This window comes from Pseudomonas oryzae (assembly GCF_900104805.1).
Taxonomy (GTDB): domain Bacteria; phylum Pseudomonadota; class Gammaproteobacteria; order Pseudomonadales; family Pseudomonadaceae; genus Geopseudomonas; species Geopseudomonas oryzae.
Window position 1 is genome coordinate 3632565 of record NZ_LT629751.1, and the last position, 54894, is coordinate 3687458.

A 54894-nucleotide genomic window follows, 5' to 3' on the forward strand; every position below is an offset into this window, starting at 1 on the left:
GGGGTGCGCCAGCTGGGCCAGCACCTGCACCCGCACATGCTGCGCCACAGCTTCGCCAGCCACCTGCTGGAGTCCTCCCAGGACCTGCGCGCGGTGCAGGAGCTGCTCGGTCACGCCGACATCGGCACCACGCAGATCTACACCCACCTCGACTTCCAGCACCTGGCGCGCATCTACGACCAGGCCCACCCGCGTGCGCACCGGCGCAGCAGTGCAGCACCGGCAAGCGACGAAGACGACAGCCAGGAATGAATTCCGGCGGTATGATGCAGAGACTGACCGAAACAGTCGGCCATCGCGGCCACTGGAGAGACCGCCCGTGACCCTGCGCCTGATCACCTTCGACCTCGACGACACCCTGTGGGACGTCGGCCCGGTACTCGACAGCGCCGAAGCCGAACTGCTGACCTGGCTGGCCGAGCACGCCCCGGTGCTCGGCGCCGAGGCGGACGAACGCCTGCAGCACAGCAAGCGCTGGGTGCTGGAGCAGGACCCGACCCTCAAGGGCCGCATCAGCGAACTGCGCCGCCGCACCCTGCGCCACGGCCTGTGCAGCGCCGGCTACGCCGAGGTCGAGGCCGCGCGCCTGGCCGAGGCCGCCTTCCAGCACTTCCTCGCCGCGCGCCAGCAGGTCAGCCTGTTCCCCGAGGTGCTGCCCACCCTGCAGCAGCTGGGCCGCCAGTTCCGCCTGGGCGTGCTGACCAACGGCAATGCCGACGTGCAGCGCATCGGCATCGCCGACTACTTCCACTTCGCCTTCAGCGCCGAAGAGCTGGGCGTGAGCAAGCCCGATCCGCGCGCCTTCCACGCCGTGCTCGAGCACGCCGACATCCCCGCCGCACAGGCCGTGCATATCGGCGACCATCCGCGCGACGATATCCAGGGCGCCCAGGCCGCCGGCATGCGCGCGGTGTGGGTCAATCCGCAGGGCAAGCCCTGGGAGGGCACAGGCCGCCCGGACGCGCAGATCGCCAGCCTGGCCGAGCTGCCCGCGCTGCTCGACGCCTGGCAGGCCGGGCACTGACGCGGAGCCCCCGGGCTTGTCCGACGCGCCGGCGACCCAGCTGAGCATGCGGGGCGCCACCGCGCCGCTGCTGCTGCCCGTCGCCACGCTGCTCCCCGGCCTGCTCGCCGGTGGCATCCAGCCGCCCGGCCTGCTGGGCGGCGCGCTGTTCGTCGCCTGGCTGCTGTATCCGCCCGGGCGGCTGCCCCGCGGGCTGTGGCTGGCCGGCAGCCTGCTGGCCAGCCTGGCCCTGGCCGCCCACCTGCTGCCCGGCTTCACGCCGCTGGCGCTCGCCGCGCCGCGCGCGCTCAGTCCGGACGCCGCGCCCTACGCACTGCGCCTGCACTGGGACAAGCTGCTGCTCGGCGCCAGCCTGCTGGCCTGGTGGTGGCGCGAGTCCGCCAGCCGCCGGCCAGCGTCGGCACGGCCGCGCGCCGCCTGGAGCTGCGCACTGGCCACCCTGCTCGGCGTGCCGGCGCTGGCCCTGGCGCTCGGCGTGGTGGCCTGGCAGCCGAAGTGGCCTGCCGAGCTGGCGCTGTGGCTGGCGGTGAACCTCGGCGTCACGGTGCTGGCCGAGGAGCTGCTGTTTCGCGGCCTGCTGCAGGGCGCACTGGTCGCCCGCCTCGGCGCGGCGCGCGGCATCGGCCTCACCGCCCTGCTGTTCGGTCTGGCCCACGCGCCCTTCAGCCCGGGCTTCGCCCTCGCCGCCGCCCTGGCCGGCCTCGGTTACGGCTGGGTCATGCAGCTGTCCGGGCGCCTGGCCGCCGCGGTGCTGCTGCACGGTGCGCTCAACCTGCTGCACTTCCTGCTGCTCAGCTATCCGCTGCGCCTGCCCTGAAAACGCCGAGGGCGATCCCGGTATTCCGGGATCGCCCTCGCGACCAGCCCCGATCGGTTCGATCAGATCGGGCGGCTGCCGTACTTGCTGTCCGGCTTCTTCGGCGGGTCGGCAACCACGTTGGATTCGATTTCCTGCACCTTGCCACCGCGAGCGAGGAACTCCTCCATCGCCCTGGCCAGCGCATCGCGCTCCTTCTGCTTGGCCTCGATCGAGGGCAGCTCTTCCGGCTCGGCTTCCTTCTTCGACTTCTTGGCTACCGGGGCAGCCACCTCGTCGTCGCCGTCACCGTCGTCGTCCGGCGCGGCACCCAGCTCTTCCTCGCCTTCCTCGGCGCCTTCCAGCTCGTCTTGTTCCAGATCTTCTTCGCTCATGATGAAACCCCATGGTGCTGCAAAAGCATTTTGTATATAGCCCAACAGCGTCGCTTGCGCGCGCCGCCGGTGCAAATTCGGCCGGACTCCACCGGGTCGCCGCCGTGGGCAACCCCCGCCCCGAGCCGGGCTGCAGAGCCGTTCGCGCGCATTCTAGCGCGCTGCCAGAAAAAACAAAGGGCACCCGCAGGTGCCCTTCGTCTGGCCGCAAAGGGGGCCGGATCAGCTCTTGCGAGTGAACTCCGGGTAGGCCTCCATGCCGCACTCGGCGATGTCGACGCCGGCGTATTCGTCCTCGGCGTCCACGCGCAGGCCCATCACCGCCTTGAGGATGGCCCACAGCAGCAGGCTGGCGCAGAACACCCAGCCGAAGATGCAGGCGATGCCGAGCAGCTGGGCGGCGAAGCTGCCGCTGTCGTTGGTCAGCGGCACGGCCAGCAGGCCCCAGGTGCCGGCCAGGCCGTGCACGGCGATGGCGCCGACCGGGTCGTCGATCTTCAGCTTGTCGAGCAGCAGCACGCCACCCACCGCCAGCACGCCACCGACGGCGCCGATCAGCACCGCCATCAGCACCGAGGGGGTCACCGGCTCGGCGGTGATCGCCACCAGACCGGCCAAGGCACCGTTGAGCGCCATGGTCAGGTCGGCCTTGCCGAACAGCAGACGGGCGGCGATCAGCGCGGCCAGCAGGCCACCGGCGGCGGCCATGTTGGTGTTCAGGAAGGCCGCCGCCACGGCGTTGGCGTTCTCGATGCTGCTGACGGCCAGCTGCGAACCGCCGTTGAAGCCGAACCAGCCGAACCACAGGATCAGCGCGCCCAGCGTGGCCAGCGGCAGGTTGCAACCGGGGATGGCGTTGACCTGGCCGTCGGGGCCGTACTTGCCGCGGCGCGCGCCGAGCAGCAGCACTCCGGCCAGGGCGGCGGCGGCACCGCACAGGTGCACCACGCCGGAACCGGCGAAGTCGAGGAAGCCGGCCTGGTTGAGGAAGCCGGAGCCCCACTTCCAGTAGCCCTGCACCGGATAGATGAAGCCGGTCATCACCACCGCGAAGGCGAGGAAGGCCCACAGCTTCATGCGCTCGGCCACCGCACCGGAGACGATCGACATGGCGGTGGCGACGAACACCACCTGGAAGAAGAAGTCGGCGCGCTTGGAGTAGCCCGGCGCATCCTCGCCGCCGGCGGCGACCACGTCGACCGCGTGCTCGGCACCGATCAGGAAGCCCAGGCTCGGCAGGATGCCGCCCTCCGGGCTGGAGTACATGATGTGGTAGCCGACCAGCATGTACATCACGCAGGCCACCGCGTACAGGGTGACGTTCTTGGTGAGGATCTCGGTGGTGTTCTTGGCCCGTACCAGGCCGGACTCGAGCATGGCGAAACCGGCCGCCATCCACATCACCAAGGCGCCGCAGATCACCAGATAGAAGGTGTCGAGGGCGTATTGCAGGGGAATCAGTTCGTTTTCCATGGCGAAACCTTTTCTCGGGGCGCACAGGCGCCTGTGACGGGCGCCCGAAGGCGCCCGCCGTGTCCATCATCAGGGGTTCAGAGGTTGTAGCCGCGCTCGTTGTGCTCGGCGAGATCCAGGCCGCTGCTCTCGGCTTCCTCGCTGACGCGCAGGCCCATGACCAGGTCCAGCACCTTGAGGATCACGAAGGTGACGATGCCGGTGTAGACCACGGTGAAGGCCACGCCCTTGAACTGGGTGAACAGCTGGGCGCCGATGTCTTCCACGCTGCCGAAGCCGCCCAGGGCCGGCGCGGCGAAGGCACCGGTGAGGATGGCGCCGACGATGCCGCCGACGCCGTGCACGCCGAAGGCGTCCAGCGAGTCGTCGTAGCCCAGCTTGCGCTTGAGGCTGGTGGCGGTGAAGAAGCAGATCACGCCGGAGGCCAGGCCGATCGCCAGGGCGCCCATCGGGCCGGCGGTGCCGGCAGCCGGGGTGATGGCCACCAGGCCGGCGACCACGCCGGAAGCGATGCCCAGAGCGCTCGGTTTGCCGTGGGTGATCCACTCGGCGAACATCCAGCCCAGCGCGGCGGCGGCGGTGGCGATCTGGGTCACCAGCATGGCCATGCCGGCGGTGCCGTTGGCGGCGATCGCCGAGCCGGCGTTGAAGCCGAACCAGCCGACCCACAGCATGGCCGCGCCCATCAGGGTGTAGCCGAGGTTGTGCGGCGCCATGTGGGTGGTCGGATAGCCCTTGCGCTTGCCGATCACCAGGCAGGCCACCAGACCGGCGATACCGGCGTTGATGTGCACCACGGTGCCGCCGGCGAAGTCGAGCACGCCCCAGTCCCACATCAGGCCGCCGTCGCCGGCCCAGACCATGTGGGCGATCGGCGCGTAGACCAGGGTGAACCACACGGCGGTGAAGATCAGCATGGCGGAGAACTTCATGCGCTCGGCGAAGGCGCCGACGATCAGCGCCGGGGTGATGATGGCGAAGGTCATCTGGAAGAAGATGAACACGCTTTCCGGGAAGGCACCGATCAGGCTGTCGGTCCCCAGGCCGGCGAGGAAGGCCTTGGACAGGCCGCCGACGAAGGAATTGAAGTTGACGACGCCCTGCTCCATGCCGGCGGTGTCGAAGGCCAGGCTGTAGCCGTAGATGACCCACAGTACGCTGATCAGGCCGGTGATGGCGAAGCACTGCATCATCACCGACAGGACGTTCTTGGAACGCACCATGCCGGCGTAGAACAGCGCCAGGCCGGGCACGGTCATGAACAGCACCAGCGCGCTGGCGGTCATCATCCAGGCGGTGTCACCGCTGTTCAGGACGACCTCGTCGGCCAGAGCCAGGCTGGGGGTAACGAGGGACAATAGGGCTCCGAGCCCTGCGAGCTTGCGCAGAGTCATGTGTTACTCCTGGGGCGGGGGGTTCGTTGGAGTAAGTTGTTTCGGCTCAGACCGCGTCGGTGCCGGTCTCGCCGGTACGGATGCGGATGGCCTGCTCGAGGTTGACCACGAAGATCTTGCCGTCGCCGATCTTGCCGGTGTTGGCGGCCTTGGTGATGGCGTCGATGACCGCATCCAGCTGGTCGTCGGCGATCGCCACGTCGATCTTCACCTTCGGCAGAAAATCGACCACGTATTCCGCACCGCGATACAGCTCGGTGTGGCCCTTCTGACGGCCGAAGCCCTTGACCTCGGTGACGGTGATGCCCTGCACGCCGATTTCCGACAGCGATTCGCGCACGTCGTCGAGCTTGAACGGCTTGATGATGGCGGTGACTAGCTTCATGAAAGTTTCTCCCGTAATGGTGGACTTGCCCCAGGAACAACGAACCCATGACAAGTCTAAGCGCAGAGTCCGGCGTTTGTAACAGGTGACAGACACTGCGCAGGCTGGATTCAACGTCGGCCGGCAACTGGTAGCGGAGCCGTCCCCCGCTCCGCCTGGCCCGCGGCGGTGACACACGAGCACCGGCTGAGCAGCCCGCTGCAGGTTTCTTGCCAACTCTTCGCATTTGCTTGTTTTTCATGGAGTTACGCCATTTCACCGGTTTTCGCCGCCATTTACGCGCCCTTTATGCACCATTAAAGAGCATTGACGGCGATCTTTCGCGCAATCGGAGTGCAACGACGGGCCGGCGTCGATCGCAAACGCACCAATTCCGGGCACGAATTCCGCCAACGCGCGCCAGGCGCGGATCGGTCGGGTTGTTTGCTAGACTGGCGCCTTCTTTTGCTGGAATACCGCCATGCTGCCGCCCAAAGCCGTACTCGACCTGTTCGCCAGTCAGGCCAGCCGCCTGTTCGGCGCCGACTCGCCGTTGCCGCATGGCGAACTGGAAGCCCAGTTCAAGGCCCTGCTGTCGAGCGCCTTCAGCAAGCTGGATCTGGTCGGCCGCGACGAGTTCGACGCGCAGATGGCGGTGCTGGCGCGTACCCGTGCCCGCCTGGAAGCGCTCGAGGCACGCGTAGCCGAACTGGAAGCCCGTCTGGAGCCGCCGCACCAATAGGGAGCCGCGTCTTCGCGGGACACCTGATCAAGGAGCGATCATGTCCCTCGCCATCGTCCACAGCCGCGCCCAGCTCGGCATCGACGCCCCGGCGGTCAGCGTCGAGGCGCACCTCGCCAACGGCCTGCCCTCGCTGACCCTGGTCGGCCTGCCGGAAACCGCCGTGCGCGAGAGCAAGGACCGCGTGCGCAGCGCGATCCAGAGCTGCGGCTTCGAGTTTCCCAGCAGGCGCATCACCCTCAACCTGGCCCCCGCCGACCTGCCCAAGGACGGCGGGCGCTTCGACCTGGCCATCGCCCTGGGCATCCTCGCCGCCAGCGGCCAGCTGCCCGCCGCCAGCCTGGAAGGCATCGAATGCCTCGGCGAGCTGGCGCTGTCCGGCGCCCTGCGCCCGCTCCGCGGCGTATTGCCCGCCGCCCTGGCCGCGCGCGCCGCGGGCCGCGCGCTGCTGGTGCCGCGCGGCAACGCCGAGGAGGCCGCGCTGGTTTCGGGGCTGACGCTGTACGTTGCCGAGCATCTGCTGGAGGTGGCCGCCCATCTCGCCGGGCATACCCCGCTGGCGCCCTGGACCACGACGGGACAACCGGCCCCAGCGACCAGTCCGGGCGATATCGCCGAGGTGCAGGGCCAGCTGGCCGCCAAGCGCGCCCTGCTGGTCGCCGCCGCCGGCCACCACAACCTGCTGTTCAGCGGCGCGCCGGGCACCGGCAAGACCCTGCTGGCCAGCCGCCTGCCCGGCTTGTTGCCGCCGCTGAGCGAGCAGGAAGCCCTGGAGGTCGCCGCCATCCACTCGGTGGCCGGCCTCGCGCCGCTCAGCGGCTGGCCGCAGCGGCCGTTCCGCCAGCCGCACCACAGCGCCTCCGGCCCGGCGCTGGTCGGCGGCGGCAGCCGTCCCAGGCCGGGCGAGATCAGCCTGGCGCACCACGGCGTGCTGTTCCTCGACGAGCTGCCGGAATTCCCCCGCCACGTGCTCGACGTGCTGCGCCAGCCGCTGGAGAGCGGCGAGATCGTCATCGCCCGCGCCCAGGACAAGCTGCGCTTCCCGGCGCGCTTCCAGCTGGTGGCGGCGATGAATCCCTGTCCGTGCGGCTATCTGGGCGACGCCGAGCAGCGCTGCCGCTGCACCCCGGAGCAGGTGCAGCGCTACCGCGCGCGGCTGTCCGGCCCGTTGCTCGACCGCATCGACCTGCACCTCGCGGTGCGCCGCGAGCCGACCCGCCTGCACGCCGCCACCGCAGGGCCGGACAGCGCTGCGCTGGCGCGCCAGGTGGCCGCCGCCCACGCGCTGCAACTGGCGCGTCAGGGCTGCGCCAACGCCCACCTCGACCTGCCCGGCCTGCTGGCCCACTGCGCCCTGGCCGAGGCCGACCGCCTGTGGCTGGAAGCCGCGGGCGAGCGCCTGCGCCTGTCGCTGCGCGCCCTGCACCGGGTACTCAAGGTGGCACGCACCCTCGCCGACCTGGAGGGAGAGGCGCGGATCGAGCGCGTCCAGCTGGCCGAGGCGCTGCAGTACCGGGTCCCGAGCGAGGGCCCGGCGTAGGCTGGGAAACGGCCGAAGGCATTTCCCACCATCGAAAACCGTTGCCCTGGAAACGCGCCGCGCGAGCCGTCCACCCCGCGCTCGCCCCTCGGTCGCTCGCCCCTGCCCGCGCCGGGGCGGCCTGCTAGAATGCCGCCCTCCCTCTCGTAGCCAGACACCCCTGCCCGCATGTCCCGACTCAACCCCCGCCAGCAGGAAGCCGTCAACTACATCAGCGGCCCGCTGCTGGTGCTGGCCGGCGCCGGCTCCGGCAAGACCAGCGTGATCACCCGCAAGATCGCCTACCTGATCCAGCAGTGCGGCATCGCCGCCCGTCACATAGTCGCGGTGACCTTCACCAACAAGGCGGCGCGCGAGATGAAGGAGCGCGTCGGCCACCTGCTGCGCGGCCGCGAGGGCGCCGGACTGACCGTATCGACCTTCCACAACCTCGGCCTCAACATCATCCGCAAGGAACACGCCCACCTCGGCTACAAGCCGGGCTTCTCGATCTTCGACGAGAGCGACGTCAAGGCGCTGCTCGCCGACATCATGCAGAAGGAATACCAGGGCGACGACGGCGTCGACGAGATCAAGAACCTGATCGGCGCCTGGAAGAACGACCTGATCCTCCCCGAAGAAGCGCTGGAGAAGGCGCGCAACCCGCGCGAGCAGACCGCGGCGATCGTCTACCTGCACTACCAGCGCACCCTCCGCGCCTACAACGCGGTCGACTTCGACGACCTGATCCTGCTGCCGGTCAAGCTGTTCCAGGAGCACCCCGAGGTGCTGCAGAAGTGGCGCAACCGGGTGCGCTACATGCTGGTCGACGAATACCAGGACACCAACGCCAGCCAGTACCTGCTGGTCAAGCTGCTGGTCGCCGAGCGCGCGCAGTTCACCGTGGTCGGCGACGACGACCAGTCGATCTACGCCTGGCGCGGCGCGCGGCCCGAGAACCTGATGCAGCTCAAGGAGGACTTTCCCAGCCTCAAGGTGGTGATGCTCGAGCAGAACTACCGCTCGACCAGCCGCATCCTGAAATGCGCCAACGTGCTGATCGCCAACAACCCGCACGTGTTCGAGAAGCAGCTATGGAGCGAGATGGGCCATGGCGACGAGATCCGCGTGATCCGCTGCAAGAACGAGGAGGCCGAGTGCGAGCGCATCGCCATGGAGATCCTCACCGAGCACCTGCGCACCCAGCGCCCGTACAGCGACTTCGCCATCCTCTACCGCGGCAACTACCAGGCCAAGCTGATGGAGCTGAAGCTGCAGCACCACCAGATCCCCTACCGCCTCTCCGGCGGCACCAGCTTCTTCGCCCGCCAGGAAGTGAAGGACCTGATGAGCTACTTCCGCCTGCTGGTCAATCCGGACGACGACAACGCCTTCCTGCGGGTGATCAACGTGCCGCGCCGCGAGATCGGCTCGGCGACCCTGGAGAAGCTCGGCAACTACGCCACCGCGCGCGGCATCTCGATGTACGCCGCCTGCGACGAGATCGGTCTTGGCGAACACCTCGACAAGCGCTTCACCGAACGCCTGGCCCGCTTCAAGCGCTACCTGGACCGCCTGCGCCAGCGCTGCGCCGAGGAGGAGCCGATCGCCGCGCTGCGCGAGATGATCACCGACATCGACTACGAGAACTGGCTGCGCGAGAACAGCTCCACCGACAAGGCCGCCGAGTACCGGATGAGCAACGTCTGGTTCCTCCTCGAGGCGCTGAAGAACACCTTGGAGAAGGACGAGGACGGCGACATGACCATCGAGCAGGCCATCGCCAAGCTGGTGCTGCGCGACATGCTCGAGCGCCAGCAGGAGGAGGAGGACGGCGCCGAGGGCGTGCAGATGATGACCCTGCACGCCTCCAAGGGCCTGGAATTCCCCTCGGTGTTCATCATGGGCATGGAGGAGGACATCCTCCCGCACCGCTCCAGCATCGAGGCCGACACCGTCGAGGAGGAACGGCGCCTGGCCTACGTCGGCATCACCCGCGCCAAGCAGAACCTCGCCATCACCTTCGCCGCCAAGCGCAAGCAATACGGCGAGGTGATCGACTGCGCGCCGAGCCGCTTCCTCGACGAGCTGCCGGCCGAGGATCTGCAGTGGGAAGGCCAGGAGGACGCCCCGGTGGAAGTCAAGGCGGCGCGCGGCAACAACGCGCTGGCGGATATCCGCGCGCTGCTCAAGCGCTGAGCGGCGCCCCCACGCTGCCTGCCCGGAACGGACAGGCATGCTCCTCGCCGGTTCGCCATCGGCCGCCGCTATGTAACAGGATGTGTTTACGAGCGCCTGCGGTGGCGCTGGCGGCCACCCTCGGCGCCATGCACAAAACCCGCAAACAACCGCATGATCTCGCAATATTGCCGACAATTACCGCAATAAACCGCAACCGGCGGCAACCGCAAAGCGCACCGCCGCCGCCAGACCATGGGGGACTGGTCATCTCCCTCCAGGCTGTGTAGGGTGAAAAACGGGTGTCCGCACTGCAGCGTGCAGGCGGACAGGTTTCTTGTGTTGGTCGGGCCGCCACACAGCCGCAGAGCATGAGCGACCATGACCCCGACTCCTTCCCGCAAGGCGCTGCCGGCTGCGCAGCGCATCGCCGACAAGGCCTTCGACGCCCTCGAGCACTTCCTGCACATCGAAGCCGTCAGCGGCATCGTCCTGCTGCTGGCCGCCGCCGTCGCCCTGATCTGGGCCAACTCACCCGCCGCCGAGAGCTATGAGCACCTCTGGCACCTGCCGCTGGGCTTCAGCCTGGGCGACTTCAGCATCTCCCACTCGCTGCATTTCTGGATCAACGACGCGCTGATGACGGTGTTCTTCCTGGTCGTCGGCATGGAGATCCGCCGCGAGATCCACGACGGCGCCCTGGCCAACCTGCGCCAGGCGGCCCTGCCGCTGGGTGCCGCGCTGGGCGGCGTGGCGGTGCCGGCGCTGGCCTACCTGGCCGTCAGCGGCAGCGCGGAGCTGCGCTCGGGCTGGGCCGTGCCGACCGCCACCGACATCGCCTTCGCCATCGGCGTGCTGGCGCTGCTCGGCAAGTCGATCCCCGGCTGTGTGCGCATCTTCCTGCTCGCCCTGGCGATCATCGACGACATCATCGCCGTGCTGATCATCGCCCTGTTCTACTCCGGCGGTCTCGATGCCACCGGCTTCCTGATCGCCGGCGTCGGCCTGCTGCTGGTCCTCGGCTTCCAGGCCATCGGCATCGGTTCGGCCTGGGCCTACGTGCTGCCCGGCGCCCTGCTGTGGTTCGGCCTGCTCAAGACCGGCGCGCACCCGACCCTGGCCGGCGTGGTACTCGGCCTGCTGACCCCGGTCCTGCCGGCGCGCGGCGTCGCCCCGCTGGACAGCGCCAGCCACGCCCTGCAGGAGTTCGCCGAACGCGCCGGCAACGGCGGCGGGGATGCCCACCAGCTGCTGCAGCCGGTCAAGCGCCTGCGTCGCGCCCAGCGCGAACTGCTGCCGCCGGTGGTACGCGTGCAGATGGCCCTGCACCCCTGGGTGGCCTACGGCGTGATGCCGCTGTTCGCCCTCGCCAACGCCGGGGTGAGCCTGGACGGCGTCGACCTCGCCGCCGGCGGCACCACCAGCGTGATGCTCGGCGTCGCCCTCGGCCTGGTGCTCGGCAAGCCGCTCGGCATCCTGCTGTCCAGCTGGCTGCTGGTGCGCCTCGGCTGGTGCCGTCTGCCCGCCGGGATGAACTGGTCGTGGATGTGGCTGATCGGCTGCCTGGCCGGCATCGGCTTCACCATGTCGATCTTCATCGCCACCCTGGCCTTCGCCGACGCCAGCCTGCTCGGCGCCGCCAAACTGGGCGTGCTGCTCGCCTCGGCGCTGGCCGCCTGCCTGGGCCTGGCCATGGGCGCCGTGCTGGTGCGGCGCGCCCGCGCCGGCCGGGCGGCAGCCGAGGCTCGCGACGACCACTCCGCGCAGGCGCTGACTTCCTGAGTCTGGCGCTCAGCCGTGGCGGTTGCGGCTGGCCTGGACGATGCGCGCCGCCGGCACGCGCAGCTGGGCCAGCAGGTACTCGGCGAACGCCGGGGCATAGTCCTGACGGGCGATGGCCTGGGCCATGCAGTCCAGCCAGGCCTGGGCAAGCGCCTCGTCGACCGGCCACTGGTCATGGAAGGCGGGAATCACGATCGGGCCGTACTTCTCGGCGAACAGCTTCGGCCCGCCCAGCCAGCCGCTGAGGAAGCAGGTGAGCTTGTCGCGCGAGGCCGCCAGGTCCGCCGGATGCAGACGGCGCAGCTCGGCCGCGGCGGGCGACTCGTCCATGATCCGGTAGAAGTCGTCGACCAGCCGGTGCAGTCCGTCGAGACCGCCAGCGGCCTGGTAGGAGGCGTCGTCGACGCCGTAGGTGGGAGTGCTGCTCATGGCGACCTCGCCGCAGGAAGGGATGGCCATTCTAGCCCAGGCCGCGGCGCTCCCGACGGCACCCCGCTGCGGTTAGAATGCGCGCCCGCCCCCGCCAGCGACGATCCGCCATGCACGCCGACGCCATCGCCACCCTGCAGCAGCAGCTCCTCACCGCCCTGAGCGACGTCCCCGCCGAGGCGCGGCGCCTGTTCCACGGCCGCGGCCGGCGCTGGCCGGGCCTCGAGCACGTCACCGTCGACTGGCTGCAGGGCGTGCTGCTGGTCTCGCTGTTCCGCGGGCCGGGCGCGGCGGAGCTGGCACAGCTGCGCGACATGCTGCTGGCGCTGAGCGACAGCGCCGCCTGGCGGCAGAGCGGCGCGCATCACCTACTGCTGCAGCACCGCTACCTGCCCGACAGCCGCATGGACTGGCTGCGCGGTGCGGAGCTGGAGGAATGGCTGATCGACGAGGACGGCCTGCGCTACAAGCTGGACCTCGGCCGCAAGCAGAACAACGGTCTGTTCCTCGACATGCGCTACGGCCGGCGCTGGGTGCGCGAGCAGGCCGCCGGCCAGCGCGTGCTCAACCTGTTCGCCTACACCTGCGGCTTCTCGGTGGCGGCCATCGCCGGCGGCGCCGCGCAGGTGGTCAACCTCGACATGGCCCGCGCCGCGCTCAGCCGCGGCCGCGACAACCATCGGCTCAACGGCCACGACCTGGCGCGGGTCGAGTTCCTCGGCCACGAGCTGTTCAAGTCGTGGGGCAAGGTGCGCAAATCCGGCCCCTACGACCTGATCATCATCGACCCGCCGTCGTTCCAGAAGGGCAGCTTTGCCCTCACCAGCGACTACCGCAAGATCCTCCGCCGCCTGCCCGAGCTGCTCGCCGCAGGCGGCACGGTGCTGGCCTGCGTCAACGACCCCGGCATCGGTCCGGACTTCCTGATCGAGGGCATGGCCGCCGAGGCGCCGCAGCTGCGCTTCGCCCTGCGCCTGGACAACCCACCGGAGTTCGTCGACATCCACGCGGACAGCGCCCTCAAGGCGCTGGTGTTCCGCAGCGCAGACGGCCAGGTCGAAGACTGAGCGCCGCCCGCCTGGGCGAATGGCATTTTCAGCGGTAAACCGCTGCCATCTGCAACGATCTCGCAACAACCATTACCCCTGCGCCGATACAGGTCTTTGATGCCCGGAAGCGTGACGCACTTCACGCCGCGCGAGTGACAAAGGACAACAGTTAACGTACTTTTTAATTGTTTGGCACGGATCGCCAGCGCTGATCCAGTACAGCCGTCATGCCCTGCGCCACAGGCGCGGCCTGATGACCTGGAGCTCAGGCCATCGGATCCGGAAGGCCATCCTCCGCCGCACGCACGGCGCCTGCGCCGCCAGCGCAGCGTCAGACGCCGCGTCGGCAGACCCGCCAACCGCCCCCTCCCCGCCTGGACTCCACCCGGCGCGCGCCCACGCGGTGCTCGCCCCGCCACCAATCGTTGCCAACCGGCGCGACACGTCAGCGGCGTGCCGCCCACCCGGCTGCGCGTGCGTGCCGGTGCAGAATCGGACAGCCAGCTCTGCCACAGGAGCTCCACGCGACGGGCGCCGTCAACGCAACGGCTATCTCCGCGCAAACCCCGGGCGGCCCGCCGCCCCATGAGAAAAACGACTGCCACAGGTGCAAGAGGAACAACCATGGGTTATGTCATCAACTGGTCGGACGAATACGCCACCGGTATCGATATCATCGACGAGCAGCACAAGCGCATCTTCGAATACCTCAGCGAGATCGACCACGCGATCAAGGCGCAGTCGCTCGCCGACGTCGAGCACGTGGTGAAGGCGGTGGTCGACTACGCCATCTCGCACAACACCTTCGAGGAAAGCCTGATGGAGAAGGCCGGCTACCCGATGCTGGACGCCCACCACAAGGTGCACGAATCCTTCAAGGCGCGGGTCAACGGCTACCTGCAGCGCCTGAACGGCGGCGAGGATGCCTTCCGCCTGGCGCGCGAGGTGCGCGGCGACCTCGGCCTGTGGCTGACCAATCACATCAAGCGCGACGACCGGCACTACGTGCCCTACGTGAAAAAGAGCCTGGACGGCGGCTTCGTCTCGCGCATGCTCGGCAAGTTTTTCCGCTAACGCTCCTCGTCACCCCGCCGGGCGTTGCTCATCGCCAGCACGTGCAGCGCCCGCTCGGCTTCCGCCAGCTCCTCCTCGCTGAACACCTGCACCCCGGCGCGGCGCAGCAGCGCGACGGTCACCCCCTCGCCCGCCACCCGGCGGCCGCTGAAGCTGCCGTCGTAGTTCTCGCGGTTGCCGCACGACGGACTGCGCGCCTTGAGCACGGCGATACGGATGCCGTGCGCGCGCACCAGCGCCAGGGCCGCCGCGGCGCCGGCCAGGAACGCAGCGCTGACGTCATCGCCGGCGACGGTGCGCACCGCCACCTCACCGTCCAGCACCGCCGCGCCCTGGCCACCGGCAATCTCCGCCGGCGGCCGTGGCGTCGGCAAGCCGCCGGCCACCTCCGGACACAGCGCCACCACCCGCCCCTCGGTCTGCCAGCGCAGCAGCAGGTCGATCGGCCCGTGGGCCCCACCGTCGTAGCGCACCGCGTGGCCGAGCAGGCAGCGGCTGACCAGGATCTTGTCCATCGAAACCTCGTCGAAGCGGATCTGAGCACAGTCTACCCGCCACACCCGTCGCGCCGGCGGCGTAACACCTTGCAAAACGCCAATACTTGATCAAGAAAGTCTGATATTGCAGGCTGAAAGCGTGACGCCGGGCCCCTCTGACGGCTGACACCGCCATGTCGGAGTCACAGTTGATGACACTTCGACTGCAAGGAGGAGCCCATGACGGACCTGCATTCGTTCCTGCTCGCCGACTTCCTCGGCACCGCCACCTGGCTGTGGCTGGCGTTTTTCGCCCTGGTGATCGCCCTGCTGACCTTCGACCTCGGCGTGCTGCACCGTGACCAGCACGAGATCGGCGTCAAGGAGAGCCTGCTGCTGTCGAGCGGCTACATCAGCATCGGCCTGCTGTTCGCGGTCTGGGTATGGCTGCAGAAGGGCGGCGACGCCGGCCTGGACTACCTGACCGGCTTCCTGATCGAGAAGTCGCTGTCGATGGACAACGTGTTCCTGATGGCGGTGATCTTCGGCTTCCTCGGCATTCCCCGCCGCTACCAGCACAAGGTGCTGTTCTGGGGCATCCTCGGGGTGATCGTGCTGCGCGCCGTGATGATCGGCCTGGGCGCCGCGCTGATCCAACAGTTCAGCTGGATCCTCTACCTGTTCGGCGTGTTCCTGGTGCTCACCGGCGTGCGCATGCTGTTCGCCCGGGTCGACGAGACCCCGGACCTGGAGAACAACCTGCTGGTGCGCTTCCTGCGCAGCCACCTGCGCATCACCGACCGCCTGCACGAGCAGCGCTTCTTCGTCCACCTGCCCGACGCCGGCGGCAGGCCGGTGCTATGGATCACCCCGCTGTTCCTCGCCCTGATCCTCATCGAGTGCGCCGACGTGGTGTTCGCGGTGGACAGCGTGCCGGCGATCTTCGCCATCACCCAGGACCCGTTCATCGTCTACACCTCGAACATCTTCGCCATCCTCGGCCTGCGCGCGCTGTACTTCGCCCTCGCTGCGCTGATCCACCGCTTCGCCTACCTGAAGTACGCCCTGGCCCTGGTGCTGGTGTTCATCGGCGGCAAGATCTTCCTGGTCGGCATCATCGGCAAGATCCCGGCGGCGCTGTCGCTCGGCGTGACCCTGACCCTGCTGATCGGCGGTGTGCTGGTGTCGCTGTGGAAGACCCGCGGCCAGCCCGCCGCCACGCCCGAGCGCAAGGACGGCGCGGCGCCGCACTGAGCCCGGACAGGCGTCAGCGACAGCCCAGCTCGGCGCTGAAGCCCGTCACGTCCAGGCGCCGGCCGTTCTGCACCTGGCCGGCCAGCTTGCTATCGGTGGCGGCCTGGACGAGCAGCGCGCTCTTGATCTGCACCGCGCTGGCGCAGGGATTGAGCGCGGCGTACAAGGCGGCGGCCCCCGTGACGTGCGGCGTGGCCATCGAGGTGCCGCTGTAGGCGGCGTAGCCGGCCAGCCCCTTGCGCGTCGGCACGGTGCTGAGGATGTCGACGCCCGGCGCAGCGATGGCCACGGTGTTGACGCCCCAGTTGGAGAAGCTGGCCTTGGCGCCGCTCTTGTCGATCGCCGCCACCGCCAGCAGGTTGGCCAGCGGGTAGCTGGCCGGGTAGCTGGGCGTCGTGTCGATGTTCTGCCCGGCGTTGCCGGCGGCGGCGATGAACAGGATGTTGGCCGCGCCGGCAACGGCGATGGCGTCGGCGAGCGCCTGCGAATAGCCACCGCCGCCCCAGGAGTTGTTGCTCGCCACCAGGCGCAGGCCATGGCGCTGCTTGAGGTCGGTGAGATACTGTACCGCCTTCACCGCGTTGGCCGTGGTGCCGCCACGCGGGCCGAGGAACTTGGCGCTGATCAGCTTCGCCGTGGGGCACACGCCGAACACGCCGAGGCCATTGTCGATGCTGGCGGCCACGCTGCCGGCCACATGGCTGCCGTGGTCGTCCGCGCTGCCGTCGTAGACGCTGGCGTCCTTGCCGTTGAAGTCCCAGCCATGGATGTCGTCGACGTAGCCGTTGCCGTCGTCGTCGACGCCGACGGTCTTGCCGTACTCGCCGGGATTGACCCAGACGTTGGCCTGCAGGTCGGGGTGACTGACCATCAGCCCCTCGTCGATGATCCCCACCACCACCTGGCTGTCGCAGCGCAGGCCGGCGTTCCACAGCGCCAGTGCGCCGCTGCCGTTGGCGTTGGCCGGCGCGGTGGCGGCGCCCAGCATGCCCCACAGGTTGCTCAGATAAGGATCGTCGGGGTTGGCCTGGCGCTGGTAGATCCAGTTGGGCTCGGCGAACGCCACCGAGGAGTCGGCGGCGATCCGTTCGAGCAGCCCGACGCTGAGCCGGGTCGTCCCGCTCAGGCGCACGCGCAGCAGCTCGCCGCGCCCCTCACCGCGCGTCTGCAGACGTTCCAGGGCCTCGGCGCCGAAGCGCCCCAGCACCAGGCGCTGGCTGCTCGCCGAAGCCTCCGGACGGAACTGCACCAGCAGTTCGTTGGCGACATGCGGGCGGCCGGCCTGCAGCGACTGGCGCACCGCCGGCAGGTTGCCGCCAGCCTGCGCGAACAGGGGCAGGCCGCCCAGGCAAAGCAGCAGGAATCCTTTTGACAGGTGCGACATGGTGTACTCCTCGGGCGGAAGGCGAGCCCGGGAGGGACATCCCGTCGGGTGGGCTCGCCATTCATTTCCAGTTCAATACAGGACGGAGAAACCAGCCAATGCCGACGGGCGGCATGGTGACGAACGGCGCTACCGCCGGTCGCCCGGCACCGCGCGCAACCACCGATCGCACTGGCCGGTGGGCGACGGCTGCCCTCCACGCCCACCCGGTGCTAGGATGCGCGCCCTATGCGAATCCACGACCTGACCTCCCGCCTCGCCGCCTGCGGCGCCCAGCCCTGCCACAGCCGGCGCATCCTGCGTGCCTGGCTGGCCGGCCTGACACTGGACAGCGGCCCGCGCAACCGTCCGGCCGCCGACTATTTCCCGCTGTCGGTGCGCGCGGCGCTGCCGCAGCTCGACGTCGAGATCGCCGGCCTGGCCCGGCTGCGCTCCGAACACCCCGGCGCCGACGGCTCGGCGCGCCTCCTGGTCGAACTCAACGACGGGCAGATGGTGGAGAGCGTGCTGCTGCCAAGGGACGGCCTGTGCGTGTCGACCCAGGTCGGCTGCGCGGTGGGCTGCGTGTTCTGCATGACCGGCAAGAGCGGCCTGCTGCGCCAGGTCGGCAGCGCCGAGATCGTCGCCCAGGTCGCCCTGGCGCGGCGCTTCCGCGCGGTGAAGAAGGTGGTGTTCATGGGCATGGGCGAGCCGGCGCACAACCTCGACAACGTGCTGGAGGCCATCCACCTGCTCGGCACCGAGGGCGGCATCGGCCACAAGAACCTGGTGTTCTCCACGGTCGGCGATCCGCGCGTGTTCGAGCGCCTGCCGCACGAGCGGGTCAAGCCGGCGCTGGCGCTGTCGCTGCACACCACCAACGCCGAACTGCGCCGCGAGCTGCTGCCGCGCGCGCCGCACATCGACCCGGCCGAGCTGGTCGAGCTGGGCGAGGCCTACGCGCGTACGGTCGGCTATCCGATCCAGTACCAGTGGACCCTGCTCAAGGGCATCAACGACAGCGTCGAGGAAATGGACGCCATCCTGCGCCTGCTCAGGGGCAAGTACGCGGTGCTCAACCTGATCCCCTACAACAGCCTGGAAGCCGACGACTTCCAGCGCCCCGACGGCGAGCGCATCGTGCAGATGGTGCGTTACCTGCACAGCCGCGGCGTACTGACCAAGGTGCGCAACAGCGCCGGCCAGGACATCGACGGCGGCTGCGGCCAGCTGCGCGCACGGGCCGAGGTGGTCAGGAGCCGACGGCCACGGGCTGAGTGAGCGCCGGGGCCGGCGCCAGCGCGCCCGGCACGCCCCACACTCCGGCCAGGCTCTGCAACAGCGTACCGGCCACGCCCTGGTTGCCGAGGAACTGCAGCAGGATCGGCGCGAACTGGCCGATCAGGCCCGGCGCCATGCCCAGTGCCGAGAAGCGCTGATTGAGACCATCGAGACTGTCGACCGGCGCTTCCTGCGCCGGCTCCTGGGAAGCGGCGTTACCGAGCAGGCCACCCAGGGCGCCCAGCGGCCCCAGCGCGCCGAGCGCGGCGGCCCCGCCAAGCAGTTGCAGGCCCGGCACCGCGCCGGCCAGCTGCGCGTACTGCTCGCCACCGAGCTGGCTCTGCGCCAGACCGAGCATGGCGCCCACCCCACCCATCGCCTGCTGCGGTGTCACGTCGAGGGCGCGCAGCTGCTCGAGCAGCGCCAGGGTCTGCGCATCGGCCAGGCCGCCGAGGGCAGGCGTACTGCCGGGCAGCGCCGCAGCGGCATCCGCCGGGATGGCGACCGACGGCAGCGCCGGGAGGGTCGGCGCCACGGCGGCGCCGGCCACAGCGGCGGACGGCGTGCTCTGTGGCGCCTCGGCGGCGAGCAGCGGGGTGCTGGCGGCGAGCAGCAGGGCGGACAGGCTGAGGGAGGAAAGCAGATGCATGGGCAGGCCTCGAAAAGGGGATGCGGCTCGCATGTGACCACGGCGCGGAGCAAAAGTACCCGAAACGACCGGGATCCCGACGACAGGCCGACCGCCAGCGTACATGACAGCCATGCCAGCCCCTACACTGAGCAACGACCGCCACCAGCGCCACCGGCGAGGAGCGCCATGCAACTGTTGAAAGACAAGATCCGCGACCAGGGCAGCGTGCTGTCCGACCGGGTGCTCAAGGTCGACGCCTTCCTCAACCACCAGGTCGATCCCGTGCTGATGCAGGCGATCGGCGCGGAGTTCGCCCGCCGCTTCGCCGGGCAGGTCGACAAGGTGCTGACCATCGAGACTTCGGGCATCGCCCCGGCGCTGATGACCGCCCTGGCGCTCGGCGTACCCATGGTCTTCGCCCGCAAGCAGCAGTCGCTGACCCTCACCGGCGAGCTGCTGACCGCGCGGGTGTACTCCTTCACCAAGCAGGTGGAGAGCACCATCGCGGTGTCGGCCCGCCACCTGCAGGCCGGCGAGCGGGTGCTGATCGTCGACGACTTTCTCGCCCACGGCCAGGCGGCTCAGGGGCTGGCGGCGCTCGTCGGGCAGGCCGGCGCGCAGCTGGCCGGCATCGGCATCGTCATCGAGAAGTCGTTCCAGCCCGGCCGCGCCGAGCTGGAACGGCGCGGCTACCGGGTCGAGGCGCTGGCACGCATCGCCTCGCTGGAGGGCGGCACGGTACGCTTCCTCGAGTAGACAGGCACAAAAAAGCCGCCCGCAGGCGGCTCTTTCGCGATCCCGGCGTTATTACATGCCGGACATCTTGTGGATCGCGCCCAGCAGCTCGTCGTCGGAGCAGTCGGCGCAGGTGCCCTTCGGCGGCATGGCGTTGCGGCCAGCGATGGCGCTCTTGAGCAGCGCGTCGATGCCACCGCGCTCGCTGGCGCGGGCCTTCCAGTCGGCGGCGTCGCCGATCTTCGGCGCGCCCAGCACACCGGCGCTGTGGCAGGCGCCACAGTACTTGGCGACCACGTCGTCGGCGCTGCGCGCGCCGCCGCCGGCAGCGGCGGCCACGGTGCCGACGCCCTTGCATTCCTGGCCGGCGATGCACACTTCGCCTACCGGCTTCAGACGTTCGGCGATGGCTTCATCGCTCGCGGCCTGGGCGCCAACCGCCCACAGGGCCAGCACGGCAGCCTGGGCTGCCAAGACTTTCTTGATCAGGTTCACCCTTACACCCTCTATGGCTAGTCACGCCCGGGGCGGTAGGGCCGCGCGGGCGGCGGAAGTATAACGGCAAAGCGAAGCCTGCCGAAACAACCCCGATGGTCGCAGGGGCTTGACACCCGCGAATCAGGTCGAAAGACGCAGACGCGTCAGAAGTTGGCCGGCGTGGTGGCGCTGATCAGCCGCGCCGGGACGTCGAACGGGTTGCGGAAACGGTGCGGCTGGTTGCTCTCGAAGTAGTAGCTGTCACCGCTCTCGAGGATGTACACGGCATCGCCGACGGTCAGCTCGAGACGGCCGTCGACCAGCACGCCGGCCTCCTCGCCCTCGTGGTTGAGCATCTCGATGCCGGTATCGGCGCCCGGCGGATAGGTTTCGTCGAGGAAGGCCATGATCCGGTTGGGGTGGGCGCGACCGACCAGCTTCATGGTCACCGCACCGCCGCCGATGTCGATCAGCTCGTCGGACTTGTAGACCACCTGGGCCTGGTTGGCCTCCTCGAGGTCCATGGAGAAGAACTCCACCAGCGACATGGGGATGCCGCCGAGCACCTTCTTCAGCGAGCTGATCGACGGGCTGACGCTGTTCTTCTCGATCATCGAGATGGTGCTGTTGGTCACTCCCGCGCGCTTGGCCAGCTCGCGCTGGGACAAGCCCTTGAGTTTGCGGATCGCTTGCAGACGGGCGCCGACGTCCAAGGCTGGAGACCTCCTCGGTGATTCAGGATGCTGGGATGGTTGCGAATAATGATGACAAGGCTGTTCAGTATTTACAACACGAAGAACGGCCAAACCCCCGCGCGGCGGGGCCGGGCGGGGGTGTCAGGACCAGCGCAGGGGCAGCGGGTCAGGCGTCGCCGCTGTAGCGGCGCGGCACGCGCTTGAGGTTGCAGAACAGCTGGTAGGGGATGCTGTCGGCCGCCGCCGCCACCTCGCTGGCCAGCACCTGCGCGCCCCACAGCTCGACCCGGCTGCCGAGGCCGGCCTGCGGCAGGTCGGTGAGATCGACGGTGAGCATGTCCATCGACACCCGGCCGATCAGCGTCGTGCGCGCACCGTCCACCGCCACCGGGGTGCCGCTCGGCGCATGGCGCGGGTAGCCGTCGGCGTAACCCATGGCGACCACGCCGACGCGGGTCGGCCGGCTGCTGACGAAGCGCGCGCCGTAGCCGACCGGCTCGCCGGCCGGCAGCTCGCGCACGGCGATCACCTGCGACTCCAGGGTCATCACCGGCTTGAGGCGCGCGGCCTGGGCCTGTTCGCCAGCGAACGGGCTGGCGCCGTAGAGCATGATGCCGGGGCGCACCCAGTCGCTCGGCACCTCGGGCCAGCCGAGCACGGCCGGCGAGTTGCACAGGCTGATCTCGGCGGCCAGCTCGCCACGCGCGGCCTGGAACACCGCCAGCTGCTCGGCGGTGCGCGGGCAGTCCGGCTCGTCGGCGCGGGCGAAGTGGCTCATCAGCACGATCTTCGCCACCTTGCCGCTGGCCAGCAGGCGGGCGTGGGCGGCGCGATAGTCTTCCGGGTGCAGGCCGACCCGGTGCATGCCCGAGTCGAGCTTCAACCACACGGTGAGCGGGCGCGCCAGTGCGGCCTGCTCGATGGCCTCCAGCTGCCACAGCGAGTGCACCACGCACCACAGCTCGTGTTCGGCGATCAGCGCCAGTTCGCTGGCCTCGAAGAAGCCCTCGAGCAACAGGATCGGCGCGCGGATACCGGCGGCGCGCAGCTCCAGCGCCTCCTCGATGCAGGCCACGGCGAAGCCGTCGGCCAGCTCCGTCAGCGCCTGCGCACAGCGTACCGCGCCGTGGCCGTAGGCGTCGGCCTTGACCACGGCCAGGGCGCGGGCACCGCTGAGTTGGCGGGCCAGCAGGTAGTTGTGACGCAGGGCGTCGAGGTCGATCAGGGCACGGGCGGGACGCATGGCGACTATCGCTTTCTCGTTATAGGGCGCCGCACGGGGCGCGGCGGATTCAGGGCAGCGCGGCCACCACCGTCATCTCGACGCGGGCGCGCGGGTCGTACAACTTCGCCTCGACGCAGGTGCGCGCCGGCGCGCAGCCGGCCGGCAGCCAGGCGTCCCACACCGCGTTCATCCCGGCGTAGTCGGCCAGATCCTTGAGGTGGATGGTCACCGCCAGCAGGCGCGACTTGTCGCTGCCGGCCTCGGCGAGCAGGCGCTCGATGTTGTCGAGGGTCTCGGCGGTCTGCCGGGCGATGTCGCCGGCGTAGTCGTCGGCCAACTGGCCCGCCAGGTAGACGGTGCCGTTGTGGATGACGATCTCGCTGTAGCGCGACTCAGTGTGCAGGCGCTGGATGGCCATTGGGGGTGTTCTCCTTGGCGTTGCTGTAACGGGAAATATCCAGGCCCTGCGGGCTGATCTGCGGGCGCTTCTTCGCCATCAGGTCGGCGAGCAGGCGACCGGAGCCGCAGGCCATGGTCCAGCCAAGGGTACCGTGTCCGGTGTTGAGGAACAGGTTGCGATAGCGGGTGGCGCCGACGATCGGGGTGCCGTCCGGGGTCGCCGGGCGCAGGCCGGTCCAGAATTCGGCGCGCGCCAGGTCGCCCCCCTGCGGGTAGAGATCAGCGGTGATCATCTCCAGGGTCTCGCGGCGGCGCGGGTTGAGCGACAGGTCGTGGCCGGCGATCTCGGCCATGCCGCCGACGCGGATGCGGTTGTCGAAGCGGGTGATCGCCACCTTGTAGGTCTCGTCGAGGATGGTCGAGGTCGGCGCCATGGCCGCATCGACGATCGGCACGGTCAGCGAGTAGCCCTTCAGCGGGTAGACCGGCGCCTTGATGCCCAGCGGCTTGAGCAGCTGCGGCGAGTAGCTGCCGAGCGCCAGCACGTAGTGGTCGGCGCGCTCCAGCTGGCCGTCGACCCACACGCCGGTGACGCGCTCGCCGTCGCTCTCCAGGCGCTCGATGTTCTGCCCGAAACGGAACTCGACGCCGAGGCCGCGCGCCAGCTCGGCCAGGCGGCTGGTGAACAGGAAGCAGTCGCCGGTCTGGTCGTTGGGCAGGCGCAGGGCGCCGGCCAGCTTGTCGGCGACCTTGGCCAGCGCCGGCTCGACGCGGGCGATGCCGGCGCGGTCGAGCAGCTCAAAGGGCACGCCGGCCTGCTCGAGCACGGCGATGTCCTTGGCCGCGGCGTCGACCTGGGCCTGGGTGCGGAACAGCTGGGTGGTGCCGAGCTGGCGGCCTTCGTAGGCGATGCCGGTCTCGGCGCGCAGCTCGTCGAGGCAGTCGCGGCTGTACTCGGCCAGACGCACCATGCGCTCCTTGTTCACCGCGTAGCGGGAGGCGGTGCAGTTGCGCAGCATCTGCGCCATCCACAGGTACTGGTCGAGGCTGCCGGTGAGCTTGATGGCCAGCGGCGCGTGGCGCTGCAGCAGCCACTTCATGGCCTTCAGCGGGATGCCCGGGGCAGCCCACGGCGAGGCGTAGCCGGGGGAGACCTGGCCGGCGTTGGCGTAGCTGGTTTCCAGGGCGACGCCATCCTGTCGGTCGATCACCACCACCTCGAACCCGGCCTGGGCCAGGTAGTACGCACTAGCGGTGCCGACCACACCGCTGCCAAGAACCATGACGCGCATCTTTGTCTCCCCTCCCGGCACGCCCGGGCGAAAAACCGTTGTTGTTGGGGCGGAGTGTAGGTCGCTCTGCACAGTGATATTCACTGTTTGTCAGGCTATATTTGGCGAGAATTCTTGGCAGAAGTGCTTTTTCTGGAGGGGCATACCCCATGAGCAGCCCGCAAAAGACCCGCCGCGACCTGGACCGGATCGACCGCAACATCCTGCGCATCCTGCAGCAGGAGGGGCGGATTTCCTTCACCGAGCTGGGCGAGCGGGTCGGCCTGTCGACCACCCCGTGCACCGAGCGGGTACGCCGCCTGGAGCGCGACGGGGTGATCATCGGCTACCACGCCAGGCTCAATCCGCAGCAGCTGCGCGCGGGCCTTCTGGTGTTCGTCGAGCTGAGCCTGGACTACAAGTCCGGCGACACCTTCGAGGAGTTCCGCCGCGCGGTGCTCAAGCTGCCGCAGGTGCTGGAGTGCCACCTGGTGTCCGGCGAGTTCGACTACCTGATCAAGGCGCGCATCTCGGAGATGGCCTCCTACCGCAAGCTGCTCGGCGACATCCTGCTCAAGCTGCCGCACGTGCGCGAGTCGAAGAGCTACATCGTCATGGAGGAGGTCAAGGAGACCCTGGCGCTGCCGATTCCGGACTGAGCCCGCGGAAACGACCATGCCCGCATCCGCAGATGCGGGCATGGCCTCAAACGGCCCCCGCGGGGCTTCAGGAGTTCGCCGCCAGCGGCGCAGCGGCCGGCCTGGCGAAGTACTCGCGGGTCAGCTTGACCACCACCGGGCTGAGCAGCACCAGGGCGATCAGGTTGGGGATCGCCATCAGGCCGTTGAGGGTGTCGGCGACCAGCCAGGCGAAGTCCAGCTGGGCGACGGCGCCGAAGGGGATCGCCAGCACCCAGAGGATGCGGAACGGCAGGATCGCCCGGGTGCCGACCAGGTACTCCCAGCAGCGCTCGCCGTAGTAGCTCCAGCCGAGGATGGTGGTGTAGCTGAACACCATCAGGGCCAGGGCCAGCAGGTACTGGCCGACGCCGGGCAGGGCGGTCTCGAAGGCCGCGCTGGACAGCGCCGCGCCGCTGGCGCCGCTGGTCCACGCGCCGGTGGTGAGGATCACCAGGGCGGTCATGCTGCACACCAGGATGGTGTCGATGAAGGTGCCGAGCATGCCGATCAGGCCCGAACGCACCGAGCTGTGGGTGGTGCCGGCGGCCTGGGCGATGCCGGCGGTACCCAGGCCCGCCTCGTTGGAGAAGATGCCGCGGGCCACGCCGAAGCGGATCGCCGCCATCACCGCGGCGCCGGCGAAGCCACCGGTGGCCGCCGCCGGGTTGAAGGCGTGCTCGAAGATCAGCGCGAAGGCGCCGGGGATGGCCTCGGCGTTGAGCACCAGCACGGTCAGCGCGGCGATGATGTAGCCCACGCACATGGCCGGCACCAGGGCCTCGGCGACCTTGCCGATGCGCTTGATGCCGCCGAGGATCACCACCCCGGTGATCAGCATGGTGACCACGCCGGTGACCCAGTCCGGCACGCCGAAGGAGCCGCCGAGGGCGTCGGCCATGCTGTTGACCTGGACCATGTTGCCGATGCCGAAGCCGGCCAGGCCGCCGAACAGGGCGAAGGCGCCGCCCATCCACGCCCACTTCTTGCCCAGGCCGTTCTTGATCGCGTACATCGGCCCGCCGACGTGCTCGCCGCGCTCGTCCTTCTCGCGGTAGTGCACGGCGAGCACCACTTCGCAGTACTTGGTGGCCATGCCGACCAGCGCGGTGCACCACATCCAGAAGATCGCGCCGGGGCCGCCGAGGAAGATCGCGGTGGCGACGCCGGCGATGTTGCCGGTGCCGACGGTGGCGGCCAGGCAGGTCATCAGCGCCTGGAACGGGCTGATCTCGCCGGAGCCGTCGTCGTCCTTCTTGCGCCCCTGCCAGAGCAGGCCGAAGGCGGTGACGATCCTGGCCAGCGGCATGAACCTGAGCCCCAGCATCAGGAACAGGCCGGTGCCGAGGATGAGGACCAGCATGGGCGGACCCCAGACCAGGCCATTGAGACTATTCACTACAGTGTTCAGAAATTCCATCAGGGGGGGTCTCTTTGCTCTTGTCGATCGGGTGAAGGCAGCGGTGGCCTTGCGCGGGCTCCAAAGCATGGGCTGTGCCAGCAACCGCCGATGTCTGCCGCCGCGCAACAGCCGTAGTGATTATTCACGCCAGGATGGCGATCACACAGAACAGACATCATGCTCGAATCCAAGTACAGGTGTTTTTTATGCAAATCCGCATTTAAACGACAGAAAACACCACGAAATAATCCGCATCTTTCCCCGCAGGCCGCAGCGGGCTTGGCGCCCACCGCCTGTTGGGCGCCGCCCTCTGCCGGCCTATGCTGAGGGTTCACCCACTGCCTGCTACGCCGATGCCCACCCATAGCCCCGAGCATGCCCCATCATGGTACGTCGCCAGCGCCAACCGGCAGCTGGAGCTCCCCTCGCTGAACGGCGAGATCGCCGCCGACGTGTGCATCGTCGGCGGCGGCTACACCGGCCTCAACTGTGCCATCGAGCTGGCCCGTCGCGGCTACGCGGTGGCGCTGCTGGAGGCGCGGCAGATCGGCTGGGGCGCCAGCGGGCGCAACGGCGGCCAGCTGATCCGCGGCGTCGGCCATGCGGTCGAACGCTTCCGCCCGCTGCTCGGCGACGACGGCGTGCGCCGCCTCAAGCTGTACGGCCTGCAGGCGGTGGAGCTGGTGCGCCGGCGCATCGAGGAGTTCGCCATCGACTGCGACCTGCGCTGGGGCTACTGCGACCTGGCCAATCGCCCCGAGCACCTCGACGGCTTCGCCGCCGCCCGCGACGAACTGCTGGCGCTGGGCTACCGCCACGAGCTGCGCCTGCTGCAGGCGCACGAGATGCACCAGGTGGTCGGCTCCGACCGCTACTGCGGCGGGCTGATCGACATGGGCTCCGGGCACCTGCACCCGCTCAACCTGGCGCTCGGCGAGGCGGCGGCCGCCAGCGGCCTGGGCGCGCGGCTGTTCGAACGCTCGCCGGCGACGCGCATCGACTACGGCGCGCAGCTGCGCGTGCACAGCGCGTGCGGCGTGGTGCGCGCCGAGCGGCTGATCCTCGCCTGCAACGCCTACCTGGCCGGCCTGCAGCCGTGGCTCTCCGGCAAGGTGCTGCCGGCCGGCAGCTACATCGTCGCCACCGAGCCGCTCGGCGAGGCGCGCGCGCGGCAGCTGATCCCGCTGGACATGGCGCTGTGCGACCAGCGCGTGGCGCTCGACTACTACCGGCTGTCGGCCGACCGCCGCCTGCTGTTCGGCGGCGCCTGCCACTACTCCGGACGCGATCCGGCGGACATCGCCGCCTACATGCGGCCGAAGCTGCTCAGGGTCTTTCCCCAGCTGGCGGAGGTGCGCATCGACTACGCCTGGGGCGGCATGATCGGCATCGGCGCCAACCGCCTGCCGCAGCTCGGCCGCCTGGCGGAGCAGCCGAACGTCTGGTACGCCCAGGCCTACTCCGGCCACGGCCTCAACGCCAGCCACCTGGCCGCCCAGCTGCTCGCCCAGGCCATCCACGGCGAGGACAGCACGGGCTTCGACCTGTTCGCCCGCGTGCCGCACCCGACCTTCCCCGGCGGTGCGCTGCTGCGCGCGCCGCTGCTGGCCCTCGGCATGCTCTGGGAGCGCCTCAAGGAGCGCCTGTAGGTAGTTCCGCTGGCTCTCGAGGGCTGGTGCGCGTGGCGCACCCCTACTGTTGTGGGAGGGGACCGAGCCGCAGGGTGCGCCATGCGCACCGCACAGATGCCTGCCGGGCGCCCCTAAGCCCCTTCCCCGCGCAGCTCGAAGGCGCCGCGCCGGGCGGCGAGGACGAGGAACAGCGCCGCCCCGCCGGCCAGCAGCAGCGGCAGGCCGTGGCCGCTCAGCCACTGGCTGGCGGCGCCGCTGGACAGCGGACCGAGCAGGCAGCCGAGCCCCCAGAGCAGGGCGATATGGGCATTGGCGCGCACCAGCGCCTCGTCGCGATAGCGGGCGCCGACCAGCACCAGCGCCAGGGTGTACAGACCGCCGGCACTGGCGCCGAAGAGCGGCAGCAGCAGCCAGACCAGCGGCGAATGCAGCAGCGGCGGCAGCAGCATACAGGTCACCAGCAGCAGCAGGCCGCAGCCGCGGAACAGCGCGGCGCGCGGCAGGCGGTCGGCGAGCAGGCCGAGCGGCAGCTGCAGCAGGGCGTTGCCCACCGCCACCGCACCGACCATGCGCAGCGCGCTGGCCTGGGCGATGCCCTCGCGCAGCAGGTAGACCGGCAGCAGGGTCAGCACCAGCACGTCGAAGGCGGCGAACAGCACCACCGCCCAGGCGATCGCCGGCTGAGCACGGCAGAACGCCAGCAGCCCGCCTCCGCCGAGGACATCGCGACCGACCTGCGGCGCGCCGTCGCGACCGAGCAGCAGCAGGGCGCCGCACACCAGCAGGGCGGCGGCCAGCCAGAAGGCCCGGTCGTCGGCGCTGCCGAGCACGCTGAGCAGCAGCGGCCCGCACAGCTGGCTGAGGGCGAAGGCGGTGCCGTACAGGGCGACCAGACGACCGCGCCAGGCGTCGCTGGCCAGCTGGTTGATCCAGCTCTCGCCGAGCACGAACACCACGGTCAGCGAGATGCCGAGCAGCAGGCGCAGCGCCAGCCACAGGCCGTAGTCCGGCCACAGCGCCAGGGCGGCGACCGACACGGCGCTGAGCAGCAGGCTCGCCTGCAGGCTGCGCTGCGTGCCGCAACGCGCCGCCAGCGCAGCGGTGCACCGCGCACCGAGCAGCACGCCGATCGCCGGCATGGCCGCCATCACGCCGATGGCGAACTGGCCGTACCCCCACTGGTCGAGGCGCAGCGACACCAACGGCAGGCTGAGGCCCAGCGCCAGGCCGACCAGCACCACCGCCGAGGTCACCGCCGCATAGGTTGCCCAGCGCACCATCGTCCTCCTGGCGCCCCTTCGTGGAGGCGCAAAACAACTGCGGCCGAGCCCCGCTGACGGTGGCCCGGCCGCAACCGGGGTCGCTCCGGATCAGCGCGGAGTCACAGCTTGATCCAGGTGGCCTTCAGCTCGGTGTACTTGTCGAAGGCGTGCAGCGACTTGTCGCGGCCGTTGCCCGACTGCTTGAAGCCGCCGAACGGCGCGGTCATGTCGCCGCCGTCGTACTGGTTGACCCACACGCTGCCGGCGCGCAGGGCCTTGGCGGCCAGGTGGGCCTTGGACAGGTTGGCGGTCCAGATCGCCGCGGCCAGCCCGTAGGGGCTGTCGTTGGCGATGCGGATCGCCTCGTCGAGATCAGCGAAGGCGATCACCGACAGCACCGGGCCGAAGATCTCCTCGCGGGCGATCTTCATCGCGTTGCTCACCCCGTCGAACACCGTCGGCGCGACGAACACCCCGCCGCTCTCCTCCAGCACCCGGCCGCCGCCGCAGCGCAGCTGGGCGCCCTCGGCCTGGCCGGCGGCGATGTAGCCGAGCACGGTGTTGAGCTGCTGCTCGTCGACCAGCGCGCCGACGTTGGTGGCCGGGTCGAGCGGATGGCCGGGCTGCCAGGTCTTGATCTCCTCGAGCAGCAGGGCCATGAACGCGTCCTTGATCGACGCCTCGACCAGCAGGCGCGAGCCGGCGGTGCACACCTCGCCCTGGTTGAAGCAGATCGCGCCGGCGGCGGCGCGCGCCGCGGCGCGCAGGTCGGGGGCGTCGGCGCAGACGATGTTCGGACTCTTGCCGCCGGCCTCCAGCCAGACGCGCTTCATGTTCGACTCGCCGGCGTAGATCATCAGCTGCTTGGCGACGCGGGTCGAACCGGTGAACACCAGGCAATCGACGTCCATGTGCAGGGCCAGCGCCTTGCCGACGGTATGCCCGTAGCCGGGCAGCACGTTGAGCACGCCGGCCGGGATGCCCGCCTCGACCGCCAGCCTGGCGATACGGATGGCGGTCAGCGGCGACTTCTCGGAGGGCTTGAGCACCACCGAGTTGCCGGCGGCCAGCGCCGGACCGAGCTTCCAGCAGCTCATCAGCAGCGGGAAGTTCCACGGCACGATGGCGGCGACCACGCCGATCGGCTCGCGGGTGACCAGGCCGAGCTCGTTGTGCGGGGTCGGCGCCACCTCGTCGTAGAGCTTGTCGACCGCCTCGGCGCTCCAGCGGATGGCGCGTACCGCGGCCGGCACGTCGACCCGCAGCGCGTCGTTGATCGGCTTGCCCATGTCGAGGGTCTCGAGCAGCGCCAGCTCCTCGTCGTGGGCCTCGAGCAGGCCGGCGAAGCGCAGCAGCACCGCCTTGCGCTTGGCCGGCGCCAGGCGCGACCAGACGCCGGACTCGAAGGTGGCGCGGGCGTCGGCGACCGCGCGCTCGGCATCGGCGGCGTCGCAGCTGGCCACCTGCGCCAGCACGCGGCCGTCGATCGGGCTGATGCAGTCGAAGGTGGCCCCGGACGCCGCCGGGCCGTAGTCACCATGGACGAAGGCACGGCCCTCGATGTGCAGGATGCTGGCGCGATGTTCCCATTCGATGCGGCTCGGGGTACTCATGATCGGCTCCGGAAGCTGGGGTTCACAGCATGATGGCTGCCCGGCAAACGCTAGCGCAACTCGTCCGGCGCGCCAGAGCGTGCAGAAAGATCATCGTAGTGAACAAAATTTTTGACAACCTCTGGCCGGACAGGCTATATCGTTCACCATATCGAACACATCGCTGAACGTCGGTCGTGCAGCAACTGTGTCACCCATGCTTGGCCCGTTTCCAGACGGGCTTTTTTTTGCCCGCAAGAAATCGCAGGCAAGAAAAAACCCGCCACGAGGGGCGGGTTTCTTCTTCAAGGGCCGGATCAATTACTTGATCTTGGCTTCCTTGTAGATCACGTGCTTGCGAACGACCGGATCGTACTTCTTGATCTCGATCTTTTCGGGGGTGGTGCGCTTGTTCTTGTCGGTGGTGTAGAAGTGGCCGGTACCGGCGCTGGACACCAGACGGATCAGGTCACGCATGATGATGCTCCTTAGACTTTTTCGCCGCGGGTGCGGATTTCAGCCAGCACGGCGTCGATGCCGCGCTTGTCGATGACGCGCATGCCCTTGGCCGATACGCGCAGACGCACGAAGCGCTTCTCGGACTCGACCCAGAAACGATGGTACTGCAGGTTCGGCAGGAAACGACGACGGGTTTTGTTGTTAGCGTGGGAAATGTTGTTCCCGGTAACCGGACCCTTACCGGTCACTTGACAGACTCTCGACATACCTCAGCCCTCTTGACCACATGCCCAACCCGGCATGGGTTGGCCGCTTGAATCGCTATGAATCTCAGTTTCTTCGGGGGTCTTACCGACCGCGCCAACGGCCTGAAAGGTCGGGCCCCAGAAAAGAGCGCAGTTTTATAGCAGAAAGCCGTCGCCCCCGCAAGGCACACGCCACGAGACCGACCGCCGGCAAGCCCCGGCTGCAGGCCGCGCATTCTCTCAGATCCAGCCGTATTCGGCGAGCGACACCGGCTCGCCGTCGCCGATCACGAAATGATCGAGCACGCGGACCTCGACCAGCGCCAGCGCCTCCTTGAGCCTGGCGGTCAACTGGCGGTCGGCCTGGCTCGGCTCGGCCACCCCGGAGGGATGGTTGTGGGTGAGGATCAGCGCCGCGGCGTTGTGCGCCAGGGCGCGCTTGACCACCTGGCGCGGGTAGACGCTGGCGCCGTCGATCGAGCCGTGGAACAGCACCTCGAAGGCCAGCACCCGGTGGCGGGTGTCGAGGAACAGGCAGGCGAACACCTCGTGCGGCTCGTGGCGCAGGCGCGCCTTGAGATAATCGCGCACCGCCTGCGGGCTCTCCAGCGCCGAGTCGCGCTGCAGGCGCGCGGCCAGGTGGCGGCGGCCCATTTCCAGCACCGCCTGCAGCTGCGCGTACTTGGCCGGCCCCAGCCCCAGGTGGGCGGCGAACTCCTCCAGGCCGGCCTCCAGCAGCGGGCGCAGGCCGCCGAACTCGGCCAGCAGGTGGCGCGCCAGATCCACCGCGCTGCGCCCGGCCACCCCGGTGCGCAGGAAGATCGCCAGCAGCTCGGCGTCGCTGAGCGCCGCGGCGCCCTGGGCCAGCAGTTTCTCCCGCGGCCGCTCGGCGGCCGGCCAGTCCCGAATGCTCATTCCCCACCTCCCTGTGGTCGGCACGCCCCCATGGCCGCCGGCGCCCGCCCGGCTGCGCTGCCGGCGCGACTGGCGCTGTGCTATCTTAGCCCGCCCGATTTTCAACCCGGCGCCGCCCGTTGTGACCCCGTTCGCGACGCCGTGCAATCCACCCCATCGCAGAACAAAAAAGGCAGGCTCATGCAGCGGTTGCAGCGTAAACGCATCGTCCTGGGAGTCGGCGGCGGCATCGCCGCCTACAAGAGCGCCGAACTGATCCGCCGCCTGCGCGACCAGGGCGCCGAGGTGCGCGTGGTGATGACCCGCGCCGCCCGCGAATTCATCACCCCGCTGACCCTGCAGGCGCTGTCCGGCCACCCGGTGTTCAACGACCTGCTCGACCCGGCCGCCGAGGCGGCCATGGGCCACATCGAGCTGGCGCGCTGGGCCGACCTGGTGCTGGTCGCTCCGGCCACCGCCGACCTGATGGCGCGCCTGGCCCAGGGTATCGCCGACGACCTGCTGACCACCCTGGTGCTGGCCACCGACGCGCCAGTGGCGCTGGCGCCGGCGATGAACCAGGCGATGTGGCGCGATCCGGCCACCCAGGCCAACGCCGAGCTGCTGGTGCAGCGCGGCCTGCGCCTGTTCGGCCCCGCCGCCGGCAGCCAGGCCTGTGGCGACGTCGGCCCCGGACGCATGCTCGAGGCCGACGAGCTGGCGCAGCACGCCGCCGACTGCTTCGAGCGCGGCCTGCTCACCGGCTGCCGGGTGCTGATCACCGCCGGCCCCACCCAGGAGGCCATCGACCCGGTGCGCTACATCACCAACCACAGTTCGGGGAAGATGGGCTTCGCCCTCGCCGAGGCCGCCGCCGAGGCCGGCGCCGCGGTGACCCTGGTCAGCGGCCCGGTGCACCTGGTCACCCCGCAGCGGGTCGAGCGGGTCAACGTCACCAGCGCCCGCGACATGCTGGCCGCCTGCGAGGCGGCGATGCCCTGCGACATCCTGATCGCCGCCGCCGCGGTGGCCGACTACCGCCCCGAGGTGATCGCCGCGCAGAAGATGAAGAAGGACCCGGGCAGCGACGACGGCCTGACCCTGCGCATGGTGCGCAACCCGGACATCCTCGCCACCCTCGCCACGCGTGCCGACCGGCCGTTCAGCGTCGGCTTCGCCGCCGAGACCGAGAACCTGCTCGACTACGCCGCGCGCAAGCTGCGGGACAAGAACCTCGACCTGATCGTCGCCAACGACGTGGCCAATCCGGCCATCGGCTTCAACAGCGAGGAGAATGCGATCACCGTCATCGACCGCAATCTCCAGCAGAATGGCTTCCCGCAGACCAGCAAGGGCAAGATCGCCCGCCAGCTGATCGCCTTCATCGCCGACCGCTACCACCGGAACTGACTCCCGATGCACGCACTGCAAGCCCGCATTCTCGATCCGCGCCTGGGCCGCGATTTCCCCCTGCCCGAGTACGCCACCCCCGGCTCGGCCGGCCTCGACCTGCGCGCCATGCTGCAGCAGGACCTGACCCTGGAGCCCGGGCAGACCGTGCTGATCCCCACCGGGCTGGCCATCCACATCGCCGACCCGGGCCTGGCCGCGCTGATCCTGCCGCGCTCCGGCCTCGGCCACAAACACGGCATCGTCCTCGGCAACCTGGTCGGCCTGATCGACTCCGACTACCAGGGCGAGCTGATGGTGTCCTGCTGGAACCGCGGCCAGAGCGCCTTCACCATCGCCGTCGGCGAGCGTCTCGCCCAGCTGGTGCTGGTGCCGGTGGTGCAGGCGCGCTTCGAGCTGGTCGACAGCTTCGACGACAGCCAGCGCGGCGCCGGCGGCTTCGGCCACAGCGGCCAGCACTGATCGCCCGAGGATCGCATCGCGCCCGCATGAAACCGACCGCCCCCCTGCGCTCCCGCCTGCTACCGGTCGCCCTCGGCAGCCTGCTCGGCCTGCTGGCCGGCGGCGGCCTGCTCTGGCAGGCCCAGACCGAGGCCACCGCCGGCCAGCGCGCGCAACTGCTCGACGCCTGGAGCAGCGGCCCGCGCGCCGCCCTGCAGCATGGCCTGCAACACCTGGCGGAGGATGACCGGCAACTGGCCGCCCTGCCCGCACTGCTCGCCGCACTCGAGGGCGACGAGGCGGCGCGCACCGCCACCATCGCCCAGCTGCTGGCGACGCGGAGCGACCTGGTCGACGCCCAGCTCAACCCGCTCGGCGCCGCCGATCTCGACGAGCAGCGCGCCGCGCCGCTGAACTTCGCCGCCCTCGACCTGCTGCGCCGCGCCGAACACGGCGACGCCCCGCCCCCCGAGGCCTACCGGATCGGCACGCGCTGGCTGCTGTACAGCGCCAGCACGGTGCAGGACAGCGCCGGCCGCCCGCTCGGCAGCCTGTTGCTGGTGCGCGACCTCGCCCAGTTGCTCGAACTGCTGCCGGAGCTGCCCGCCGCCGCCGGCGAGCTGCAGCTGCAGCAGCAGTTCCCCGCCAGCCCGGCACAGGTGCTGCTGCAACGTGGCACTGGCAGTGGCGCGACCTACAGCTGGGCCAGCGCCCACCCGTACTGGCAATTCAGCCTGCGCCCGACGGACGCCCTGCAGCCGGTCGCGCCGGCGGCCTGGCAGGCGCTGCTGGCCGCCCTGCTGGCCTTCGCCGGCGCGCTCGGCGGCGCGGCACTGAGCCGCCCGTCCGCCGCACCCGGCCAGGCTCGCCAGACGGACGCCAGCCCGGCGCCCCTGCTGCCGGTCGCCGCTCCCCTGCCGCCGGCCACGCCCGGCGAACCCCGCGGCGCCGCGCCGGTCTCACTAGTCGAGGCCCCGGTCATGGCGGCAACCGCCGCCCCCGAGCCGGCGCTGACCGACGTCTTCGATCTGCTCGACAGCGACAGCGCCCTGTCGCGCAACCGCACGGAGTCCCCCGCCCCGATGAACACCCCCAGCGCCCCGCAGCTGCCGGCCGGCATCTTCCGCGCCTACGACATCCGCGGCGTGGTCGGCACCAGCCTGACCAGCGACACCGCCTACTGGATCGGCCGCGCCATCGGTGCGGAGAGCCTGGCCTGCGGCGAGCGCGGCGTGGTGGTCGGCCGCGACGGCCGGCTGTCCGGCCCCGAGCTGGCCGGCGCGCTGATCCGCGGCCTGCAGGACAGCGGCTGCGACGTCAGCGACGTCGGCATGCTGCCGACCCCGACGCTGTACTTCGCCACCCACGTGCTCGGCGCGCGCAGCGGGGTGATGGTCACCGGCAGCCACAACCCGCCGGACTACAACGGCTTCAAGATCGTCATCGCCGGCGAGACCCTGGCCAACGAGCGCATCCAGGCCCTGCACCAGCGCCTGCAAAGCAACCAGCTGAGCAGCGGCAACGGCGCCCTGCGCGAGGTCGACGTGCTCGACCAGTACCGCCAGCGCATCGAGGACGACGTGGCGCTGGCCCGCCCGCTCAAGGTGGTGGTCGATTGCGGCAACGGCGTGGCCGCGGTCAACGCCCCGCAACTGATCGAGGCGCTCGGCTGCGAGGTGATCCCGCTGTACTGCGAGGTCGACGGCCGCTTCCCCAACCACCACCCGGACCCGGGCAAGCCGGAGAACCTCAGCGACCTGATCGCCGCGGTCGCCGAGACCGGCGCCGACCTCGGCCTGGCCTTCGACGGCGACGGCGACCGCGTCGGCGTGGTGACCAACGAAGGCGAGATCATCTACCCCGACCGCCTGCTGATGCTGTTCGCCCGCGACGTGCTGAGCCGAAACCCGGGCGCCGACGTGATCTTCGACGTCAAGTGCACCCGCGGCCTGGCCGGGCTGATCCGCGGCTACGGCGGCCGCCCGCTGATGTGGAAGACCGGCCACTCGCTGATCAAGGCCAAGATGAAGGAGACCGGCGCCCTGCTGGCCGGCGAGATGAGCGGGCACATCTTCTTCAAGGAGCGCTGGTACGGCTTCGACGACGGCATCTACAGCGCCGTGCGCCTGCTGGAGATCCTCAGCCTCGAGAAGCGCAGCGCGGCCGAGGTGTTCGCCGACTTCCCGGTGGCGCTGTCCACCCCGGAGATCAACGTCACGGTCGGCGACGAGCGCAAGTTCGCCCTGATCGAGGCCCTGCAGCACCACGCGCAGTGGGGCGAGGCCAACCTGTTCACCCTCGACGGGGTGCGCGTCGACTACCCTCACGGCTGGGGTCTGGTGCGCGCCTCCAATACCACCCCGGTGCTGGTCCTGCGCTTCGAAGCGGACAGCGCCGATGAACTCTCGCGGATCCAGCGGGTGTTCCACGCCCAGCTCAAGGCCGTGGCCCCCGACCTGGATCTGCCCTTCTGATGCCACTGGAGTCCAGCATGCCTCTCAATCGTGAAGCTGCCCAACAGGTAGCCCAAGTCCTCGCCGAAGCCCTGCCCTACATCCGCCGCTTCAGCGGCAAGACCCTGGTGGTCAAGTACGGCGGCAACGCCATGGAAAGCGAGGAGCTGAAGACCAGCTTCGCCCGCGACATCGTGCTGATGAAGGCGGTCGGCATCAACCCGGTGGTGGTGCACGGCGGCGGCCCGCAGATCGGCGACCTGCTCAAGCGCCTGTCCATCGAGAGCCATTTCGTCGACGGCATGCGCGTCACCGACAGCGCGACCATGGACGTGGTGGAGATGGTGCTCGGCGGCCAGGTCAACAAGGACATCGTCAACCTGATCAACCAACACGGCGGCAGCGCCATCGGCCTGACCGGCAAGGACGCCGGCCTGATCAAGGCGAAGAAGCTCAAGGTCAGCCGTCAGACCCCGGAAATGACCCAGCCTGAGATCATCGACATCGGCCACGTCGGCGAGGTGGTCGGCGTCAACGTCGAGCTGATCAACATGCTGGTGGCCGGCGACTTCATCCCGGTGATCGCGCCGATCGGCGTCGGCGAGGACGGCGAGTCGTACAACATCAACGCCGACCTGGTGGCCGGCAAGGTGGCCGAGGCGCTCAAGTGCGAGAAGCTGATGCTGCTGACCAACACCGCCGGCCTGCTCGACAAGCAGGGCAACGTGCTGACCGGCCTGTCCACCGAGCAGGTGGATGCGCTGATCGCCGACGGCACCATCTACGGCGGCATGCTGCCGAAGATCCGCTGCGCCCTGGAAGCCGTGCAGGGTGGCGTGCACAGCGCGCACATCGTCGACGGCCGGGTGCCCAACGCCGTGCTGCTGGAGATCTTCACCGACAGCGGCGTCGGCACCCTGATCACCAACGCCGCACGCGGCTGAGGGCGCGCGCCGGGCGTCCGCTCAGGGCGTCCGGCGCGGCTCGCCGAGCAGGACCTGCAGACGCTCGCGCTCGCGGGCGAATTCCACCTCGCTGCTCGCCCGCTGCGCCTGCACGCGCTTGAGTTCGGCGAGCAGCCGCTGCTCCTCGCGCTGCAGCTGCTCGCGCTGCGCCAGCAGCTCCGGCGCCAGCGCCTGACCGGCGCGCTGGCGCTCGGCGGCCTGGCGCTCGGTCTCCTGCAGGCGCAGTCGACTCGCTTCCAGGTTGCTCTGCGCGATCCGCGCCAGGGCGTCCAGATCGCGCAGACGGCGCACCTGGGCCCACTCCAGATCGGCGGCGCTGGCATAGCGCTGCAGCAGGTCGGCATCGAACGCCGCCTGGCGCTGCGCGGCGGCGCGGCGGGCCAGTTCCTCGGCACTGGGCGCCGGCGGCACCACACGCAGCACCCGGCCCTCCTCGTCGAGCACCTCGTAGCCATTGGCGACGTACTCCGGCGGCACGCCCTGCCGGTCCAGCGCCACCACTCCCTGGCGGTTCACGTAGCGATACACCTCGGCCTGCGCCGTGCTCATCGCCAGCAGTCCCGCCAGCAACAGCCACACCCCGTTCACCATCCGCATTGCTCTAACGTCCACCTCGCTGGGCTGGTCGGGACGGCGAGCGCCCCGAAAATCTCCGGTCATCCGCCCCCCGGCGGGTGGCGGATGATCGCGCAGCGTTATCCACCAGCACCCGGCGCAGGTCAAGAAGCGAGCGCCCGCCGGCACGAAAAAGGGGAGCCGCGGCTCCCCTTGATCATCCTCAGGCCAGGCCGCGGAACGACTCCAGCAGCGCCGGAATGCCCGGGAACATGCCGATCGCCGCCATCACCGCGCAGAGGATGAAGAAGGTCAGCGACGGGATGATCCAGCGATCGCGATGGCCCAGGTTCTGGCCGCGCTCCTTGTCGCCGATCAGGCCGAGGTTGTCGAGCAGCATGGTCAGCGACCAGCCGAACACCGGGTTCACCAGCGCCGAGGAGAACACCACGATGGCCGCCGACTGCGAGGTCTTGCCCTCGCGGGTCATCTGCATGCCGGCCTCCAGCAGCGGCAGGAACACGCCGACCAGCAGGGCCACGCTGAGCACCGGCGGCCAGATCGCCAGGTCCATCGGGTAGCCCCACAGCGCGGCGACCACGCAGAGCAGGCCGGTGAGCATCGCACCGGCGGGGATCGGGCGCTTGGCGATGGCCGCCGGGATCATGTAGGTGCCCCACGACGAGGTCAGGTTGCCGCCGCCCAGCGCACTGCCGACCACCTGGCGCGCCGCGGCGATGCACATGGTGTCGTCGATGTTCATCAGCACCTTCTTGGCCTTGAGCGGATAATTCAATTCCTGGAATATCCGGTGGCCGAGAAAGTCCGGCGACCACATGGCCACCGCCAATACCGCGAACGGCGCCACGGCAATGAAGTGCTGCAACTCCGGCAGGCCCATCTGCCAGCCGGTATCTTCACCCCACCAATAAGCCGGATTCAGATTGGGAATACCCGGCTCGGTACGGAACTCGAAGGGCGCACCGAGGGCGAAGGCAATTATCCCGGCCATCGCGGCACCCAGCGGAATCGCCAGCCAGCGCATGCGGATATGTTCCAGATAGGCATACATCACGATGGTGGCGAATATCACCACGAAGGCGATATAGCCCATATCGAAGCCATTGGCCCAGGCGAAGAGCTTCTCGATCTGGGAGATCGTGCCGATGAAGCCCAGATAGAGCAGCAGGCCGCCGCACACCCCGTCGCTGGTCAGCCGCGCCAGCAGGCTGCCGCCCTTGGCGAGGCCGAGGATGAAGCCCAGCACGCCGACCATGATGCCCAGCGCCATGGGATGGCCGCCGGAGGCGACGATCAGCGGAATCAGCGGAATCAGCGGGCCATGGGTACCCGCCAGGTTGGCGCTCGGGTTGAGGATGCCGGAGAACAGCACCACGAACAGCAGTGCGGCGATCAGCATCTCGAAGCGGGCGTTCTCGATGACGAACTCGTTGGACAGCCCCAGGGGCGCGGCGAAGGCCGCCACCACCGCGGCCACCATGACGATCTTGCCGATGGTGGCGGCCACCGCCGGGACCCAGTCTTCCAGCTCGAAGCGGTAATCGCGCAGCGGCAGGTTGAGCTGCCAGCGGCGCGGCGCCATGATGGTCAGTTCATGTTCGAGATATTCTTCCCGTGATGCGAAATGTTCCTTGGATTTATGCAGATCACGGTAGCTGTTCTGATTATTGTCACTCATGGTATCAACGATTAAATAGTCTGAATTTAAGGCAAACGCCGGCCATGGCCGAGTCGCCCAGTTTTAATCGCTATTATTCTTATGAGAGAGGCGGTCACGCTGTTGCGCGACCGCCCGACAGGCCTTGAACCGGAAGACCGGTCCAGGAGAGACTTTTCTAATCGTTGTTATGCGGCCCTACAGGAACTTCCGCGCCGCTCAAATACCATATTGCGCGCGATAGGCTTCCACCGCGGGCAGGTGCTTGTTCAGTTCGGGATCCTGAGCGAGATAATCCAGCACTTGGCTCAGCGAGACAATGCTTACCACGGGTATACCAAAGTCGCGCTCGACTTCCTGGATCGCCGACAGCTCGCCCTGGCCACGCTCCTCGCGGTTCAGCGCGATCAGCACGCCGGCCGCCCGCGCGCCCTGGGCCTGGATGATCTGCATCACCTCGCGGATCGCGGTGCCGGCGGTGATCACATCGTCGACGATCAGCGCACGTCCGGCCAGCGGCGCGCCGACCAGGCTGCCGCCTTCGCCGTGGTCCTTGGCTTCCTTACGGTTGAAGCACCAGGGCAGGTCGCGGCCATGCTGTTCGGCCAGGGCGATGGCGGTGGCGCTGGCCAGCGGGATGCCCTTGTAGGCCGGGCCGAACAGCACGTCGAAGTCGATGCCGCTGGCCTGCACCGCCTCGGCGTAGAAGCGGCCGAGGCGCGCCAGGGCCAGACCGCTGTTGAACAGGCCGGCGTTGAAGAAGTAGGGGCTGGTGCGCCCGGACTTGAGGGTGAACTCGCCGAAGCGCAGCACGCCGCGCTCGATGGCGAAGCGGATGAATTCGCGTTGATATGCCTGCATGAGATGCCCGATTTAGCCAAAAAAGCGTGAACCTCAGGTATCATACACACTGGTTTTTTCAGGGGCCATTTATGCGGATCGTCAGTATTAACGTGAACGGCATGCAGACGGCGGTCGAGCGTGGTCTGCTCGGCTGGCTGCAGGGTCAGAATGCCGACGTGATCTGCCTGCAGGACACCCGCGCCTCGTGCTACGACATGGAAGACCCCGCCCTGCAGCTGGACGGCTACTTCATGTACGCCGCCGACGCGGAAGTGCCCGGCCACGGCGGGGTGGCGCTCTACTCCCGGTTGCAGCCCAAGGCCGTGATCTTCGGCCTCGGCTTCGAACAGGCCGACCGCTACGGACGCTACCTGCAGGCCGACTTCGACAAGGTCAGCATCGCCAGCCTGCTGATGCCCAGCGGGCAGAAGGGCGACACCGACCTGAACGCCAAGTTCAAGTTCATGGACGACTTCACCAGCTACCTGAACAAGCAGCGCCGCAAGCGTCGCGAGTACATCTACTGCAGCTCGCTGTACGTGGCGCACCAGAAGCTGGACGTGAAGAACTGGCGCGACTGCCAGCAGATGCCGGGCTTCCTCGCCCCCGAGCGGGCGTGGATGGACGAGGTGGTGGGCAGCCTCGGCTACGTCGACGCGCTGCGCGAAGTCAGCCGCGAGGGCGACCAGTACAGCTGGTGGCCGGACACCGAGCAGGCACAGATGCTCAACCTCGGCTTCCGCTTCGACTACCAGCTGCTCACCCCGGGCCTGCGCCGCTTCGTGCGCAACGCCCAGCTGCCGCGCCAGCCGCGCTTCTCCCAGCATGCGCCGCTGGTGGTCGACTACGACTGGACGCTGAGCATCTGAGCCGCCGTCGCCGCAACGCCAAAGCCGACCTGCAGGTCGGCTTTTTCATGCCCGCTATTTGAGCAGGCGGATACAGAACGGATAGCGCCAGGGCCGCCCCTCGTTGGCCTTGATGCCGCCGATGATGGTCAGCACCAGGCCGACCACGCTGACCAGCAGCATCAGCGGGAAGCCGATGACGATCCAGGCCAGCACGCCGCAGACCATCAGCGCCAGGCTCAGGGTGATCTGGAAGTTCAGCGCCTCGCGGCCCTGCTCGTCGACGTAGGGGTGGCTTTCGCGCTTGAGCTGCCAGACCACCAGCGGGCCGACGACGTTGCCGATCATCGGCGCGACGAACCAGGCGAAGGCCGCGTAGTGGCAGAGCATCGCCCACTTGCGCGCCTCGGCGTCCGGGCCGGGCAGATCGGGCGGCGACGACAGGGGCTCGCTCATGGTCGGCTCCTCTGGCCAGAGGCGGGCCGGCGGCCCGCCTGGGGTATCACTCGCCGTCGAGCGCCGCGCGCTGCAGCTCGAACAGCTCCTCGAGGCCCTTGCGCGCCAGCGCCAGCATGGCGTTGAGCTCCTCGGGCTGGAACGGCGTGCCTTCGGCGGTGCCCTGCACCTCGATGAAGCCGCCGGCGTCGGTCATCACCACGTTGAGGTCGGTGCCGGCCGCCGAGTCCTCGAGGTAGTCGAGGTCGAGCACCGCCTCGCCCTGGTAGATGCCCACCGACACCGCGGCGACCAGCTGCTTGAGCGGGTTCTGCTTCAGCGCGCCACGCTTCTTCAGGGTCGCCAGGGCGTCGATCAGCGCCACGGTGGCGCCGGTGATCGACGCGGTGCGGGTGCCGCCGTCGGCCTGGATCACGTCGCAGTCGACGTACAGGGTGTTCTCGCCCAGCTTGGACAGGTCCAGCGCGGCGCGCAGCGAGCGACCGATCAGGCGCTGGATCTCCAGGGTACGCCCGCCCTGCTTGCCGCGCGCCGCCTCGCGATGGGTGCGCGAACCGGTGGCGCGCGGCAGCATGCCGTACTCGGCAGTCAGCCAGCCCTGTCCCTGGCCCTTGAGGAAGCGCGGCACGCCGGCCTCCACGCTCACCGTGCAGATCACCTTGGTGTCGCCGAACTCCACCAGTACCGAACCCTCGGCGTGCTTGGTGTAGTGGCGGGTGAGGCGGATCGGGCGCATCTGGTCGGCGGCGCGGCCACTGGGACGGTTCATCGGCGGGTCCTGTCGGAAAGATGGGGGGAATCGCGGCCCATTATAGAGGTCCACGGCCACGAGGAACCACCGCCGCGATTGGGGCCGCCGCGACGCCTGGGTTACACTGGCGGATCGAATTCGCGGCGTCCGTGGGCGCCATTCCCCTTACCACTGCGAGGACCGCCCATGGTACACAGCATGACCGCCTTCGCCCGGGTCGAGAGCACCGGGCCCTGGGGCACCCTGAGCTGGGAGCTGCGCTCGGTCAACCACCGCTATCTGGAGCCGCACCTGCGCCTGCCGGAAGCCCTCCGCGACCTCGAGGGCGGCGTGCGCGACGCGCTGCGCCAAGCGCTGGCGCGCGGCAAGGTGGAGTGCACCCTGCGCCTGGCCGAGGCGACCGCCGGCAAGTCGCTGCAGGTGGACCGCGAACGCGCCGCCCAGGTGGTCGCCGCCGCCGAGGCCGTGGCCGCCCTGATCCAGAGCCCCGCCGCGCTCAACCCGCTGGAAGTGTTGGCCTGGCCGGGCGTGCTGGTCGCCGACGCCGCCGATCCGCAGGCCCTCAACGCCGCCGCCCTGCAGCTGTTCGGCCAGGCCCTCGACGAGCTCAAGAGCGGCCGCGCCCGCGAAGGCGCCGCGCTGGCGGCGCTGCTCGAGGAGCGCCTCGCCGCCATCCTCGCCGAGGTCGACAACCTGCGCGAACTGGTGCCGCAGATGCTCGCCACCCAGCGGCAGAAGATCGAGACCCGCTGCGCCGAACTCAAGGTCGAGCTCGACCCGCAGCGCCTCGAGCAGGAACTGGTGCTGCTGGCGCAGAAGAGTGACGTGGCCGAGGAGCTGGATCGTCTGAGCACCCATGTGCGCGAGGTGCGCCGCGTGCTCAAGGCCGGCGGCGCCGCCGGCCGGCGCCTCGACTTCCTGATGCAGGAACTCAACCGCGAGGCCAACACCCTCGGCTCCAAGGCCTTCGACCCGCGCAGCACCCAGGCCGCGGTCAACCTCAAGGTGCTGATCGAGCAGATGCGCGAGCAAGTGCAGAACATCGAATGATCCAACGAGTGAAAGACACCCCCATGAACGGCGCCCACGGCACCCTGTACATCGTTTCCGCCCCCTCCGGCGCCGGCAAGACCAGCCTGGTCAAGGCCCTGCTCGACAGCAACGAGCAGATCCGCGTGTCGGTCTCGCACACCACCCGTGCCATGCGCCCGGGCGAGGTGGACGGGGTGAACTACCACTTCGTCGCACGCGAGGAGTTCCTCGGCATGCTCGAGCAGGACGCCTTCCTCGAGCACGCCGAGGTGTTCGGCAACCTGTACGGCACCTCGCAGCGCTGGGTCGAGCAGACCCTCGCCGAAGGCCTCGACCTGATCCTCGAGATCGACTGGCAGGGCGCCCAGCAGGTGCGCCGGCTGATGCCGCACGCGCAGTCGATCTTCATCCTGCCGCCGTCGCAGGAGGCGCTGCGCCACCGCCTGAACAACCGCGGCCAGGACAGCGAGGAGATCATCGAGCGACGCATGCGCGAGGCGGTCAGCGAAATGAGTCACTATGTCGAGTACGACTACGTGGTAATCAACGACCAGTTCAGCCATGCTCTGGAAGACCTCAAGGCGATCTTCCGCGCCCGCCAGCTGCACCAGGGCGTCCAGCAGCGCCGCCATGCCGGACTGCTCGAGCTGCTGCTGCGCTGACGCAAGCGGCCCTTCCCTAACCATTGGCGATTTTTTAGACTATCCAATCCGCCCGGCCGAACCGGGCTCAGCCGTTGCAATCACGAGGAACACCATGGCCCGCGTCACCGTTGAAGACTGCCTGGACAACGTCGATAACCGTTTTGAACTGGTCATGCTCGCCAGCAAGCGTGCCCGCCAGCTGGCGACCGGCGGCAAAGAGCCGAAGGTAGCCTGGGAAAACGACAAGCCGACCGTGGTGGCCCTGCGCGAGATCGCCGAAGGCCTGGTCGACAATGAAGTGGTGCAGCAGGAAGACATCGTCGAAGAGACGCCGCTGTTCGCCGCCTTCGAGGAAAACGGCAGCGAGGAGATCTGAATTGCCGGGTCGACGTCGCGCGCCTGAAGTACCGGCACAGACCGGTCTGGAGTGAAGCCTTGGCCAGCATAGACGCCCTCGCCGACCGCCTCAGCAATTACCTCACGCCGGACCAGGTCAACCTGGTCCGCCGCGCCTACTACTACGCCGAGCAGGCCCACGACGGCCAGCGCCGACGCAGCGGCGAACCCTACGTCACCCATCCGCTGGCCGTGGCCAGCATCCTCGCCGACATGCACATGGACCATCAGAGCCTGATGGCGGCCATGCTGCACGACGTCATCGAGGACACCGGCATCCCCAAGGACGCGCTCAGCGCGCAGTTCGGCGCCACCGTCGCCGAGCTGGTCGACGGGGTCAGCAAGCTGACCCAGATGGACTTCCAGTCCAAGGCCGAGGCGCAGGCCGAGAACTTCCAGAAGATGGCCATGGCCATGGCCCGCGACATCCGCGTGATCCTGGTCAAGCTGGCCGACCGCCTGCACAACATGCGCACCCTCGAGGTGCTGTCCGGCGAGAAGCGCCGGCGCATCGCCAAGGAAACCCTGGAGATCTACGCACCGATCGCCAACCGCCTGGGAATGCACAGCGTGTTCGCCGAGTTCGAGGATCTCGGCTTCAAGGCCATGCACCCGATGCGCGCCGAACGCATCAAGCGCGCGGTCAAGCGCGCGCGCGGCAACCGCCGCGAGATCGTCGGCAAGATCCAGGAGTCGCTGATCAACTGCCTGGCCCAGGAAGGCCTGGCCGGCGAGGTCAAGGGCCGCGAGAAGCACCTCTACAGCATCTACCAGAAGATGCGCGGCAAGCGCCGGGCGTTCAACGAGATCATGGACGTCTATGCCTTCCGTATCGTGGTCGACAAGGTCGACACCTGCTACCGCGTGCTCGGCGCCGTGCACAGCCTGTACAAGCCGTTCCCCGGGCGCTTCAAGGACTACATCGCGATTCCCAAGGCCAACGGCTACCAGTCGCTGCACACCACCCTGTTCGGCATGCACGGCGTGCCCATCGAGATCCAGATCCGCACCCGCGAGATGGAGGAGATGGCCAACCACGGCATCGCCGCGCACTGGCTGTACAAGTCCAGCGAGGAGGACAGCCCGCGCGGCACCCACGCGCGCGCGCGCCAGTGGGTCAAGGGCATCCTCGAACTGCAGCAGCGCGCCGGCAACTCGCTGGAGTTCATCGAGAACGTCAAGATCGACCTGTTCCCCGACGAGGTCTACGTGTTCACCCCCAAGGGGCGGATCATGGAGCTGCCCAAGGGTTCGACCGCGGTCGACTTCGCCTACGCGGTGCACACCGACGTCGGCAACAGCTGCATCGCCTGCCGCATCAACCGCCGCCTGGCGCCGCTGTCCGAGGCGCTGCAGAGCGGCCAGACCGTGGAGATCGTCACCGCCCCCGGCGCGCGGCCGAATCCGGCCTGGCTCAACTTCGTGGTCACCGGCAAGGCGCGCACCCACATCCGCCATTCGCTCAAGCAGCAGCGCCGCTCGGAATCGGTGAGCCTCGGCGAGCGCCTGCTCAACAAGGCGCTGGCCGGCTTCGACAGCCACCTGGAAAAGCTCGCCGCCGAGCGCGTCGCCGCGGTGCTCGCCGAGTACCAGCTGGGCCACCTCGACGACCTGCTCGAGGACATCGGCCTCGGCAACCGCATGGCCTACGTGGTGGCCCGCCGCCTGCTGGCCGAAAACTTGGAGAGCGGCGGCGAACAGCTGCCCAGCCACGACGGCCCGCTGGCGATCCGCGGCACCGAGGGCCTGGTGATCAGCTACGCCAAGTGCTGCACGCCGATCCCCGGCGACCCCATCGTCGGCCATCTGTCGGCCGGCAAGGGCATGGTCATCCACCTCGACAACTGCCGCAACATCAGCGAGTTCCGCCACAACCCGGACAAGTGCATTCCGCTGTCGTGGGCCAAGGACGTCAGCGGCGAGTTCAACGTCGAGCTGCGCGTCGAGCTGGAACACCAGCGCGGCCTGATCGCCCTGCTGGCCACCGCGGTGGCCAGCGCCGACGGCAACATCGAGAAGATCGGCATGGACGAGCGCGACGGCCGCATCAGCGTGATCCAGCTGGTGGTCAGCGTGCACGACCGCGTGCACCTGGCGCGGGTGATCAAGCGCCTGCGTACCATCAAGGGGGTCAGCCGCATCACCCGCGTGCGCGCCTGAGGTCGGCGGCGGCTTGTCCCCGGGCGACAGCGCCATCGCCAACCCCCCGCTTCTCCGGTACAACTCTGCAGCGCGGCGCACGCAGCGCCGCCCGCCATCCATCCAGCAAGGAGTTCCCATGAGCAAGAGCGTCATCAGCAGCGACAAGGCCCCGGCCGCCATCGGCACCTACTCCCAGGCGATCAAGGCCGGCAACACCGTCTACCTGTCCGGCCAGATCCCCCTGGACCCGGCCACCATGCAGCTGGTGGAAGGCTTCGAGGCCCAGGCCGTGCAGGTGTTCGAGAACCTCAAGGCGGTCTGCGAAGCCGCCGGCGGTTCGCTGGCCGACATCGCCAAGCTGAACATCTTCCTCACCGACCTCGGCAACTTCGCCACCGTCAACGAGGTGATGGGCCGCTACTTCCAGCAGCCCTATCCGGCGCGCGCCGCCATCGGCGTGGCCGCCCTGCCGCGTGGTGCCCAGGTGGAAATGGACGGCATCCTGGTCCTCGAGTAAAGCTCGCCCCACCCCGGCTGCGGCGCCCGCCGCAGCCGTCCCGCACCACCGGTAAGGACGCCCCATGCGTTATCCCCTCCCCCTTTTCCTGCTGCTGGGCAGCGGCCTGCTCGGCGGCTGCGCCAGCGGCCCGGACGATATCGCCGGGACCTGGATCAACCAACCGGCGATCGACGCCGCCGCCGACAGCGGCCGGCTGCGCGAGGCGCTGCTGGCCTACGGCCCGAGCCTGGAATGGCGCTTCGCGCCGCAGCGCCACACCGCCTGGACGAGCGACGGCGTGGCCATCGCCGAGGGCCACCTGGCCGCCGCGGACGACGCGCAGTGGCGGGTGACCTTGCATGCCGAGCAGCAGGAGAGCTTCGCCCTGGATGGCGACGAGCTGGTCCAGCAACCCAGCGCCAGCAGCCCCGAACAGCGCTTCAGCGCCGTCGCGGCCAGCGCCGACAGCCTGCCCGGACAGGCCTTCGAGCAGGCACTGTACGCCGCCCTGCTCGGTGGCGAATGGGAGGTGCTGGAAGGCGCCGGTCAGGATGGCCTGGTGCGCTTCCATGCCGACGGCCGGGTCGAGGGCCTGCCCGGCGTCGAGCAGTACGCCCTGTGCCTGTCCGGCGACTGCGCCGGACGCAGCGAGGACGAGGAGATCATCTGGCTGCAGAGCGGCACCCAGGGCGGCGAATGGCTGTTCCGCCTGGAAGACGACCAGCTGAGCATCTACCTGGCCGACAACCAGGCGCTGCACACCGACGTGCCGCAATACCGCCCCGGCCGCCGCGTCTGGCTGCTGGAGCGCGACTGAGCTAGGCGTCCGCCGCCAGCAGCGCCGCGTAGCCCTCGCGATAGCTGGGATAGCGCGGCACCCAGCCCAGCGCGCGGGCGCGGGCGTTCGAGCAGCGCTTGCTGCCGGCGCGGCGGGTGGCCGACTGCTCCGCCCAGTGCTCGACCCCCAGCTGCGCGCGCAGCCAGGCGACCACCTCGTGCAGCGGCACCGGCTCGTCGTCGACGCCGAGATACACCGGCTCCAGCGCCAGTCCGCGGGCGTCGGCCTGCAGCAGGCAGGCCAGCAGGCCGGCGGCATCCTCGGCGTGGATGCGGTTGCCGTACTGCGGCGGCTCGCTGGCCACCCGGTAGCCGGCGCGTACCTGACCGAGCAGCCAGCGCCGCCCCGGGCCGTAGATGCCGGCCAGGCGCACCACGCTGGCGGGAATGCCGCTGCCCAGCGCCAGCGCCTCGGCCTCCAGCAGGATGCGCCCCGACCAGCTGCCTGGCTGGCAGGGCGATGCCTCGTCGACCCATTCGCCCTCTTCCTGGCCGTACACCCCGGTGCTGGACACGAACAGCAGGCGCCGCGGCCGCTGGCCGCGCTCGGCGAGCCAGCCCAGCACATGGCGCAGACCGTCGACATAGGTGGCGCGGTAGGCCTCCTCGCCGGAGTCGCCAGGCGCCGCGCAGTACACCAGGTAGTCCGGCGCCTGCACCGGCCAGGCCGGCGGGAAGGCGGTGGCACCCAGATCCGCCGGCAACGGCAGCACGCCCTCCGGCAGCCTGGCGACGTCGCGGCGCAGGCCGTGCACCTGCCAGCCGGCCTGCAGCAACTGCGCGGCGAGACGGCTGCCGACATCGCCGCAACCGGCGATCACTACCGAGGGGAGAACGGACATGGCGGGGCTCCGAGCGGAAAAGGCCAGCATACCGCGCTGCCGCGGCGCTGGCGAAGCGCACGCGGGCAACAGGGCCAGTCGCAGGCGCGCAGGCTGAAATTTCATCTGAATGATTTACAAACAAGAAACATTTGCAATAATCTCGCGCCTGACTCCTCCGCGCCGGTCTTGGCGGCGCTTGCCATTCGCTCACCGCTTACAGGTCAGGCCAACATGCACCCGCTCAGCTCAGCCGTTTCGCCAACCCGTGTCCGTTCCCCGCTGCGCCTGCCGGCGCTGCTCGCCCTGCTCGGCAGCCTGCTGATCGCCGCGCCCGGCTTCGCCGAGGAGCCGGCCGGCACCCAGACCGCCGCGGCCGCCACCGCGACTGCCGCTGCCGTCGAGCAGAGCGCCACCCCGCCAGGCGCAGCACCGAGCACCGCCACCGCCACCACTGTGGCGACCGAAGCGCCGGCGCCGGCCCACGACCTGTCGCCCTGGGGCATGTACCAGGGCGCCGACGTGGTGGTGAAGGGGGTGATGATCGGCCTGCTCATCGCCTCGGTGGTGACCTGGACCATCTGGCTGGCCAAGGGCCTCGAACTGCTCGGCGCGCGCCGCCGCCTGCGCGGCGAGCTGGCCGACCTCAAGGGCATGCGCAGCCTCGACGAGGCCGCCGACCAGGCGCGGGCCAAGCACAGCTTCAGCGCCGGGCTGATCGAGGACGCCCGCGACGAACTGAAGCTTTCCGCCGGCATTCCGGATAAGGACGGCATCAAGGAGCGCGTCAGCTTCCGCCTCGAGCGCCTGGTCGCCGCCAGCGGGCGCAAGATGAGTACCGGCACCGGCGTGCTGGCCACCATCGGCTCCACCTCGCCGTTCGTCGGCCTGTTCGGCACCGTGTGGGGCATCATGAACAGCTTCATCGGCATCGCCAAGTCGCAGACCACCAACCTCGCGGTGGTCGCCCCAGGCATCGCCGAAGCCCTGCTGGCCACCGCCCTCGGCCTGGTCGCGGCGATCCCAGCGGTGGTGATCTACAACGTGTTCGCCCGCTCGATCGCCGGCTACAAGGCGCAGGTCGCCGACATCTCCGCCCAGGTGCTGCTGCTGGTCAGCCGTGACCTCGACCGCCAGCCGCCGGCGAGCACCCGCTCCGCAACCGGCCCGCAGATCGCCAAGGTGGGCTGAAGCATGGGCATGCATCTCAAGGAAGGCGGTGACGACCTGCAGGAATCCCACGAGATCAACGTCACGCCGTTCATCGACGTGATGCTGGTGCTGCTGATCATCTTCATGGTCGCAGCCCCCCTGGCCACCGTCGACGTCAAGGTCGACCTGCCCGCCTCCAGCGCCACGCCACAGCCGCGGCCGGAGCAGCCGGTGTACCTGAGCATCAAGGAGGATCACAGCCTGTACCTGGGCAACGACGCGGTCATCGCGGAACAGCTGGGCGCCGCCCTCGATCGCCAGACCGGCGGTGACAAGGAGCAGACCGTCTTCGTGCGCGGCGACCAGACGGTCGACTACGCCCGCCTGATGGAGGTGATGGACCTGCTGCGCGGCGCCGGCTACCTGAAGATCGGCCTGGTCGGCCTGGAAACGGTCGGCCGCCCATGAGCCGCGCGCGCAGCCTGCCCCGCTGGGGCCTCAGCCTGCTGCTGGTGCTCGGCCTGCATATCGGTGTGGCGGCCTGGTCGCTGTACTGGCAGCCGCATGCCGCGCCGGTCGAACTGCCGCCGCCGGCCATGCTCATCGAACTGCCGCCAGCGCCGCCCGCACCCGCCGCACCGCCGCCGCCCGAGCCGGTGCGGGCTCCCGAGCCGCCGCCGCAGCCCAAGCTGATCGAAGCGCCCAAGCCCAAGCTGGCCCTGCCGCCGCCGCCCAAGCCGCGCCCGCAGCCGCCCAAGCCCAGGCCGGAGCCCAAGCCGGAGCCCAGGCCGCTGCCGACGCCAGCGAACCCCGCGCCGGCCGAGAGCAGCACGCCCGCGCCGAGCGCGAGGCCGGCCGCCCAGCCGAGCCCGCAGGCCGGCAACCCGGCGCCGTCCAAGGCCAAGGCCAGCTGGCAGAGCCGCCTGCTGGCGCACCTCAACCGCCACAAGCGCTATCCCGAGGACGCCCGCCGCCGCGGCCAGGAGGGCGTGGTCAAGCTGCGCTTCGTGGTCGACGGCCGGGGCAACGTGCTGTCCTTCGAGCTGGCCGGCAAGTCCGGCAGTGCCAGCCTGGACCGCGCCACCCTGCAGATGATCCGGCGCGCCCAGCCGCTGCCGGCGCCGCCGGCCGAGCTGCTGCAGAACGGTCGCCTGGAGGTGGTGGCGCCCTTCGTCTACTCCCTCGAGCGTCGCTGAAACGACCTGCCGCCCGCCCTGCAGCGGGCGGTTGGTTCCATTGAAGACAGCCGCTATGCTTGACGGCATCTCAATGGATATTCGCTATGACACTCACGGAACTGCGCTATATCGTCACCCTTGCCCAGGAACAGCACTTCGGTCGCGCCGCCGAGCGCTGCCACGTCAGCCAGCCGACCCTGTCGGTGGGCGTGAAGAAGCTCGAGGACGAGCTGGGTGTACTGATCTTCGAGCGCAGCAAGAGCGCGGTGCGCCTGACCCCGGTCGGCGAGGGCATCGTCGCCCAGGCGCAGAAGGTCCTCGAACAGGCCCAGTGCATCCGCGAGCTGGCGCAGACCGGCAAGAACCAGCTGGCCGCGCCGCTCAAGGTCGGCGCCATCTACACCGTCGGCCCCTACCTGTTCCCCCACCTGATCCCGCAGCTGCACCGCATCGCGCCGGACATGCCGCTGTACATCGAGGAAAACTTCACCCACGTGCTGCGCGACAAGCTGCGTACCGGCGAGCTGGACGCGATCATCATCGCCCTGCCGTTCCAGGAAGCCGACGTGCTGACCAAGCCGCTGTACGACGAGCCGTTCTTCGTGCTGATGCCGGCCGAACACCCGTGGACCGCACGCGCCAGCATCGACAGCGCCATGCTCAACGACAAGAGCCTGCTGCTGCTCGGCGAGGGGCACTGCTTCCGCGACCAGGTGCTGGAAGCCTGCCCGACCACCCGCAAGGGCAGCGAGGCGCACCAGCACACCACGGTCGAGTCCAGCTCGCTGGAAACCATCCGCCACATGGTCGCCTCCGGCCTCGGCGTGTCGGTGCTGCCGTACACCGCGGTGCACAGCCACCACTACGCCCCCGGCGTGCTCGAGGTGCGGCCGCTGGCGCCGCCGGTGCCGTTCCGTACCGTGGCCATCGCCTGGCGCGCCAGCTTCCCGCGGCCCAAGGCCATCGACGTACTGGTCGACGCCGTGCGCCTGTGCTCGCTGGCCAATCCGCCGCATGCGAGCGAAACCGCGGAGGCGGCGCAGCCGGCATGAGCGAACTGGCGCAGGTCGCCGTCACCACGCTCAAGGGCGTCGGTCCGGCGCTGGCCGAGAAACTCGCCAAGGTCGGCCTGGAGAGCCTGCAGGACGTGCTGTTCCACCTGCCGCTGCGCTACCAGGACCGCACCCGGGTGACGCCGATCGCCGCCCTGCGCCCGGGCGGCGACGCGGTGGTGGAAGGCGTGGTCAGCGGCGCCGAGGTGATCATGGGCCGCCGGCGCAGCCTGCTGGTGCGCCTGCAGGACGCCAGCGGCACCCTCAGCCTGCGCTTCTTCCACTTCAGCCAGGCACAGAAGGACGGCCTCAGGCGCGGCACCCACCTGCGCTGCTACGGCGAGGTGCGCCCCGGCGCCACCGGCCTGGAGATCTACCACCCCGAGTACCGCGCCCTCAGCGGCGACGAAGCGCCGCCGGTGGAGCAGACCCTCACGCCGATCTACCCGAGCACCGAGGGCCTCACCCAGCAGCGTCTGCGCTCGCTCAGCCAGCAGGCGCTGTACGCGCTCAACGGCCACAGCCTGCCCGACTGGCTGCCGGGCGAACTGGCCCGCCAGTACCAATTGGCGCCGCTGGCCGATGCCATCCGCTACCTGCACCGCCCGCCGCCGGACGCCGACCTCGAGGAGCTGGCCGAGGGCCGCCACTGGGCGCAGCACCGCCTGGCCTTCGAGGAGCTGCTCACCCACCAGCTGTCGCTGGCGCGCCTGCGCGAGAGCATCCGCGCCCAGCAGGCGCCGCCGCTGCCGAAGGCCACGCGCCTGCCGGCGCAGTTCCTCGCCGGGCTCGGCTTCGCCCCCACCGGCGCGCAACTGCGGGTGGGCGGCGAGATCGCCTGGGACCTGGCCCAGCACGAGCCGATGCTGCGTCTGGTGCAGGGCGACGTCGGCGCCGGCAAGACGGTGGTCGCCGCGCTGGCCGCGCTGCAGGCCATCGAGGCGGGCTACCAGGTGGCGCTGATGGCGCCCACCGAGATCCTCGCCGAGCAGCACTTCCTCAACTTCAGCAAGTGGCTCGAACCGCTCGGCATCGAGGTCGCCTGGCTGGCCGGCAAGCTCAAGGGCAAGGCGCGCAACGCGGCGCTGGAGCGCATCGCCGCCGGCGCGCCGATGGTGGTCGGCACCCACGCGCTGTTCCAGGACGAGGTGCGGTTCCGCAACCTGGCCCTGGCGATCATCGACGAGCAGCACCGCTTCGGCGTGCAGCAGCGCCTGGCCCTGCGCCAGAAGGGCATCGCCGGGCGGCTGTGCCCGCACCAGCTGATCATGACCGCCACGCCGATCCCGCGCACCCTGGCGATGAGCGCCTACGCCGATCTGGACACCTCGATCCTCGACGAGCTGCCGCCCGGACGCACCCCGGTGACCACCCTGGTGATCGCCGACAACCGCCGCCTGGAAGTGATCGAGCGGGTGCGCGCCGCCTGCAGCGAGGGCCGCCAGGCCTACTGGGTGTGCACGCTGATCGAGGAGTCCGAGGAGCTGACCTGCCAGGCGGCGGAGACCACCTTCGAGGAGCTGTCGGCGGCGCTCGGCGAGCTCGCCGTCGGCCTGGTCCACGGGCGCATGAAGGCGGCGGAGAAGGCCGCGGTGATGGAGCAGTTCAAGGCCGGCGCGCTGCAGCTGCTGGTCGCCACCACGGTGATCGAGGTCGGCGTCGACGTGCCCAACGCCAGCCTGATGATCATCGAGAATCCCGAGCGTCTCGGCCTGTCGCAGCTGCACCAGTTGCGCGGCCGGGTCGGCCGCGGCAGCGCGGTCAGCCACTGCGTGCTGCTCTATCACGCGCCGTTGTCGCACATGGGCCGCGAGCGCCTGGCGATCATGCGCGAGACCTGCGACGGCTTCGTCATCGCCGAGAAGGATCTCGAGCTGCGCGGCCCCGGCGAGATGCTCGGCACCCGGCAGACCGGCCTGTTGCAGTTCAAGGTCGCCGACCTGCTGCGCGACGCCGACCTGCTGCCGGACGTGCGCGAGGCGGCGCAGACCCTGCTGGCGCGCTGGCCGCAGCACGTCAGCCCGCTGCTGGAGCGCTGGCTGCGTCACGGCCAGCAGTATGGGCAGGTGTGAAGAGCCGCGCGCAAGGATTTGCTCGCGGGTTTGCGCGAGGCGTCGCCCCCGGAATTCTGCGGGCTCGCACGCATGGCGCCGAGGCGGACGCGCAAACCGCCGGGTACGACCGGGGGCGGCAGGCGCGGCGCCGCTGAGGGCGCCACGGCAATTTCCTTCAATACGCCGCGGCGGGCCCGCCTCAACATTCGCGCACTCGACCATCCAGGAGTCCGTGAATGAGCCTCTCGCTTGTGCTTCCGATGTCCGCGTTCGCCCTCGCCGCATCGATTTCCCCCGGCCCCGTCAACCTGGTCTGTCTCGGCAGCGGCACGCGCCACGGGATGCGCGCGAGCCTGGGCTTCGTTACTGGGGCCACGCTCGGCTTCGTCGCGCTCTTCGTCGCCGTCGGCCTGGGGCTCGCCGCGGTGCTGGCCCAACTGCCCGGCCTGACCGTGCTGCTGCGCGCGGGTGGGATCGGCTTTCTGCTCTACCTGAGCTG

General features: G+C 69.5%; 56 protein-coding genes (2 of these 56 running past the window's edge). 31 read left to right on the forward strand and 25 right to left on the reverse strand.

What is annotated here, in order from left to right:
• From BLT78_RS16450 to BLT78_RS16460, 3 genes are all read left to right on the forward strand, one after another.
• Window positions 1-252: the 3' end of a tyrosine recombinase XerC gene (locus tag BLT78_RS16450; protein WP_090350507.1), read on the forward strand. 762 nt of this gene lie to the left of the window's left edge; 252 of the gene's 1014 nt are visible here — the last part of the coding sequence; its start codon lies beyond the left edge, outside the window; it ends in the stop codon at window positions 250-252.
• A gap of 67 nt (window positions 253-319) precedes the next feature.
• A complete protein-coding gene (locus tag BLT78_RS16455; RefSeq protein ID WP_090350509.1) occupies window positions 320-1024 on the forward strand; it encodes an HAD family hydrolase in 705 nt (234 codons plus the stop codon).
• A 46-nt stretch (window positions 1025-1070) separates the two neighbouring features.
• Window positions 1071-1841, forward strand: coding sequence for a CPBP family intramembrane glutamic endopeptidase (locus BLT78_RS16460; RefSeq protein WP_090352363.1), 771 nt, complete (start codon window positions 1071-1073; stop codon window positions 1839-1841).
• Between the two features lie 62 nt (window positions 1842-1903).
• On the opposite strand, the gene sutA is transcribed toward BLT78_RS16460, so the two are convergent.
• The 4 genes from sutA to glnK form a co-directional block, all read right to left on the reverse strand.
• Window positions 1904-2215 carry a transcriptional regulator SutA gene (sutA, locus tag BLT78_RS16465; protein ID WP_090350511.1) on the reverse strand — a complete coding sequence of 104 codons (312 nt, stop codon included), beginning with the start codon at window positions 2213-2215 and terminating at the stop codon, window positions 1904-1906.
• Window positions 2216-2437: 222 nt separating this feature from the next.
• Window positions 2438-3688: an ammonium transporter gene (gene amt, locus BLT78_RS16470; protein WP_090350513.1), complete on the reverse strand. Its 1251-nt coding sequence runs from the start codon at window positions 3686-3688 to the stop codon at window positions 2438-2440.
• Between the two features lie 77 nt (window positions 3689-3765).
• Window positions 3766-5082 (reverse strand): ammonium transporter, encoded by a 1317-nt coding sequence (locus BLT78_RS16475; protein WP_090350515.1) that lies wholly within the window; start codon window positions 5080-5082, stop codon window positions 3766-3768.
• Window positions 5083-5128: 46 nt separating this feature from the next.
• The gene (gene glnK, locus BLT78_RS16480) at window positions 5129-5467 is read right to left on the reverse strand and encodes a P-II family nitrogen regulator (RefSeq protein ID WP_090350517.1); all 339 of its coding nucleotides are present in this window, start codon (window positions 5465-5467) and stop codon (window positions 5129-5131) included.
• Window positions 5468-5927: 460 nt separating this feature from the next.
• Here glnK and BLT78_RS16485 point away from each other — a divergent pair, with 460 nt between their 5' ends.
• From BLT78_RS16485 to nhaA, 4 genes are all read left to right on the forward strand, one after another.
• Complete coding sequence (locus BLT78_RS16485) at window positions 5928-6188, forward strand: accessory factor UbiK family protein (RefSeq protein WP_090350520.1); 261 nt, start codon at window positions 5928-5930, stop codon at window positions 6186-6188.
• Window positions 6189-6228: 40 nt separating this feature from the next.
• Window positions 6229-7728 (forward strand): YifB family Mg chelatase-like AAA ATPase, encoded by a 1500-nt coding sequence (locus tag BLT78_RS16490; RefSeq protein WP_090350522.1) that lies wholly within the window; start codon window positions 6229-6231, stop codon window positions 7726-7728.
• Window positions 7729-7896: 168 nt separating this feature from the next.
• Window positions 7897-9906 (forward strand): DNA helicase Rep, encoded by a 2010-nt coding sequence (rep, locus tag BLT78_RS16495; RefSeq protein ID WP_090350525.1) that lies wholly within the window; start codon window positions 7897-7899, stop codon window positions 9904-9906.
• Window positions 9907-10266: 360 nt separating this feature from the next.
• Window positions 10267-11667, forward strand: a complete 1401-nt coding sequence (gene nhaA / locus BLT78_RS16500; RefSeq protein WP_172830802.1) for a Na+/H+ antiporter NhaA — start codon at window positions 10267-10269, stop codon at window positions 11665-11667.
• Between the two features lie 9 nt (window positions 11668-11676).
• On the opposite strand, the gene BLT78_RS16505 is transcribed toward nhaA, so the two are convergent.
• Window positions 11677-12096 (reverse strand): group II truncated hemoglobin, encoded by a 420-nt coding sequence (locus BLT78_RS16505; RefSeq protein ID WP_090352365.1) that lies wholly within the window; start codon window positions 12094-12096, stop codon window positions 11677-11679.
• A 110-nt stretch (window positions 12097-12206) separates the two neighbouring features.
• Here BLT78_RS16505 and BLT78_RS16510 point away from each other — a divergent pair, with 110 nt between their 5' ends.
• Window positions 12207-13163, forward strand: coding sequence for a class I SAM-dependent methyltransferase (locus tag BLT78_RS16510; RefSeq protein WP_090350528.1), 957 nt, complete (start codon window positions 12207-12209; stop codon window positions 13161-13163).
• Window positions 13164-13769: 606 nt separating this feature from the next.
• Window positions 13770-14219: a bacteriohemerythrin gene (locus BLT78_RS16520; RefSeq protein ID WP_090350533.1), complete on the forward strand. Its 450-nt coding sequence runs from the start codon at window positions 13770-13772 to the stop codon at window positions 14217-14219.
• On the opposite strand, the gene BLT78_RS16525 is transcribed toward BLT78_RS16520, so the two are convergent.
• Window positions 14216-14734 carry a DUF523 domain-containing protein gene (locus tag BLT78_RS16525; protein ID WP_090350536.1) on the reverse strand — a complete coding sequence of 173 codons (519 nt, stop codon included), beginning with the start codon at window positions 14732-14734 and terminating at the stop codon, window positions 14216-14218. The two genes, BLT78_RS16520 and BLT78_RS16525, sit on opposite strands and share 4 nt — an antisense overlap.
• 201 nt (window positions 14735-14935) lie before the next feature.
• Here BLT78_RS16525 and BLT78_RS16530 point away from each other — a divergent pair, with 201 nt between their 5' ends.
• Entirely contained in the window at window positions 14936-15949 is a 1014-nt protein-coding gene (locus tag BLT78_RS16530) for a TerC family protein (RefSeq protein ID WP_090350539.1), read from the forward strand.
• A gap of 13 nt (window positions 15950-15962) precedes the next feature.
• Here BLT78_RS16530 and BLT78_RS16535 read toward each other — a convergent pair whose 3' ends face one another.
• Entirely contained in the window at window positions 15963-17333 is a 1371-nt protein-coding gene (locus BLT78_RS16535; RefSeq protein ID WP_090350542.1) for a S8 family peptidase, read from the reverse strand.
• Between the two features lie 228 nt (window positions 17334-17561).
• On the opposite strand from BLT78_RS16535, the gene BLT78_RS16540 reads away from it, so the two are divergent.
• A complete protein-coding gene (locus BLT78_RS16540) occupies window positions 17562-18593 on the forward strand; it encodes an RNA methyltransferase (protein ID WP_090350545.1) in 1032 nt (343 codons plus the stop codon).
• On the opposite strand, the gene BLT78_RS16545 is transcribed toward BLT78_RS16540, so the two are convergent.
• Entirely contained in the window at window positions 18565-19242 is a 678-nt protein-coding gene (locus BLT78_RS16545) for a DUF2780 domain-containing protein (RefSeq protein WP_090350547.1), read from the reverse strand. The two genes, BLT78_RS16540 and BLT78_RS16545, sit on opposite strands and share 29 nt — an antisense overlap.
• Before the next feature lie 168 nt (window positions 19243-19410).
• Between BLT78_RS16545 and BLT78_RS16550 the strand changes: the two genes are divergently transcribed.
• Entirely contained in the window at window positions 19411-19980 is a 570-nt protein-coding gene (locus BLT78_RS16550) for a xanthine phosphoribosyltransferase (protein ID WP_090350550.1), read from the forward strand.
• Window positions 19981-20031: 51 nt separating this feature from the next.
• Here BLT78_RS16550 and BLT78_RS16555 read toward each other — a convergent pair whose 3' ends face one another.
• The 5 genes from BLT78_RS16555 to dadA all read right to left on the reverse strand — a co-directional run bounded on the left by BLT78_RS16555 (window position 20032) and on the right by dadA (window position 24047).
• Complete coding sequence (locus BLT78_RS16555; RefSeq protein ID WP_090350553.1) at window positions 20032-20454, reverse strand: c-type cytochrome; 423 nt, start codon at window positions 20452-20454, stop codon at window positions 20032-20034.
• Window positions 20455-20600: 146 nt separating this feature from the next.
• Window positions 20601-21149 carry a cupin domain-containing protein gene (locus BLT78_RS16560; protein ID WP_090350555.1) on the reverse strand — a complete coding sequence of 183 codons (549 nt, stop codon included), beginning with the start codon at window positions 21147-21149 and terminating at the stop codon, window positions 20601-20603.
• A 148-nt stretch (window positions 21150-21297) separates the two neighbouring features.
• Complete coding sequence (alr, locus tag BLT78_RS16565) at window positions 21298-22374, reverse strand: alanine racemase (RefSeq protein ID WP_090350558.1); 1077 nt, start codon at window positions 22372-22374, stop codon at window positions 21298-21300.
• A 49-nt stretch (window positions 22375-22423) separates the two neighbouring features.
• Window positions 22424-22774, reverse strand: coding sequence for a RidA family protein (locus BLT78_RS16570; protein ID WP_090350561.1), 351 nt, complete (start codon window positions 22772-22774; stop codon window positions 22424-22426).
• The gene (gene dadA / locus BLT78_RS16575; protein WP_090350563.1) at window positions 22749-24047 is read right to left on the reverse strand and encodes a D-amino acid dehydrogenase; all 1299 of its coding nucleotides are present in this window, start codon (window positions 24045-24047) and stop codon (window positions 22749-22751) included. Before dadA ends, BLT78_RS16570 begins: the two co-directional genes overlap by 26 nt.
• Before the next feature lie 149 nt (window positions 24048-24196).
• On the opposite strand from dadA, the gene BLT78_RS16580 reads away from it, so the two are divergent.
• Complete coding sequence (locus tag BLT78_RS16580; protein WP_090350567.1) at window positions 24197-24685, forward strand: Lrp/AsnC ligand binding domain-containing protein; 489 nt, start codon at window positions 24197-24199, stop codon at window positions 24683-24685.
• A gap of 67 nt (window positions 24686-24752) precedes the next feature.
• On the opposite strand, the gene BLT78_RS16585 is transcribed toward BLT78_RS16580, so the two are convergent.
• The gene (locus BLT78_RS16585; RefSeq protein ID WP_090350571.1) at window positions 24753-26123 is read right to left on the reverse strand and encodes an alanine/glycine:cation symporter family protein; all 1371 of its coding nucleotides are present in this window, start codon (window positions 26121-26123) and stop codon (window positions 24753-24755) included.
• Window positions 26124-26458: 335 nt separating this feature from the next.
• Between BLT78_RS16585 and BLT78_RS16590 the strand changes: the two genes are divergently transcribed.
• Entirely contained in the window at window positions 26459-27754 is a 1296-nt protein-coding gene (locus BLT78_RS16590) for an NAD(P)/FAD-dependent oxidoreductase (RefSeq protein WP_090350576.1), read from the forward strand.
• Between the two features lie 113 nt (window positions 27755-27867).
• Here BLT78_RS16590 and BLT78_RS16595 read toward each other — a convergent pair whose 3' ends face one another.
• The 5 genes from BLT78_RS16595 to radC all read right to left on the reverse strand — a co-directional run bounded on the left by BLT78_RS16595 (window position 27868) and on the right by radC (window position 32209).
• Window positions 27868-29013, reverse strand: a complete 1146-nt coding sequence (locus tag BLT78_RS16595) for an MFS transporter (protein WP_090352367.1) — start codon at window positions 29011-29013, stop codon at window positions 27868-27870.
• Between the two features lie 104 nt (window positions 29014-29117).
• Entirely contained in the window at window positions 29118-30611 is a 1494-nt protein-coding gene (locus BLT78_RS16600) for an aldehyde dehydrogenase (protein ID WP_090350578.1), read from the reverse strand.
• A gap of 300 nt (window positions 30612-30911) precedes the next feature.
• The gene (gene rpmG / locus BLT78_RS16605; protein WP_090350581.1) at window positions 30912-31067 is read right to left on the reverse strand and encodes a 50S ribosomal protein L33; all 156 of its coding nucleotides are present in this window, start codon (window positions 31065-31067) and stop codon (window positions 30912-30914) included.
• Window positions 31068-31078: 11 nt separating this feature from the next.
• On the reverse strand, window positions 31079-31315 hold the full coding sequence (gene rpmB / locus BLT78_RS16610) for a 50S ribosomal protein L28 (RefSeq protein WP_090350585.1): 237 nt from the start codon (window positions 31313-31315) through the stop codon (window positions 31079-31081).
• Between the two features lie 219 nt (window positions 31316-31534).
• Window positions 31535-32209, reverse strand: coding sequence for a RadC family protein (gene radC, locus BLT78_RS16615; RefSeq protein WP_090350588.1), 675 nt, complete (start codon window positions 32207-32209; stop codon window positions 31535-31537).
• Between the two features lie 180 nt (window positions 32210-32389).
• Between radC and coaBC the strand changes: the two genes are divergently transcribed.
• The 4 genes from coaBC to argB all read left to right on the forward strand — a co-directional run bounded on the left by coaBC (window position 32390) and on the right by argB (window position 37436).
• The gene (gene coaBC, locus BLT78_RS16620) at window positions 32390-33598 is read left to right on the forward strand and encodes a bifunctional phosphopantothenoylcysteine decarboxylase/phosphopantothenate--cysteine ligase CoaBC (RefSeq protein WP_090350591.1); all 1209 of its coding nucleotides are present in this window, start codon (window positions 32390-32392) and stop codon (window positions 33596-33598) included.
• Between the two features lie 6 nt (window positions 33599-33604).
• Entirely contained in the window at window positions 33605-34060 is a 456-nt protein-coding gene (gene dut / locus BLT78_RS16625) for a dUTP diphosphatase (RefSeq protein WP_090350595.1), read from the forward strand.
• A 1061-nt stretch (window positions 34061-35121) separates the two neighbouring features.
• Window positions 35122-36513, forward strand: coding sequence for a phosphomannomutase/phosphoglucomutase (locus BLT78_RS21595; RefSeq protein ID WP_197673172.1), 1392 nt, complete (start codon window positions 35122-35124; stop codon window positions 36511-36513).
• 17 nt (window positions 36514-36530) lie between these two features.
• Window positions 36531-37436 (forward strand): acetylglutamate kinase, encoded by a 906-nt coding sequence (gene argB, locus BLT78_RS16635; RefSeq protein WP_090352368.1) that lies wholly within the window; start codon window positions 36531-36533, stop codon window positions 37434-37436.
• Window positions 37437-37457: 21 nt separating this feature from the next.
• Here the strand turns inward: argB and BLT78_RS16640 are convergent, their stop codons facing one another.
• The 3 genes from BLT78_RS16640 to pyrE form a co-directional block, all read right to left on the reverse strand.
• A complete protein-coding gene (locus tag BLT78_RS16640) occupies window positions 37458-38054 on the reverse strand; it encodes a DUF4124 domain-containing protein (RefSeq protein ID WP_231975645.1) in 597 nt (198 codons plus the stop codon).
• A 181-nt stretch (window positions 38055-38235) separates the two neighbouring features.
• Entirely contained in the window at window positions 38236-39711 is a 1476-nt protein-coding gene (locus BLT78_RS16645; RefSeq protein ID WP_090350602.1) for a DUF3360 family protein, read from the reverse strand.
• A gap of 198 nt (window positions 39712-39909) precedes the next feature.
• The gene (gene pyrE, locus BLT78_RS16650) at window positions 39910-40551 is read right to left on the reverse strand and encodes an orotate phosphoribosyltransferase (RefSeq protein ID WP_090350605.1); all 642 of its coding nucleotides are present in this window, start codon (window positions 40549-40551) and stop codon (window positions 39910-39912) included.
• A gap of 71 nt (window positions 40552-40622) precedes the next feature.
• On the opposite strand from pyrE, the gene BLT78_RS16655 reads away from it, so the two are divergent.
• Entirely contained in the window at window positions 40623-41402 is a 780-nt protein-coding gene (locus tag BLT78_RS16655) for an exodeoxyribonuclease III (protein WP_090350609.1), read from the forward strand.
• A 54-nt stretch (window positions 41403-41456) separates the two neighbouring features.
• Here BLT78_RS16655 and BLT78_RS16660 read toward each other — a convergent pair whose 3' ends face one another.
• Both BLT78_RS16660 and rph read right to left on the reverse strand, forming a co-directional pair.
• Entirely contained in the window at window positions 41457-41837 is a 381-nt protein-coding gene (locus BLT78_RS16660) for a DUF4870 domain-containing protein (protein ID WP_090350613.1), read from the reverse strand.
• Between the two features lie 46 nt (window positions 41838-41883).
• On the reverse strand, window positions 41884-42606 hold the full coding sequence (gene rph / locus BLT78_RS16665) for a ribonuclease PH (RefSeq protein ID WP_090350618.1): 723 nt from the start codon (window positions 42604-42606) through the stop codon (window positions 41884-41886).
• Window positions 42607-42774: 168 nt separating this feature from the next.
• On the opposite strand from rph, the gene BLT78_RS16670 reads away from it, so the two are divergent.
• The 6 genes from BLT78_RS16670 (at window position 42775) to BLT78_RS16695 (ending at window position 48118) form a co-directional block, all read left to right on the forward strand.
• Window positions 42775-43638 carry a YicC/YloC family endoribonuclease gene (locus BLT78_RS16670; protein ID WP_090350622.1) on the forward strand — a complete coding sequence of 288 codons (864 nt, stop codon included), beginning with the start codon at window positions 42775-42777 and terminating at the stop codon, window positions 43636-43638.
• A gap of 23 nt (window positions 43639-43661) precedes the next feature.
• The gene (gene gmk, locus BLT78_RS16675; protein ID WP_090350626.1) at window positions 43662-44282 is read left to right on the forward strand and encodes a guanylate kinase; all 621 of its coding nucleotides are present in this window, start codon (window positions 43662-43664) and stop codon (window positions 44280-44282) included.
• A gap of 94 nt (window positions 44283-44376) precedes the next feature.
• A complete protein-coding gene (gene rpoZ / locus BLT78_RS16680) occupies window positions 44377-44640 on the forward strand; it encodes a DNA-directed RNA polymerase subunit omega (protein WP_090350630.1) in 264 nt (87 codons plus the stop codon).
• 59 nt (window positions 44641-44699) lie between these two features.
• Window positions 44700-46820: a bifunctional GTP diphosphokinase/guanosine-3',5'-bis pyrophosphate 3'-pyrophosphohydrolase gene (spoT, locus tag BLT78_RS16685; protein ID WP_090350634.1), complete on the forward strand. Its 2121-nt coding sequence runs from the start codon at window positions 44700-44702 to the stop codon at window positions 46818-46820.
• A 118-nt stretch (window positions 46821-46938) separates the two neighbouring features.
• Entirely contained in the window at window positions 46939-47319 is a 381-nt protein-coding gene (locus tag BLT78_RS16690; RefSeq protein WP_090350639.1) for a RidA family protein, read from the forward strand.
• Window positions 47320-47383: 64 nt separating this feature from the next.
• A complete protein-coding gene (locus BLT78_RS16695; RefSeq protein ID WP_090350643.1) occupies window positions 47384-48118 on the forward strand; it encodes a hypothetical protein in 735 nt (244 codons plus the stop codon).
• Between the two features lies 1 nt (window position 48119).
• On the opposite strand, the gene BLT78_RS16700 is transcribed toward BLT78_RS16695, so the two are convergent.
• On the reverse strand, window positions 48120-48980 hold the full coding sequence (locus BLT78_RS16700; protein ID WP_090350647.1) for an SDR family oxidoreductase: 861 nt from the start codon (window positions 48978-48980) through the stop codon (window positions 48120-48122).
• 213 nt (window positions 48981-49193) lie between these two features.
• On the opposite strand from BLT78_RS16700, the gene exbB reads away from it, so the two are divergent.
• The 6 genes from exbB to BLT78_RS16730 all read left to right on the forward strand — a co-directional run.
• Complete coding sequence (gene exbB, locus BLT78_RS16705; RefSeq protein WP_090350651.1) at window positions 49194-50150, forward strand: tonB-system energizer ExbB; 957 nt, start codon at window positions 49194-49196, stop codon at window positions 50148-50150.
• A gap of 3 nt (window positions 50151-50153) precedes the next feature.
• A complete protein-coding gene (gene exbD / locus BLT78_RS16710) occupies window positions 50154-50579 on the forward strand; it encodes a TonB system transport protein ExbD (protein ID WP_090350654.1) in 426 nt (141 codons plus the stop codon).
• On the forward strand, window positions 50576-51307 hold the full coding sequence (locus BLT78_RS16715; protein ID WP_090350658.1) for an energy transducer TonB: 732 nt from the start codon (window positions 50576-50578) through the stop codon (window positions 51305-51307). The genes exbD and BLT78_RS16715 overlap by 4 nt, the downstream gene beginning before the upstream one ends.
• Window positions 51308-51393: 86 nt before the next feature.
• Window positions 51394-52341, forward strand: coding sequence for a hydrogen peroxide-inducible genes activator (locus BLT78_RS16720; protein ID WP_090350662.1), 948 nt, complete (start codon window positions 51394-51396; stop codon window positions 52339-52341).
• Entirely contained in the window at window positions 52338-54413 is a 2076-nt protein-coding gene (gene recG / locus BLT78_RS16725) for an ATP-dependent DNA helicase RecG (protein ID WP_090350666.1), read from the forward strand. Before BLT78_RS16720 ends, recG begins: the two co-directional genes overlap by 4 nt.
• A gap of 218 nt (window positions 54414-54631) precedes the next feature.
• On the forward strand, window positions 54632-54894 hold the beginning of the coding sequence (locus BLT78_RS16730; RefSeq protein WP_090350670.1) for a LysE family translocator. Its footprint extends 331 nt past the window's final position; the window shows 263 of its 594 coding nt (coding positions 1-263); it begins with the start codon at window positions 54632-54634; the stop codon falls past the right edge of the window.

Coding starts and splice junctions, on each gene's coding strand:
- BLT78_RS16485 (WP_090350520.1), top strand. CDS start 5,928: ATGCTGCCGCCCAAAGCCGTACTCGACCTGTTCGCCAGTCAGGCCAGC.
- BLT78_RS16545 (WP_090350547.1), bottom strand. CDS start 19,242: ATGCATCTGCTTTCCTCCCTCAGCCTGTCCGCCCTGCTGCTCGCCGCC.
- nhaA (WP_172830802.1), top strand. CDS start 10,267: ATGACCCCGACTCCTTCCCGCAAGGCGCTGCCGGCTGCGCAGCGCATC.
- BLT78_RS16660 (WP_090350613.1), bottom strand. CDS start 41,837: ATGAGCGAGCCCCTGTCGTCGCCGCCCGATCTGCCCGGCCCGGACGCC.
- BLT78_RS16585 (WP_090350571.1), bottom strand. CDS start 26,123: ATGGAATTTCTGAACACTGTAGTGAATAGTCTCAATGGCCTGGTCTGG.
- BLT78_RS16695 (WP_090350643.1), top strand. CDS start 47,384: ATGCGTTATCCCCTCCCCCTTTTCCTGCTGCTGGGCAGCGGCCTGCTC.
- BLT78_RS16490 (WP_090350522.1), top strand. CDS start 6,229: ATGTCCCTCGCCATCGTCCACAGCCGCGCCCAGCTCGGCATCGACGCC.
- BLT78_RS16530 (WP_090350539.1), top strand. CDS start 14,936: ATGACGGACCTGCATTCGTTCCTGCTCGCCGACTTCCTCGGCACCGCC.
- BLT78_RS16535 (WP_090350542.1), bottom strand. CDS start 17,333: ATGTCGCACCTGTCAAAAGGATTCCTGCTGCTTTGCCTGGGCGGCCTG.
- BLT78_RS16640 (WP_231975645.1), bottom strand. CDS start 38,054: ATGCGGATGGTGAACGGGGTGTGGCTGTTGCTGGCGGGACTGCTGGCG.
- BLT78_RS16600 (WP_090350578.1), bottom strand. CDS start 30,611: ATGAGTACCCCGAGCCGCATCGAATGGGAACATCGCGCCAGCATCCTG.
- rpmB (WP_090350585.1), bottom strand. CDS start 31,315: ATGTCGAGAGTCTGTCAAGTGACCGGTAAGGGTCCGGTTACCGGGAAC.
- rep (WP_090350525.1), top strand. CDS start 7,897: ATGTCCCGACTCAACCCCCGCCAGCAGGAAGCCGTCAACTACATCAGC.
- BLT78_RS21595 (WP_197673172.1), top strand. CDS start 35,122: ATGAACACCCCCAGCGCCCCGCAGCTGCCGGCCGGCATCTTCCGCGCC.
- BLT78_RS16590 (WP_090350576.1), top strand. CDS start 26,459: ATGCCCACCCATAGCCCCGAGCATGCCCCATCATGGTACGTCGCCAGC.
- glnK (WP_090350517.1), bottom strand. CDS start 5,467: ATGAAGCTAGTCACCGCCATCATCAAGCCGTTCAAGCTCGACGACGTG.
- BLT78_RS16720 (WP_090350662.1), top strand. CDS start 51,394: ATGACACTCACGGAACTGCGCTATATCGTCACCCTTGCCCAGGAACAG.
- BLT78_RS16505 (WP_090352365.1), bottom strand. CDS start 12,096: ATGAGCAGCACTCCCACCTACGGCGTCGACGACGCCTCCTACCAGGCC.
- BLT78_RS16570 (WP_090350561.1), bottom strand. CDS start 22,774: ATGGCCATCCAGCGCCTGCACACTGAGTCGCGCTACAGCGAGATCGTC.
- BLT78_RS16715 (WP_090350658.1), top strand. CDS start 50,576: ATGAGCCGCGCGCGCAGCCTGCCCCGCTGGGGCCTCAGCCTGCTGCTG.
- BLT78_RS16540 (WP_090350545.1), top strand. CDS start 17,562: ATGCGAATCCACGACCTGACCTCCCGCCTCGCCGCCTGCGGCGCCCAG.
- BLT78_RS16525 (WP_090350536.1), bottom strand. CDS start 14,734: ATGGACAAGATCCTGGTCAGCCGCTGCCTGCTCGGCCACGCGGTGCGC.
- coaBC (WP_090350591.1), top strand. CDS start 32,390: ATGCAGCGGTTGCAGCGTAAACGCATCGTCCTGGGAGTCGGCGGCGGC.
- rpmG (WP_090350581.1), bottom strand. CDS start 31,067: ATGCGTGACCTGATCCGTCTGGTGTCCAGCGCCGGTACCGGCCACTTC.
- BLT78_RS16550 (WP_090350550.1), top strand. CDS start 19,411: ATGCAACTGTTGAAAGACAAGATCCGCGACCAGGGCAGCGTGCTGTCC.
- alr (WP_090350558.1), bottom strand. CDS start 22,374: ATGCGTCCCGCCCGTGCCCTGATCGACCTCGACGCCCTGCGTCACAAC.
- BLT78_RS16475 (WP_090350515.1), bottom strand. CDS start 5,082: ATGACTCTGCGCAAGCTCGCAGGGCTCGGAGCCCTATTGTCCCTCGTT.
- BLT78_RS16690 (WP_090350639.1), top strand. CDS start 46,939: ATGAGCAAGAGCGTCATCAGCAGCGACAAGGCCCCGGCCGCCATCGGC.
- recG (WP_090350666.1), top strand. CDS start 52,338: ATGAGCGAACTGGCGCAGGTCGCCGTCACCACGCTCAAGGGCGTCGGT.
- BLT78_RS16510 (WP_090350528.1), top strand. CDS start 12,207: ATGCACGCCGACGCCATCGCCACCCTGCAGCAGCAGCTCCTCACCGCC.
- dut (WP_090350595.1), top strand. CDS start 33,605: ATGCACGCACTGCAAGCCCGCATTCTCGATCCGCGCCTGGGCCGCGAT.
- argB (WP_090352368.1), top strand. CDS start 36,531: ATGCCTCTCAATCGTGAAGCTGCCCAACAGGTAGCCCAAGTCCTCGCC.
- BLT78_RS16700 (WP_090350647.1), bottom strand. CDS start 48,980: ATGTCCGTTCTCCCCTCGGTAGTGATCGCCGGTTGCGGCGATGTCGGC.
- rpoZ (WP_090350630.1), top strand. CDS start 44,377: ATGGCCCGCGTCACCGTTGAAGACTGCCTGGACAACGTCGATAACCGT.
- pyrE (WP_090350605.1), bottom strand. CDS start 40,551: ATGCAGGCATATCAACGCGAATTCATCCGCTTCGCCATCGAGCGCGGC.
- BLT78_RS16655 (WP_090350609.1), top strand. CDS start 40,623: ATGCGGATCGTCAGTATTAACGTGAACGGCATGCAGACGGCGGTCGAG.
- exbB (WP_090350651.1), top strand. CDS start 49,194: ATGCACCCGCTCAGCTCAGCCGTTTCGCCAACCCGTGTCCGTTCCCCG.
- amt (WP_090350513.1), bottom strand. CDS start 3,688: ATGGAAAACGAACTGATTCCCCTGCAATACGCCCTCGACACCTTCTAT.
- BLT78_RS16460 (WP_090352363.1), top strand. CDS start 1,071: ATGCGGGGCGCCACCGCGCCGCTGCTGCTGCCCGTCGCCACGCTGCTC.
- gmk (WP_090350626.1), top strand. CDS start 43,662: ATGAACGGCGCCCACGGCACCCTGTACATCGTTTCCGCCCCCTCCGGC.
- dadA (WP_090350563.1), bottom strand. CDS start 24,047: ATGCGCGTCATGGTTCTTGGCAGCGGTGTGGTCGGCACCGCTAGTGCG.
- BLT78_RS16520 (WP_090350533.1), top strand. CDS start 13,770: ATGGGTTATGTCATCAACTGGTCGGACGAATACGCCACCGGTATCGAT.
- BLT78_RS16670 (WP_090350622.1), top strand. CDS start 42,775: ATGGTACACAGCATGACCGCCTTCGCCCGGGTCGAGAGCACCGGGCCC.
- BLT78_RS16645 (WP_090350602.1), bottom strand. CDS start 39,711: ATGAGTGACAATAATCAGAACAGCTACCGTGATCTGCATAAATCCAAG.
- radC (WP_090350588.1), bottom strand. CDS start 32,209: ATGAGCATTCGGGACTGGCCGGCCGCCGAGCGGCCGCGGGAGAAACTG.
- BLT78_RS16580 (WP_090350567.1), top strand. CDS start 24,197: ATGAGCAGCCCGCAAAAGACCCGCCGCGACCTGGACCGGATCGACCGC.
- exbD (WP_090350654.1), top strand. CDS start 50,154: ATGGGCATGCATCTCAAGGAAGGCGGTGACGACCTGCAGGAATCCCAC.
- rph (WP_090350618.1), bottom strand. CDS start 42,606: ATGAACCGTCCCAGTGGCCGCGCCGCCGACCAGATGCGCCCGATCCGC.
- sutA (WP_090350511.1), bottom strand. CDS start 2,215: ATGAGCGAAGAAGATCTGGAACAAGACGAGCTGGAAGGCGCCGAGGAA.